Origin of the sequence: Larkinella bovis, from assembly GCF_042655385.1 — a bacterium.
Lineage (GTDB): Bacteria > Bacteroidota > Bacteroidia > Cytophagales > Spirosomataceae > Larkinella > Larkinella bovis.
In genome coordinates this window covers 1-57,671 of the sequence record NZ_JBHSMA010000009.1, presented here as the reverse complement: position 1 = coordinate 57,671, position 57,671 = coordinate 1, and the positions used below count along the sequence as shown (strand labels likewise).

At 55.5% G+C, this 57,671-nt stretch carries 35 protein-coding genes (1 of these 35 running past the window's edge); 24 read left to right on the top strand and 11 right to left on the bottom strand.

The genetic code is table 11. The features are described 5' to 3' along the window. The 5 genes in view from ACFPMF_RS21625 to ACFPMF_RS21605 are tightly spaced (at most 54 nt apart) and all read right to left on the bottom strand, a layout consistent with a single transcriptional unit that may run on beyond the window. A protein-coding gene (locus ACFPMF_RS21625) for an alpha-L-fucosidase (protein WP_379848959.1) crosses the window boundary here: on the bottom strand, positions 1–420 show its beginning. Its footprint begins 1,353 nt before the window's first position; 420 of the gene's 1,773 nt are visible here — the first part of the coding sequence; it begins with the start codon at positions 418–420; the stop codon falls past the left edge of the window. A 10-nt stretch (positions 421–430) separates the two neighbouring features. Further along, entirely contained in the window at positions 431–1,696 is a 1,266-nt protein-coding gene (gene fucP / locus ACFPMF_RS21620) for an L-fucose:H+ symporter permease (RefSeq protein ID WP_379848957.1), read from the bottom strand. 3 nt (positions 1,697–1,699) lie between these two features. Continuing rightward, positions 1,700–2,038: an L-rhamnose mutarotase gene (locus tag ACFPMF_RS21615; RefSeq protein WP_379848955.1), complete on the bottom strand. Its 339-nt coding sequence runs from the start codon at positions 2,036–2,038 to the stop codon at positions 1,700–1,702. Between the two features lie 54 nt (positions 2,039–2,092). Continuing rightward, complete coding sequence (locus tag ACFPMF_RS21610; protein ID WP_379848953.1) at positions 2,093–2,857, bottom strand: SDR family NAD(P)-dependent oxidoreductase; 765 nt, start codon at positions 2,855–2,857, stop codon at positions 2,093–2,095. A 12-nt stretch (positions 2,858–2,869) separates the two neighbouring features. Beyond that, the gene (locus tag ACFPMF_RS21605; RefSeq protein WP_379848951.1) at positions 2,870–4,096 is read right to left on the bottom strand and encodes an enolase C-terminal domain-like protein; all 1,227 of its coding nucleotides are present in this window, start codon (positions 4,094–4,096) and stop codon (positions 2,870–2,872) included. Between the two features lie 186 nt (positions 4,097–4,282). On the opposite strand from ACFPMF_RS21605, the gene ACFPMF_RS21600 reads away from it, so the two are divergent. Next, the gene (locus ACFPMF_RS21600) at positions 4,283–5,149 is read left to right on the top strand and encodes a helix-turn-helix domain-containing protein (RefSeq protein WP_379848949.1); all 867 of its coding nucleotides are present in this window, start codon (positions 4,283–4,285) and stop codon (positions 5,147–5,149) included. Positions 5,150–5,915: 766 nt separating this feature from the next. Here ACFPMF_RS21600 and ACFPMF_RS21595 read toward each other — a convergent pair. Further along, entirely contained in the window at positions 5,916–6,878 is a 963-nt protein-coding gene (locus tag ACFPMF_RS21595; protein WP_379848947.1) for an amidohydrolase family protein, read from the bottom strand. Positions 6,879–7,222: 344 nt separating this feature from the next. On the opposite strand from ACFPMF_RS21595, the gene ACFPMF_RS21590 reads away from it, so the two are divergent. Together ACFPMF_RS21590 and ACFPMF_RS21585 are read left to right on the top strand one after the other, a co-directional pair. Then, positions 7,223–11,170, top strand: a complete 3,948-nt coding sequence (locus ACFPMF_RS21590; protein ID WP_379848945.1) for a hybrid sensor histidine kinase/response regulator transcription factor — start codon at positions 7,223–7,225, stop codon at positions 11,168–11,170. A gap of 191 nt (positions 11,171–11,361) precedes the next feature. Next, positions 11,362–14,535 (top strand): putative Ig domain-containing protein, encoded by a 3,174-nt coding sequence (locus tag ACFPMF_RS21585; protein ID WP_379848943.1) that lies wholly within the window; start codon positions 11,362–11,364, stop codon positions 14,533–14,535. A gap of 820 nt (positions 14,536–15,355) precedes the next feature. Here ACFPMF_RS21585 and ACFPMF_RS21580 read toward each other — a convergent pair. The 4 genes from ACFPMF_RS21580 to ACFPMF_RS21565 are packed head-to-tail and all read right to left on the bottom strand — an operon-like array spanning position 15,356 to position 22,977. After that, entirely contained in the window at positions 15,356–16,801 is a 1,446-nt protein-coding gene (locus tag ACFPMF_RS21580; protein WP_379848941.1) for an arylsulfatase, read from the bottom strand. A gap of 16 nt (positions 16,802–16,817) precedes the next feature. Further along, positions 16,818–18,314, bottom strand: coding sequence for a sulfatase (locus ACFPMF_RS21575; protein WP_379848939.1), 1,497 nt, complete (start codon positions 18,312–18,314; stop codon positions 16,818–16,820). Between the two features lie 35 nt (positions 18,315–18,349). Next, positions 18,350–19,984 (bottom strand): RagB/SusD family nutrient uptake outer membrane protein, encoded by a 1,635-nt coding sequence (locus ACFPMF_RS21570; protein WP_379848937.1) that lies wholly within the window; start codon positions 19,982–19,984, stop codon positions 18,350–18,352. Between the two features lie 14 nt (positions 19,985–19,998). Continuing rightward, positions 19,999–22,977 carry a SusC/RagA family TonB-linked outer membrane protein gene (locus tag ACFPMF_RS21565; protein ID WP_379848935.1) on the bottom strand — a complete coding sequence of 993 codons (2,979 nt, stop codon included), beginning with the start codon at positions 22,975–22,977 and terminating at the stop codon, positions 19,999–20,001. Positions 22,978–23,757: 780 nt separating this feature from the next. Between ACFPMF_RS21565 and ACFPMF_RS21560 the strand changes: the two genes are divergently transcribed. The 8 genes from ACFPMF_RS21560 (at position 23,758) to ACFPMF_RS21525 (ending at position 37,323) form a co-directional block, all read left to right on the top strand. Beyond that, positions 23,758–24,795, top strand: a complete 1,038-nt coding sequence (locus tag ACFPMF_RS21560; protein WP_379848933.1) for a FecR domain-containing protein — start codon at positions 23,758–23,760, stop codon at positions 24,793–24,795. 157 nt (positions 24,796–24,952) lie between these two features. Continuing rightward, entirely contained in the window at positions 24,953–28,387 is a 3,435-nt protein-coding gene (locus ACFPMF_RS21555) for a SusC/RagA family TonB-linked outer membrane protein (RefSeq protein WP_379848931.1), read from the top strand. A 24-nt stretch (positions 28,388–28,411) separates the two neighbouring features. Continuing rightward, complete coding sequence (locus ACFPMF_RS21550; protein ID WP_379848929.1) at positions 28,412–29,857, top strand: RagB/SusD family nutrient uptake outer membrane protein; 1,446 nt, start codon at positions 28,412–28,414, stop codon at positions 29,855–29,857. A gap of 152 nt (positions 29,858–30,009) precedes the next feature. Further along, on the top strand, positions 30,010–31,305 hold the full coding sequence (locus ACFPMF_RS21545; protein ID WP_379848927.1) for a mandelate racemase/muconate lactonizing enzyme family protein: 1,296 nt from the start codon (positions 30,010–30,012) through the stop codon (positions 31,303–31,305). A 15-nt stretch (positions 31,306–31,320) separates the two neighbouring features. Then, positions 31,321–32,643, top strand: a complete 1,323-nt coding sequence (locus ACFPMF_RS21540) for a mandelate racemase/muconate lactonizing enzyme family protein (protein ID WP_379848925.1) — start codon at positions 31,321–31,323, stop codon at positions 32,641–32,643. A gap of 185 nt (positions 32,644–32,828) precedes the next feature. After that, a complete protein-coding gene (locus ACFPMF_RS21535) occupies positions 32,829–33,236 on the top strand; it encodes a Dabb family protein (protein WP_379848923.1) in 408 nt (135 codons plus the stop codon). Between the two features lie 102 nt (positions 33,237–33,338). Continuing rightward, positions 33,339–36,044 (top strand): pyruvate dehydrogenase (acetyl-transferring), homodimeric type, encoded by a 2,706-nt coding sequence (gene aceE, locus ACFPMF_RS21530; protein ID WP_379848921.1) that lies wholly within the window; start codon positions 33,339–33,341, stop codon positions 36,042–36,044. Positions 36,045–36,048: 4 nt separating this feature from the next. Beyond that, positions 36,049–37,323: a dihydrolipoamide acetyltransferase family protein gene (locus ACFPMF_RS21525; RefSeq protein WP_379848919.1), complete on the top strand. Its 1,275-nt coding sequence runs from the start codon at positions 36,049–36,051 to the stop codon at positions 37,321–37,323. Between the two features lie 71 nt (positions 37,324–37,394). On the opposite strand, the gene ACFPMF_RS21520 is transcribed toward ACFPMF_RS21525, so the two are convergent. Further along, positions 37,395–38,012, bottom strand: a complete 618-nt coding sequence (locus ACFPMF_RS21520) for an RNA polymerase sigma factor (protein WP_379848917.1) — start codon at positions 38,010–38,012, stop codon at positions 37,395–37,397. Positions 38,013–38,333: 321 nt separating this feature from the next. Here ACFPMF_RS21520 and ACFPMF_RS21515 point away from each other — a divergent pair, with 321 nt between their 5' ends. The 13 genes from ACFPMF_RS21515 to ACFPMF_RS21455 form a co-directional block, all read left to right on the top strand. Then, positions 38,334–39,014, top strand: coding sequence for an RNA polymerase sigma-70 factor (locus tag ACFPMF_RS21515; protein WP_379848915.1), 681 nt, complete (start codon positions 38,334–38,336; stop codon positions 39,012–39,014). Positions 39,015–39,084: 70 nt separating this feature from the next. Then, positions 39,085–40,098 carry a FecR family protein gene (locus ACFPMF_RS21510; protein WP_379848913.1) on the top strand — a complete coding sequence of 338 codons (1,014 nt, stop codon included), beginning with the start codon at positions 39,085–39,087 and terminating at the stop codon, positions 40,096–40,098. A 44-nt stretch (positions 40,099–40,142) separates the two neighbouring features. Continuing rightward, positions 40,143–43,670 carry a SusC/RagA family TonB-linked outer membrane protein gene (locus ACFPMF_RS21505; RefSeq protein WP_379848911.1) on the top strand — a complete coding sequence of 1,176 codons (3,528 nt, stop codon included), beginning with the start codon at positions 40,143–40,145 and terminating at the stop codon, positions 43,668–43,670. Positions 43,671–43,683: 13 nt separating this feature from the next. Continuing rightward, positions 43,684–45,126: a RagB/SusD family nutrient uptake outer membrane protein gene (locus ACFPMF_RS21500; RefSeq protein WP_379848909.1), complete on the top strand. Its 1,443-nt coding sequence runs from the start codon at positions 43,684–43,686 to the stop codon at positions 45,124–45,126. 74 nt (positions 45,127–45,200) lie between these two features. Next, complete coding sequence (locus ACFPMF_RS21495) at positions 45,201–46,364, top strand: beta-propeller fold lactonase family protein (protein WP_379848907.1); 1,164 nt, start codon at positions 45,201–45,203, stop codon at positions 46,362–46,364. 75 nt (positions 46,365–46,439) lie between these two features. Then, the gene (locus tag ACFPMF_RS21490) at positions 46,440–47,048 is read left to right on the top strand and encodes a NanQ anomerase/TabA/YiaL family protein (RefSeq protein ID WP_379848905.1); all 609 of its coding nucleotides are present in this window, start codon (positions 46,440–46,442) and stop codon (positions 47,046–47,048) included. A gap of 45 nt (positions 47,049–47,093) precedes the next feature. Beyond that, on the top strand, positions 47,094–48,068 hold the full coding sequence (locus ACFPMF_RS21485; RefSeq protein WP_379848903.1) for a D-2-hydroxyacid dehydrogenase: 975 nt from the start codon (positions 47,094–47,096) through the stop codon (positions 48,066–48,068). 13 nt (positions 48,069–48,081) lie between these two features. Next, complete coding sequence (locus ACFPMF_RS21480; protein ID WP_379848901.1) at positions 48,082–49,209, top strand: zinc-dependent alcohol dehydrogenase family protein; 1,128 nt, start codon at positions 48,082–48,084, stop codon at positions 49,207–49,209. Positions 49,210–49,211: 2 nt separating this feature from the next. Further along, the gene (locus tag ACFPMF_RS21475) at positions 49,212–50,687 is read left to right on the top strand and encodes an NAD-dependent succinate-semialdehyde dehydrogenase (RefSeq protein WP_379848899.1); all 1,476 of its coding nucleotides are present in this window, start codon (positions 49,212–49,214) and stop codon (positions 50,685–50,687) included. 27 nt (positions 50,688–50,714) lie between these two features. Beyond that, the gene (locus ACFPMF_RS21470; RefSeq protein WP_379848897.1) at positions 50,715–51,980 is read left to right on the top strand and encodes an MFS transporter; all 1,266 of its coding nucleotides are present in this window, start codon (positions 50,715–50,717) and stop codon (positions 51,978–51,980) included. 121 nt (positions 51,981–52,101) lie between these two features. Continuing rightward, positions 52,102–54,546, top strand: a complete 2,445-nt coding sequence (locus tag ACFPMF_RS21465) for a TonB-dependent receptor domain-containing protein (protein ID WP_379848895.1) — start codon at positions 52,102–52,104, stop codon at positions 54,544–54,546. A 35-nt stretch (positions 54,547–54,581) separates the two neighbouring features. Continuing rightward, entirely contained in the window at positions 54,582–56,357 is a 1,776-nt protein-coding gene (locus tag ACFPMF_RS21460) for an L-lactate permease (RefSeq protein ID WP_379848893.1), read from the top strand. A gap of 41 nt (positions 56,358–56,398) precedes the next feature. After that, positions 56,399–57,671: malate synthase (locus ACFPMF_RS21455; protein WP_379848891.1), on the top strand; the 1,273-nt coding region annotated here is incomplete at its 3' end.

The following is a 57,671-nucleotide window of genomic DNA, read 5'->3' as shown; positions in this document are numbered from 1 at the left end:
GAGGCCTGCTTCATGAACGGCATCCGCCAGTTCCTTGCAAACGTCGCGGCCAAACGGCGACGACATGATGTTGTAGCTCGTGGTTTGGGTGTTCCACAAACAGAACCCGTCGTGGTGCTTGGCCGTCAGCACCACGTATTTCAGGCCGCCCGCTTTGGCCTGCCGTACCCATTCTTTGGGATTGAATTGGGTCGGATTAAACCGCAGGTGCAGCGAATCGTAGCGGCTTTTGCCGTATTCCTCCCGCGACCAGCTAATTTCCTGGCCCGTCAGTGTGGCCGGTCCCCAGTGAATAAACATCCCGAAGCGGTCGTGTTGCCACCAGTGGAGTCGCTGGGACTGAGGCAGTGCTTTCTGGGCTCTTGCCGAAATGACAAGCAGCAGGAAAAACAGGGCGAGAAGGAGCGGTTTTGCGTTCATTGGTAAGGGGTTAGGCTTGAGCAACTGTCAACTTCGGATGGCTGATATAACCTTTACGGGCGTAGAACAGCACGTAAGCGTAACAGGCAATCGGTACGATAAAGGCCAATTTGATGCTAAAATGGTCGGAAATCCAGCCCATCAGCGGGGGAATGATGGCCCCGCCCACAATACTCATGATGATCAGCGACGACCCGGTTTTGGTATAGGCTCCCAGATCTTTGGTACTCAGGGTAAACAGAATCGGGTACATGACCGAGGTACACAAACCGACGATGGACAGCGTATAGATCGATGCGTATCCCGAGGTCATGATCGACGTCAAGACCAGCAAAAAGGCACCGATGGCACCTATCGTCAGCACCAGCGACGGATGAATACGCCGAAGAAAATAAGCCCCCGCCAGCCGTCCGGCCAGCACCAACGCCATGTACAGGGTAATGAACAAAGCCGCTTTCTGTTCGCTCAAATCCGGCAAGTGCAGCGATTGGGCGTACCGAATCAGAAAACTAACAATGCCGACTTCGGCCCCGAGGTAACAAAACACACCCAGGGCACCCAGAACCGTATGGCGAAACCGGAAAATAGACCAGAGCCGGAGCGAGCGTTCCCCTTCGTCCGCGATGGTCGGCAGCCTGATGAAAAACAGCAGCCCCCCCAACACCGCAAATGCCAGGGCCAGACTGAGGTACGGTAGTTTCACCAGGTGCGCTTCGGAATCCAGGTACGTTGTCAATTCGGCCGGACTAAACTGCTGGACCACTGACGCGGGAACATCCGTTGCCTGAAGCAGAAACTGCGCGCCGATAAATGGCCCCAGTGTCGCTCCGATGGAACCCACGGCAGCCGCCAGGCTCAACCGGCTCGAGGCCCCCGCCGGATCGCCGAGTTTCGTGATGTAGGGGGTTGCGGTCACTTCCAGAAACGTAAAACCGGCCGCCATAATGAACAAGGCCGTCAGAAACAGGGGATAAAACCGGGTTTCGGCGGCCGGAAAAAACAGCATCGCGCCGGTGGCCGCCGTCAGCAAGCCCGTCATCATGCCCGCCCGGTACCCATACCGCCGGATGAACTGCCCGACGGGGAGGGCCAGCAGAAAATACCCTCCGAAAAAGGCCGATTGTACCAGCGACGACTGGAAGTCGGTGAGTTGACAGGCCCGTTTGAGGTGCGGAATCAACACATCGTTGATGTTACGGCTTAGATTCCAGCAAAACATCAGACTCATTACCACCAGTAAAGGGACGACAACGTGTTTGGGCGATGGCGTTTTCATACGTTAGGTCGTTAAGCTAAAAACCGGTTTCATTTTCGCCCAGTGTTCGCCCGGCTGTGCTTCGGCCAGTCGCTGCTGAAAACCGTCCATCAAAGCCGCCCATTCCGCTTGCCGGGGAAGTTTACTGATTTCATTAAACGCATCGTTTAGATCAACCCCTTCGGCGGTTTCGACAATCATAAATAACCGGGTACCGATGCGGTAAATCTGCATATCTGTAATGCCCCCCGCCCGGATTCCCGCCGGAATTTCCGGCCAGATATGTTCCGGCTGGTGGAAGAATTCGTAGCGGGCAATGCCTTCCGGATTGTCTTTCAGGTCGAGGGCCAGGCAGGTACGCATTTTTGATGGAGTGAATTTGTGATGGAGCGATTTCGTAAAGTTCGGTGGTTTCTTTTAGCGTCGGTAACCGAGTTCGGCTCCTCCACCGACGGGTAGGAGACAGCCGGTGATGAAGCGGGCGGCATCGGATACCAGAAAAACGGCGGCATCGGCAATGACGTCGCCTTCGGGACAATAGCCGAGGGCGTGAATGTGGTTCAGGTACGTTTCAATGGATGCCGGATCGGGTTGTTGCGTGGCCCAGACCCGCAACATGGGCGTCCAGACGCCCGCGGGGCAAATAGCGTTAACACGAATACCAAACGGGGCATAATCCAGGGCCATTGCCTTCGTCAGGGCGTTCATCCCGCCTTTGGTCGCCACGTAAGCCGCGTGGTTTTCCTGGCCGATCTCGCCCACCATACTGCTGGTATTCAGGATGCAGCCCCGCGTGGCTTTCAGGGCGTCGAGCCCAAACCGGGTGGTCAGATAGACGCTTTTTAAATTAACCGAAAAGAGCGCATCCCATTCCTCTTCCGTCGTTTGGTCGAGCGGTTTCGACGGACTGGCGATCCCCGCGTTGTTGTGAATCACGTCCAGTCGGCCAAAGCGTTGTAACGCGTGGTCAATGGCGCGCTGTACGTCGGTAGCCCGCTGTACATCGCCGGCGAATCCGTCGTGGTCGTTACCGAGCCGGTTGAGCAGGGTTTGAAGGGCGGTTTCGTTCCGATCCATGACGAACAACTTCGCTCCGGCCCGAACATAGGCGTCGGCGCAGGCTTCCCCAATACCGGAAGCACCACCGGTCAGAAAAATGATTTTGTCGGTCAGGGATGTCATGCCGGTTTTAGGTTAGGGTTTCAGGTCGCTGCTGCTACCGGCTTCGGTCGGCACCTGGTAGTAGCCGTCCCGGATTTGAACCGGATTCACAAAATACGCCTGTAAATGCGGAATATGTTCCAGAAACAGGTTTTCGTGTCCCATTGCAATATGGTTATAAAGAACTAAATGCTGGTGAATCTGTCCCATGTCACCCACGTGCGGCACTACCGGAATATCGTATTTTTTCGCCAGCAGGCTGATGGTCAGGAACTCAGAAATGCCGCCTACCCGCACCGCATCGACCTGGCAAAAGGCCATGGCCCCGGCCTGAAAGAAATTCTTGAAGATGACTTTATTGGGAATGTGTTCGCCGGTTGCCACCTTGAATGGCGCGATGGCCTCGGCAATGGCCCGGTGTCCCAGCACATCGTCGGGATGCGTGGGTTCCTCGATCCAGTAGGGGCGAATGCTGCCCAGTTTCCGGCAAATATCCAGGGCTTCCGGAACGTTCCAGCGCTGATTGGCGTCGAGCATAAGGGTGGCCGCATCGCCGGCGGTTTCCCGGATCAGGGACGCCCGGCGGAGATCGCGTTCTGGATCGTCGGAGCCTACTTTGAGCTTCAGCGCCGTAAAACCCGCATCGACGGCTTTGCGGGTGTTGGCCACGATGCGCTCGTCCGAAAAATTGAACCAGCCTACGGAGGTATCGTAGCCTTTGTAACCGGTTTTGAGAATATTGGCCCGTTTCGGGCTATTCATTTTTTCTGTTGCCAGCAAATCAAGCGCCTGCTGGCGGGTGAGTTCTTCTTCGAGATAACTCAGATCCAGGGTGTTCACCACTGCTTCGGGCGTCAGGTCGAGTAAAAGCTTCCAGAGTGGTACGTGCCGGGACTTGGCCCAGAGATCGTAACAGGCGTTGGTAATAGCCGCCAGTGCCAGATGCACAACGCCTTTGTGGGGCCCTAGCCAGCGAAACGATGGCGAATCGACGATGGAGCGATATGTCCGGCCAAAGCCGGCCATCAACGCTTCAATTTCCTGGCCCATCAGCGGTTCTGAAAGGTATTGGATGGCCTGGCAGACCAGATCGGTGCCGGCCCCCAGGGTGAAAGCCAGACCGGTTCCTTCCACGTTGGTATCGGTTTTGAGGATACAAACCGCATAGGCATACTGGGGCATTGTGTGCGTGGCATCCGAACCGGCGCCTTCGGCAAGGTCGAATCGACGGTCCTGAATCTGGATGGAGCGAATGTGCATTGAAGCAGAAAAGATAATTGCTAATATTGTACAGATCAATTGGAGCCTCTAAAGGTCATGATCCATTGAATCGTTTCAATTGAAAATTGAATAGTGCAAAAATAGGGGAGATAAGGGGGCTTGAACCAGTTATTGGTTGATAATTTTCAGTACTATATTTGCATTTCACGAACCCGGTTTGCCGCCATGAAGCCGATTTATGCCCTACTTCCTGATTTCGCCACTACGCAAAAACCCTTTGTGTTTCGGGAAATTGTGCGATCCCGGTTCTCAACGGATTTTCACTTTCACCCGGAATGCCAGTTGGTTTACGTGGTGTCGGGTTCGGGCACCCGAATTATTGGGGGTTCCATCGAGCAGTTTGACGCAGGTGATCTGACCTTCATCGGCCCGAACGTTCCGCACGTCTGGTATAGTCACGCGGTTCAGCCGGAAACGGCCACAGAAGCCCGGTCGCTGGCGTTATACATCAATCCGGAAGTGGTCCTGAACCACCTCCGACCGTTTACGGATACGCAGTCACTGGCTGATTTTTTCCGGCAGTCGGCCCGGGGGCTTTGCCTGACCGGGTCAACCCGGGAGCAGTTGGTGCAGTTGCTGATGGCGATGCCCGGCCAGTCGGATTTGCCCCTGATGAGTTCTTTTCTGGAGGTGCTGGAGGTGCTGAAAACCAGTTCGGAAGTTCGGTGGCTCAACCCCGAATCGTTGCTGATTTCCTATATTGGCACTTCCCAAAGCCGGGTATCGCGGCTGATGCACTTTCTTCAGGACCATTTCCGGCAACCGATCACGCTCGAAGAAGCTGCGGCTGTTGCCGGTTTGCAGCTTCACTCGTTTTGCCGGTTTTTCAAAGCCCTGACCCAGCGAACATTTTCCGAATTCCTGAATGAAATTCGGGTCGGATTTGCCTGTCAGTTGTTGCAACAATCCGATTTGTCCGTTACCCAGGTTGCCTATGAAAGTGGCTATGGCAATGTTTCTTATTTTAACCGTTCGTTTAAAAAAATGCAGGGAACGACGCCTAACGCGTACCGTCGATCGTTTCGAACCTAACAGCGTCGATGGGCAACCGGAGCGAAGGGCCGTTTTTGGGAGCCCTGATCCGGTTTTCGGCGACCTATTTTTTGATGATTTCATTGTGGCTCGGCCGGTAACGCGGAGTTGGGACGACACCCAAAGCCGCCATCAAGTCGGCGAAGTGGCCAAACGACAGGGTATTTGGAGGGTGGCCGATGCGATTGACCGGTGTAGGGATTAAAATTTTAGCCAGAAGCCACGAAATATAAAGCGCGGAAACTAACTTGTGCTACCACCCTGCCTTACCAAAGGCGTTCGCGGGTGGGAATTTATTCCGATGCTGGCGAAAAAGATCTTCAAGTTGCTGATTTTAAGGTATCTATGTTTTCGGAAAAAGGGGTTGATTATGGATAAAAACCGTTATTTAACGTATTGTGAAACCCAAAAAGAGCGAAGGGGTATAGCGGCTAAAGTCTTCTTTACGAAAGCCTTAACAAGCCTGACGGCTTACCGAGCATTATCCAGTTGAAGAAGGATTGAAACATGGTCAGCATTAGCACATCATAATCCGGACTAATTCTTACCGAGCATTATCCAGTTGAAGAAGGATTGAAACGTTATTTTCCCGAACGACGTCCGTTACGACAACGATCCTTACCGAGCATTATCCAGTTGAAGAAGGATTGAAACATGAATGGGTCGTTCATTGAGCCTTATAGCAGTCCGCTTACCGAGCATTATTCAGTTGAAGAAGGATTGGTTACGGCTAGCTTGATTGAAAGGCAGATCGCAGGCATTGGCGCTATCCCGGTTGGGAAGAGTCACGCTTTTGCCAGTGGTACGCAGCTACCGAGTTTTTCCAGAAATACTTTTCGGCCACGGTTGGTCCTTTTGTGGTGAAGTAATCCCGTACCAGCCTTAAACCGGCGTCAAACGGCAGCCAGCGATCGCTGTTGGGCCAATCGCTGCCGTACAGCAAGCGGTTTTCCCCGAACCGGTCCACAAGTTCGTCCAGCCCTGCCCGGTAAAAACTCAGTTCCCGGGGAATGCGGCCATCCTCCCGGCGCAGAACTTCGGAAATCTTCACGTACACCTGGGGGCGCTGCCCGAGCTCCTGCAGGTCGGCTTCGTACACTTTCCGGGCGGTGGCATCCCGGGCCAGGGTCAGTTGGGGCAGGTGGTCGATGACCACCCGCAGGGTCGGGACCCGATCCGTGAGCCGCACCACCGCAGCCAGCAGCGCCGGGTTAGGGTTCGCCGTATCCAGGACCAGCCCGGCCTGGGCCAGCAAGCCAAGGTCCGCAACGAAGCGGGGGGTCGTTAGTTGTTGGATTAGGTCGCGGTTCCAGAGGTTCCCGTACCGAATGCCACGAAACAGCGGATTGCGCGTGAAGCGTTCGAGCTGTTGCGAAAATTCCGGCTTACCCGGTTCCAGATTACCGATGACACCGACAATGATCGGGTCCTTCGTGGCCACATCAAGCACCCACTGGTTGTCTTCGAGCCAGGGGCTGGCTTCCACGACCACGGCGCCCACCACGCCCAGCGGCCCGGCAATCGCGCGGTACCGGTCGGGCAGGGCGGGCTGGTACAGAAGCCCATCGGTTTTGGCCGGCCACGGAACCCCCTCGGGGCGCGTCGGGTCAAACAGGTGGATGTGGGTGTCGATAATCGGGATTGGGGCCTCCTTCGTCTGGGCCAGGGCGGGTCGGCTGGCCAGCGCGGAAGCTCCGGCGGCCAGGGCCAGAAAATGTCTGCGGTTCATGGGTTATCAAGTAGGGAATCTCACCAACAACGGAAAAAGCCGGTTAACCGGGGCGGGTTACTCGCTGCGGAGGCAATCCAAGGAACTTTTTACTATCTTAACGTGAACGATGCGATGAAGGGGGCGGTGTTTGGTAATTAATTGTCAGACAGTTTGCCTCTCCGACGGTGAGAAAGGGCGGACGTCAATTTGACCTGGAAAAAATGGCATTTTATTCATTCTTTTGTTTGTGTATTCACCGAACTAGATCATATTTTGCATTTTTGAATGTGCAGTAATGTAATTGATACTCAATGCGACTTCTGCCCGGGCGACATTTCTTTTGCTTTGTTTTTGTTCTTATCATGCACGGAGTCGTGTCCGAATTGGCCGCTCAGTCGATTGCCCTTCCGGCTGCGGAAGAATTGACGGAACGGCAGGGCTTACCCCAGTCGTTTGTCTCTTCCATTGTTCAGGACCGGCAGGGGTTTATCTGGATGGCGACCCGCGACGGGTTGTGCCGGTACGATGGGCAGCGTTTTCGGGTTTTTCAGGTAGCTTCCTCCGCCCAAACCGCCCTTTCCTTTCCCGATGTCTATAACCTGACCCTCGACCGGCAGGGCCAGCTCTGGATCAAGAGTGAGCAGAACAAAATGGACGTGCTGGAACCGGTTAGTGAAACGTTCCGGAATATTACCCTCGAACCGTTCTATCGGCGTCATTTCGGACGCGACACCCTCTGGGACATTTGCCCCGATCGCCGGGGGCGCGTCTGGCTGCTGATGCGAAACAACGGGCTGGTGTGCTGGGACCTCCGCACGAATCAGTACCGCCGGTTTCAACACACCGACCATCCGAATTCACTCCGCAACAACACGGTCCGGGATGTCAAGGAAGACTTTCAGGGCAATATCTGGGTGGCGACCGACCAGGGACTCGATCGGTTTGATGAGCGTCGCGGGGAATTTATTCACTATCCGGTAGCATCCGGCAACATGCTCCCGGACCCGGTTCTGGGCCGTCTGCTAGTGCGTAAAAATGGGGATCTGCTGATCCATTCCCGCCGTCATTTGACGCTCCTGCATACCAAAACAGGGCACGTTCGTGTGTATCCGCTTCCCGTCCTGAATGATAAGGTTTGGTGGGAGGCCCGGTTTACATCCGATAGCCGGGGCAACGATTATCTGCTGTGGCTGAACCGGATTTTTCGCTTTAACGAACAATCCGGTTTGCAGCACCTGCCCGAGTTGACGCAGGGCATTACCGCCAAGAGCCTTTTTGTCGACCGCTCGGATGTGTTGTGGATCGGCACCAACGGAGCGGGGGTCCGCAAATACGATCTGTCGGTGAGCGGTTTTGAACGGTATCCCTACCAGCAGGATTTCTGTACCGACGTGCTGGTGCGCCAGTTGGGTATTCCGGCGGCCCTGGTTCCGCGGTTTCCGGCGAGCACGGATGCGTATCATTTTCGGTACGCCCTCGATGGAAAAGGGTTGCTTTGGTTCAATCGCGGGCAACCGTTTTACCGCCTGAACCTGCATACGAAAGAACTACAAACGATCCGCCCGCCCGCCGAACCCGAAGAAAGTACGTATGTGCCGCTGGCGGCCGATCCGAACGGACGTATCTGGACGGTTTATAAAACCCGGGCGGCCTGGTTCGACGAAGCGCAGCAGCGCTGGCAGGCGTTTCCGTTCCGGTTTTCGGTCGGTTCCGATATTCAGCAATTGGTGGTTGACCAGCAGGCGTTGTGGCTGGCCACGGAGTCGCACGGTCTGTACAGAGTTGATCGGGTGACGGGCCAGGTCCGGCGGTTTGGGCACCAGCCCGGCAATCCGGCCTCCCTCAACAGCGATGCGATGTTCTGCCTGTTTGCCGATCCTCTTGAGCCGAATTGGTTATGGTTCGGTACCTTCGGGGGCGGGCTGGGCCGGTTTGACAAACGAACGGGCCAGGTCCGGCCGTTTACGGTGGCAGATGGCTTGCCCAACAACGTGGTGTATTCCGCCATTCCGGATCGGACGGGCAGCATCTGGATCGGTACCAACAAAGGAATCGGCCGGCTGGATCGGCGCACGTTCACGTTCCGGAATTACGGCACCCAGGACGGCGTTTTGGCCGAAGAATTTAACCGGTTTCATTTTTTACAATTGCCCAACGACCGCATCATCATGGGCGGGCTTGAAGGGGTCACGGCTTTTCACCCGCACCGGATCACGGACGATACCTACCAGCCCGCGGTCGAACTGACGGGACTTCAGATCAATAACCAGACCGTTCGACCCGGTCCCGGCTCTCCGCTGGGCGAATTGCCGGAGCAGACACTTACCCGCCTGCGCCTGCACCATGACCAGAACTTTTTGAATCTGGAATTTGCGGCATTGCAATTTAATAAATCCACTAAAAACCGGTATCGCTACCGACTGGAAGGGCTGGATCAGGACTGGGTTATTTCCGAGCGACCGGTGGCGGTTTATACGGGCCTGCGACCGGGACAATACCGGTTTCTGGTCAATGCGTCCAATACGTCCGGAATCTGGAGCCGGGAGGTTCGCCGGCTTTCGATTACGATTCTGCCGCCGTGGTGGGCCACCTGGTGGGCGTATGTGATTTACGGTTTGCTGCTGATCGGGTTGGTGTACGTTTTTCTGCGCATTTACCGCAACCGGCTGCAACTTCGGCAATCCGTTGAAATCAAACAGCGGGAAGTCGAAATTCGGCGTAAGGAAGCGGAACAACTCAAGGTAGTGGACGAAATGAAAACCCGGTTTTTTACTAACATTACCCACGAATTCCGGACTCCGCTGACCCTGATTCTGTCGCCGATGGAAAGCTTGATCCGCGAACTGGACGGCACAAAATACGTTCACCGGCTGGCTTCCGTTCACCGCAATGCCCGGCAGTTGCTGCAGTTGATCAATCAGTTGATGGATTTGTCGAAACTGGACGCCCAGGCCATGAACGTCGAGGAACGCGTAGGCAGTCCGGGGGAGGTCGTCGGGCAACTGGTCAGGACGTTTCGGGATTTTGCGGAACGCAAATCCATTCGGCTTGTTTTCCGGGACTCGACGTCCGGTGCGTTTGTGTTCGATCCCGCCTTACTGGAACGGATTGTGTACAATCTGGTTTCGAATGCCTTGAAATTTACGCCGGAGGGGGGCGAGATTGAAGTGCATCTGAGTGAAACCGATGCGGATCAAATTTCCTCTGCGTTTGTGCTTCGGGTGTCGGACACGGGTATTGGTATTCCGAAAGAACAGCAATCGGCCATTTTTGACCGGTTTTACCAGGTCGATCCCACTTCAACCCGAGGGTATGAAGGGTCCGGAATCGGACTGGCGTTGGTGAAAGAACTGGTCCATCTGCAACAGGGCCGGATTTTGATAACGAGTGAACCGGGTACGGGAACAAGCATTACGGTTTTTCTGCCTTATCGCCGGGCAAAATCCGACGAAGAAAACAAAGCCTGGACCGAATCGATTTCGGTGAGTTTTGGCCCGTTGAAGACTGAGAACGATACTTCCCGGTCCCCGGTGTTGTTCAGCGATGATCAGCCGCAGCTGTTGGTGGTGGAAGACAATGACGAACTGGCCGATTTTATTACGGAAAGTCTGACGCCCCTCTACCAGGTTCACCGGGCTTCAAACGGAGCTGAGGGCTTGAAAATCGCGCTGGAACGAATGCCCGAACTGATCATTTCCGATGTGCTGATGCCGGTGATGGATGGGTTTGAGCTTTGCCAAAAAATTAAGGAGTCCGACACCACCAGCCATATTCCCGTGATTCTGCTCACCGCCAAATCGACGACGGAAAACCGCCTGGAAGGGCTTTCGCTGGGAGCCGATGATTACCTGACCAAACCGTTTTTGGTCTCCGAATTGCAATTGCGGGTGCGGAATCAGCTCGAACTGCGTCGGCTACTCCGGGAAAAATTGCGGGCTTCGCTGATCAGTCCGGCGACACTCATCACGCTACCCGTTGCCGAACGGATCGATCCATTTTTAAATAAGCTCTATCAACTGTTGGAAACGGCCCTGGATGATTCATTGTTTGGAGTTGATCAATTGGCCGAACTGTCCGGTTTGAGCCGCACCAATCTATACCGTAAAGTGAAAGTATTGACGGATTTGCCCGCCAATCAGTTCATTCGGAATTACCGGCTGAAGCGGGCGACGCAGTTGCTTCGGCAGGGATACACGGTTTCGGAAACGGCCACGATGGTCGGCTTCGAAAGCCATTCTTACTTTACGCGCTGCTTCCGGGAACTCTACCGAATGACACCCTCCGAATTTGTCGAGAACCAGGTATCATAAGACCTGGCCATTGTCGTATGAATCGGAGCCGCTTTTCCTGACGACTGGCTTTTTTCGAAAAAAGCCCCAAAAACACGTAAAAAACCGGAAGCTGGCACAGGATTAACAGCTTTTGGTACAGGATTAACAATCGGTCTGCAAACCGCTGCGGAACTTTGGGGCAGGTTTTATCCTCTAAACACCCCGGTTCTATGTTCCACAATTTACGTATCCTCAGCCTATTCCTACTGGCAGCGCTGCTGCTGAGTTTTCCGGCCTGGAGCCAGAAAGTATTTTACGTCACCCCCACCGGTTCGGGGGCCAACGACGGCAGCAGCTGGGCGGCTGCCTATCCGGGCACCCAGTTGCAAACCGCCATCGAAACCGCCAGCACCTACTGGCAAGATCACCAGGACCAAACGGTGCAGGTCTGGGTGGCCGCCGGAGTCTATAAACCCACCACCGGCACCGACCGCACCATCAGCTTTACCATGCGCGACCACGTGGGCATCTACGGCGGTTTTTTGGGTACTGAAACCGCCCTCAGCCAGCGCCCCTCCATCACCCACAGCCAGCCCTCCTCCACCACCCTCAGTGGCGACATTGGGGAGCCGGGCAACCGGGATGACAATACGTACCATGTGATAATTAATTATAACATCACCCTGGGCGAATCGGCCATCCTGGATGGGTTTGTGGTGAGCGGAGGGAATGCGGATTATTCTGCAGGGGGAGGGATCAGTAATCGAGGGCGCTCCTGCCGGCCGGTGATCCGCAACTGCTCGTTTCGGGGCAACAAAGCTGGCAGTGGGGGGGGGATGTCTAATTCTGATGCCTCCCCCCAGGTATCCAACTGTAGTTTTATCGACAATCTCGCGTATGTCGCTGAGAATACGGGATCCCGGGGAGGAGCCGTTTATACCTCTTTAGCATACGGCCTTCCGATCTTCCCCTTCGTCAATTGCCTGTTTCAGGGTAATTCAACCATTGGAGAAGGCGGCGCCATCGGACTGAGCTTAAACCACCCGGTTCCAAGTACCTTTCTCATCAGCACTAACTGTACGTTTGTGGATAATTCCGCTTATGCAGGAGGAGCTGTCCGGATCATTGGTTCTAGTCTGGCGATATTACAAGCCATCAACAGCCTGTTCTGGGGGAATGGCGGGGCAAACACCTTCGGCGGATTTTCTCTCACTGCCACGAACTGTTTGTTTGAAGAAACGGTAACGCGCTACTCCGGCGATGGCAACCTGACGGCCACTACCCGGCCCTTTGCCAGTGAAACCAATCTCCAACTGACACCCTGTTCACCCGCCGTCAATGCGGGTGATCCCAACAGCACCACCGCCACCAGCGGCACCACCGACTTGGACGGCAACCCGCGCTTTTACGGCGGACGCATCGACATCGGCGCCCTCGAACTTCAAGTTCAGCAATTTTCAGGCCAGGATCTGGCCATCACCCAGCCCCCGGGGGCGGCATCCACCGTCTGCGCTGGGAGCACCATCACCGTGCCCGTGGCTGCCACCGCCACCACCACCATCACCTACCAGTGGTTCAAGGACAATAGCCCCCTGACGCCCGCCCAGACCACCGCCACCCTCAGCCTCACCGGGGTGCAGACCCACGATGCGGGCAGTTATGTACTGGTGCTCACTACCGCCTGTGAGTCGCTGACCACCACCGCCTTTAATCTCACGGTTAACCCTGTGCCGGTGGTCACCATCAACCCGGGTAGTCGGACCCTCTGCGCGGGGGAAACCACCACCCTGACGGCTGCGGGCGCCACTACCTACCGCTGGAGCGACCAATCCACCGCAGCCTCCCTGACGGTAGCCACCAGCGGCCCGGTTTCGGTCACCGGCACCACCCTGGGCTGCTGGGCCACGGCCACGGCCACCGTGACGGTCAAACAAGCCCTGGCCGCTCCCATCCTTTCCAGCAGCCCCACCGCCACCAGTGCCACCAGTCTGACCATCCTCCAGAATACCCCCTTCGTCAGCCTGACAGCCGAAGGCTGTGCGGGCACCCTGGTCTGGAGTGGAGCCTACACCGGAAGTCAACCCACCGTTTCGGTGCCAACGAGCGCAACGGGCACCTTCTCCTACAGTGTATTGTGCCAGTTCGAAGGCTGTTCGAGTCCCCCAAGCCCGTTTGAGGTGACGGTGATTCCCGCACCGGTCAGCGGCAACTTCGACGGCTTTATTTACGGGGCCGACTGCGGCACCTTCCGGGGCTGGACCTGGGATCGGGGCAAGCCCAATACCGTCCAGAGTGTCGATATTCTCGATGGACCCACCTGGCTGGCTACCATCCCCGCCAACGAGTTCCGCCAGGATCTGAAAGATGCCGGCAAGGGCAACGGCATCCACGCCTTCCGCTGGAACATTCCCGAATCGCTCAAGGATGGGCAGGTGCACTATTTGTCGGCGCGGGTGGCGGGCAGCAGTTTCTTTCTGAAAGATTCGCCCAAAGCTTTAATCTGTGCCGGAGGAACGACCTCGCCCCCCAACAAACAGCCCGTGGCCCCGACGGTGTCGGCCCTGACGGCCCAGCAGGGGGTGGCTTTCAGCACGGTGTTGCCGGTGTTCACCGATCCGGAAGGCAGTACGCTCAGTTACGGACTCATCACCTTGCCGACCGGTTTAAGCTTCACCAGCGCCACGCGGCAACTCAGCGGTACGCCCACCCAGAGCGGGGTGTTTGTGCTGAGTTATTCGGCGACCGATGAGCCGGGAGCGACCAACTCGGTAAGCTTCAATTTGACGGTGCATCCGGCGGCCAGCACGCCGGTGACGGGCAGCTTTGAAGGGTATCTGGACAAGGTGGAGTGCGGCACGATCCGGGGGTGGGTGTGGGACCGGAACAAACCCAACACGCCGGTGTCGGTGGAGTTTTACACCGGCAGCACGGTTTGGGGCAGCACAGTGGCGAATATCTACCGGGTGGATCTCTTGAATGCGGGGAAAGGCAACGGGGCACATGCCTACAGTTTTGAGGTTCCGGTGGCATTGAAGGATGGAGTGACGCGCTCGATCCGGGCGCGGGTGCTGGGATCGAGCTACGATTTGAAGGATTCGGGCAAACCGCTGACGTGTAATAGCCCGGCCCGCTTGTCGGCAGAAGCGGGTTCGGAGCTGCAGGTGAGGGTGTTGGGTAATCCGGTTACGGATCAGGTCGAGGTGGAGATCCGGGGGGCGGAAGGCCAGTCGCTGCGGTTGCAGCTAGAGGATGGGAGTGGTCGGCTGGTGAGCCAGCGGCAGCTTGAAGTGGCCAAACCCGTGGAGCGGCAGACGTTTTCGGTGCAGGACAAACCGGGAGGCTTGTATCTGCTGCGGGTGAGCAGCGGACAGAAAACCATGACGGTGAAAGTGGTAAAGCCGTAAATTGGCGTAGATCATCCGAAGAAAGAGAAAAGAAACATGGTTAATGAGTTAGGTATCACCTCTTTTCTCTTTCTTCTTTCCGTTGAGTAAGTGATACCTGAAAAGGAGAAATGGCGCAGGTGGAAACCTGCGCTTTTATGGTTTCGGGCGGTAGACTTACCTCGTTGCTGGCAATTGGTGAAGCTGTTCACGCAAGCCCCGCCTTGTTGTGAGGGTTTGAGGAAATCAATTCTTTTTGTGCCAGTAAAAATGGTAGAAATATTCGTACTATGTATACCATTCATTTTCAGGAGAAACCGGATCGCCCCGTATTGAGCGATAGAAGCTGAACAAAATCATACCGAATTAACCCCTGTAACGGTAGAAATATTCACTCGAAAGATCAACGGCAAAATCAGGCGGATAGACATCGATCTGACGGCGTCTATGCGTTGGCCCTGCGGGACCATCCCGATTCAGGCGGCCCCAACTACGGCTGCGGAATCGCCCAGTGCGGAGCCTGTACGATTCATGAGGTTGGCAATGCGGTTGGTTCCTGTCGTATGGGCTTAGCACTACCATCGAAGGACTATCGGCCAACGGAGATCATTCGTGCAAAAGGCCTGACTGGAACACGATGTTGCGCAGGATGGATATTGCCAGGCGAGGCAAATCATGAGTGCGGCTGGGCTGCAGAAGAAGAACCCTACCCCAGCGGTGCTGAGATCGATGGAGGGCATGGTTCGAACCGTGCCCTCCTCAACTGGCTGGAAGCCGGAAACCGCAGCTTGTTCGGCTCGGGAGCTACCAGGACAGGAAAGCGCGTAGAAGGCCAGGCTGCTTACCGCCCCTCCGAACCGAACGGGAACAGGGCCGAAGCCACGTGGGACTGGTTCATCAGCCGCCCCAGTTCAGCCGCTTTGGCCGGTTGCTGGGCGGCCAGATTCGTCTTTTCGGCCGGATCTTTCGACAAATCGTACAGTTCGACCGGCCCGTTGGGCTGGGTGGCCGCGTTCAGCCGGACGGCTTTCCAGTTGCCCTGTCGAACGGCCTGCTTACCGCCCTGCTCGTGGAATTCCCAGTAGAGGTACTGGTGCTTTTTCTGGGTGCCTTTACCCGTCAGCGCAGGGGCAAACGAAATCCCGTCGATACTGGCGGGGGGGGTGGCTCCGGCCAGCTCGGCAAAGGTGGGCAGCAGATCCCAGAAGGCGCCGACGTGATCATTTTTCGTGCCCGGTTTGATGGTCCCCGGCCAGCGGGCAATCATGGGTTCCCGAATACCGCCTTCGTAGAGGTCGCGTTTGAAACCCCGAAAACCGCCCCCGCTGTTGAAGAAAGTCGGATCGGCCCCGCCTTCGTGGTGGGGACCGTTATCGCTGGAAAAAATTACCAGCGTGTTCTGATCCAGTCCTTTTTCTTTCAGCGTTGCCAGAATCTGCCCGACGTACAGATCGAGCCGGGTTACCATGGCGGCAAAGGCCGCGTGCGGATATGCCTGCGATGCGTAACCACCCTCCCGGGCACCCGGGCCATAATCTTCCCCCTTGTGTGGTTTTTCGGCAAACTTGCCTTTGTAATACTCAAAAATACTGTCGTTAGGGACCAGCAGTTCGGCGTGGGGCAGGATAGAGGGCACAAACAGGAAAAACGGTTTGTTCGAGTCACTGCCTTTGATGAAATCCAGCGTCTGTTGCTGGATCAGATCCGGGGCGTATTGTTTCGTTTGCGTCAGGTTCTCATTTTCTTTCAGAACAATCTTTTCACTGTTGTTCCAGAGGTGGTTGGGGTAATAGCGGTGGGCCAGGCTCTGGCAGTTATAGCCGTAAAACCGGTCGAAGCCCTGCTTGTTGGGGTCGCCCTCGGAGCCCACCGGCCCCAGCCCCCACTTGCCGAAGGCCGCCGTGGTGTAGCCCGCTTTCTGGAGGATTTCTGCTACCGTAACCACCGAGTCCGCAATCGGTTGCTGGCCTTCGGGTTTGACCCCCTTGTTGCCCCGGATGTAGGTGTGGCCGGTATGCTGTCCAGTCATGAGCGACGAGCGGGAGGGCGCACAGACCGACGTTCCGGCGTAAAACTGCGTAAAGCGCATGCCTTCGGCCGCCAGACGGTCGATGTTCGGTGTTTTAATCAGTTTCTGCCCGTTGAAACCCACGTCGCCGTAGCCCAGGTCGTCGGCCAGAATGAAGATGATATTGGGGCGCTGGGCCGACGGTTTTGGACGGTTTTGCGCCTTTGCGATCCCGTGAAGGCCGGTTATCAGGAGTAGATAGATCAGAATTCTGGGCATGATTCGTTTTTTATGATTACTTGAATACGTGGGTGTTGCCTTGATCCCAGCGTGGCATTAACTGTTTCACCACGTCCGGGTAGGCATCGGCAATGTTCTGGTTTTCGTGCGGATCGGTCTGATGATCATAGAGCTCCACCGTGGGTTGCTGGTCCCGGAAGTAGCGCGTCAGGCGGTAGCGGTCGGTCCGGATCGTGATGCCGCGCCGGTAATACCCATACGCCACGTTATCCCACGGTTTTTTGCCCTTGTCGAGCAAACTGGCGAAACTCTTGCCGTCGGTTTGGGCCGGGCTTTTCACCCCGCATAATTCCATCAGCGTGGGGTAAATGTCAATCGAGCTCACGATCTCGTCCCGAACCGCGCCGGTTTGACTACCCGGTTTTTTTACCATCAACACACTCCGCAGTGATTGTTCAAAAATCGTGTGTTTACCCCACACCCGGTAGTCGCCCAGGTGCCAGCCGTGATCACTCCAGACCACCACAATGGTGTTTTTGTCGAGTCCCTGGCGTTTCAGTTCGTCCAGCACTTTGCCAATCTGCGCGTCGGTATAGCTGACGGCTGCGTAATAGGCGTGGCGCAGTTTGCGGGCGTAGGCGTCCGAAACCGGTTTGTCGAGCGAAGCCTGTTCGTCACCCAGCGCGTATTGGTTAAACTCGTTGCTGGGGTGTAAGCTGGCCGGATTGACGTTCTTCGGAACCGTGGGCGAGGGCGTCAGCGGGATGTTGGTTTCGTCGTACAGGTCCCAGTATTTCTTCGGCGCATTGAAGGGCAGGTGCGGTTTGAAAAAACCGACGCCCAGAAAGAACGGCTGCTTTTTTGTCGCCAGTTCTTTCAGTTTGGAAACGGCCAGTTTTGCCGTCAGACCGTCGGGGTAACCTTCGTCATCGACCTCACTTCCTTCGTACGGTTTGACCTGTGCATTCCGGCTCTGGCGGTTGGAGCCGTCGCTGTACGCAAAAAACGCGTTCCAGCCCGTGCCCCATTGGCCGGCGTCAAACAGCATTTCATCCCAACTGTGCGGCAACTCCAGCTGATTGCTTTTGGCCTCCCGGTAGCCGTAGACGTAGCCGTCGGGCGAGTGACTGATTTTGCCCATACCCACCGTGTAGTAGCCATTCCGGCGCAGGTTATCGATGAACGTTTCGGGAACCTCGGTGCGCGGCTTTCCGGCAATCTGCTTTTCAATGGCCTCGTTCTTGATATCCACGGGGTTGCGGGGAAGCCGCCCGGTGAGCAGACTATACCGCGAAGCACCGCAGGTCGGCTGGGTGACATACTGGCGCGTGAACAGGGTCGACTGTTTGGCGAGTTGATCCAGGTTCGGGGAATGAATGACCGGATTGCCGTAGCAGCGCAAATCCGGCCGCAGGTCATCCACGCAGATAAAAAGCACGTTCGGACGTTCCGGCGCGGGCGGCTCCTGGAGGGCGCTGGTCAGGCCCATCGACAGAGCCGTTAACCCGGCTACGGCTAATACGATAATAAGTTGAATTTTTAGTCGGCTCATGGTACGGGAAAGAATAATTCCGTCCGGTTTTTACTTTAGTAACCCGGATTTTGTAAAAAGTCGCCCGGATTCGTCACGCGGTCAATCTGGGTTTGCGGGATGGGCCGAACCAGGTGCATTTCCTTGATGTTGACAGCCGCATCCAGGTTGTATTTTTTCACCCGTTCGAGCAACTGACCCGTACGTTTCAGGTCGTACCAACGATCCATTTCACCCACGAGTTCGCGCCCACGCTCATCCAGAATAAAATCCAGGTTCACATCGGAGGCCGTGATTTCCATCTGTTTTTCTTTCCCGGCCATCGCGGCCCGGCTCCGGATGACGTTCAGATAAGCGGCCGCGTCGGCGGGTTTGTTCTGACGCCAGGCGGCTTCCCCGGCAATCAAATACAGCTCGGCCAATCGGATGACGAAAAAGTCCCGGCGACCGTCGGTGGCATTGACACTGGTGCGCAGCGGGTCCAGGTATTTTTTCAGAACGGGAAAATACCGCCGGGACATCCCGCCAATTTCCGTATTGTTGATGTTGCCCACCCAGCGATCTTTAAAATCGATGAGCCAGTAGGGCGCGGCATTTTTGACGGCATCCGCTACTGGATAGGTCACAATTTTGATGGAGGTATCGCCCACAGCTACGTTCTTGCCGTTGATGACCCCGGTCCGGTTGGCTTTCCAGACGGTTTTAAATGAACCGTCCCAGCGGGCGTCTTTGCTCGGGTCGAACAGTTTGATGAGGTAGTTGGTCGGCATAAACCGCTGGTACGGACGCCCATTCTCAATGTCCCGCACCATCGTCGGGTTGAAGGTATAATCCCAGATAAAAAACAGGTGACTTTCGTTCCCGGCTCCGTTCAGCAGCGGATCGGGCGTAAACTGCACAGACCAGATTACTTCCGAGTTGACGTCGTTATCAATATCCCACAACCGGGCGTACGGTTTGACCAGTTGAAAACCGTAGCTTTTGATCACCTGGTTCGCCAGCCGCTCGGCTTCAGCCCAGTTGCCCCGCGTGAGTTGAACCCGCGCCAGCAGGGCTTCGGAGGCCGGTTTGGTTACGCGTCCGTACTGGGTGGCTTTGGCGGGCAGGTGTTCGATGGCGTATTGCAGATCGGGAATGATGCCCTGTTCGTAGATGGTCGAAACCGGGGTGCGTTTGGCGGTCGTCTGCACGCCGATGGTTTCTTCCAGCGAAAAATGGACATCGCCGAACTGCTGCACCAGGTGGAAATAATACAAGGCACGCAGGAAGCGGGCTTCGCCGATAATCCGGTTTTTCTCGGCATCGCTCAGTCCGGCCACGTTCGGCGCGCGACCGATGACGGCGTTGGCCTGGTTAATGCCGGTGTAAAAGTTATTCCAGATCGTGGTGACGAAAGCGTTCGTGCCCAGAAAGTTGGGAGAGTAGTCGTTGATGTCCGGGAAGTTGGTGACGCCCCCGAAACCGTTGGTAAACAGATCCGTGCCGTTGATGGTCAGGAAGAAGGCTTCCTGTTGACCGTAGAACGTCCGCAGGGTGGTGTAGGTGGCTTTCAGGCCGTCTTCAATGCCTTTCGGCGTGGAATAATAACTTTCCGCCGTGGCCAGGCCAACCGGATGTTCTTCCAGCATATCGTGGCAGGATGATAGCGCCAGCAAAACCGTGGAGAGCAGAATATAGTGTAGTTTTTTCATGACGGGAGGCTGCATTAAAACTTGAGATTAAGACCAAACACGTACGTGGCGGATGACATCGGAACCGTGGCCCCAACGATACCCGACGCCGATTCGGGATCGACCAGTTTGTAGGGCGAGAAAATAAAGGCGTTATCCGCCGTCGCGTAGACGCGCAGACTCGAAACGCCCGCTTTGGACAGCAGGCTGCCCGGCAGGGTATACCCCAGCGTGATGTTCCGGATTTTTACGAACGAACCGTCGAAATACCGGACGGCATCAGCGTACAGGGGGGCCGATGCTGCGTAGGGCAGCGGCATTTTGTTGGTCGGATTGTTGGGCGTCCAGTAGTCGAAATTCAGGCTGTTGTAGCGTCCCTGCCACTGGTTGCCACCCAGGTTGTGAAAGTCGCTCCGGAGCATCTGACCTTGCCGGGCGTAGACCAGAAACGAAAAGTCAAAACCCTTGTAGTTGAATCGATTGGTAAGTCCGCCACTCCAGCTGGGAACCGTACTTCCCAAGACGGTACGGTCGTCGGCGTTAATTTTTCCGTCGGGCGACTTGGTCAGATTACCCTCGGCATCGCGTCCGTTGACATCGGCAATTTTAATGTCGCCGGGGCGCTGACCGGTCGCCTTGGCCTGATCGGCTTCGTTGGTTTGCCAGATGCCTGCCTGCTGGAAGCTGTAGAATACATTGATCGGCTGACCGATAAACCACGAGTTCCCTACGTCGTCATCCCGCCCGTTGAACAGCTCGACGATCTCTTCCTTGTTGGAGAATACGTTCAGATTGGCACTCCAGCGGAAACCGGAGGGACGGTTCAGGATCGTACCGTTCAGGGAGAGTTCGACCCCCCGGTTGCGGGTGGCGCCGATGTTTTGCAGGATGGATCCGTAACCAGACGTAATCGGAATCAGTCGGCTCAACAGCAGGTCGCTGGTTTTGGTGTCGTAGAGTTCGAGCGAACCGGAAATCCGGTCGTTCAGGAATCCGAAATCGACGCCGACGTTCAGCGTCCGGGAGATTTCCCACGTCAGATCCGGGTTCGGAATGATGCTCAGGCCGTAGCCAAAACCGGGTTCGGTGCCAAAGGCGTAGGTCGAGCGCGACAAACCGCCCAGCGTCTGGTAGGGCGAAATGGAGGTGTTGCCGACTTCGCCGTAACCCACCCGCAGTTTGAGGAAGGAAACCGTTTTGCCGCCCTTGAAAAAAGCTTCATCGGAGATCACCCACCCGGCCGAAATGGAGGGGAAGAATGCCCATTTGTTACCGTCCGATAGCCGGGATGAACCGTCGGCCCGGCCCGTCAGCGTCAGCAGATACCGGTCTTTGTAGCCGTAATTGATCCGGCCCATGTACGAGAGCAGTCCCCACTGCGTCAGGGAACTGGCTTTGCTGGTGACTTCGACGGCACTGCCCAGGTCGTAAAACAGCGAGCTTTCGACCGGAATGTCGCGGACGTTGATCGCCGAAGATTCGAAGCGGTTTTTCTGGGTACTGAACAGCCCGACGGCGTTGAGCGAATGGACGCCGAACTTGCGGTCAAAATTCAGGATATTTTCGAGGGTATAGGCAAAATTTTGCTGATTGTTTACACTGGCGGTGTTGATGCTGCCCGCCAGCGTTCCGTTGTAAGTGCCTTGCCGCGAGGTGCTGAAATCCAGGCCGTAATTCAGGCGGTAGGTCAAGCCTTCGGCCAGTTTATATTCTCCGAAAAGATTCGCAAAAACCCGGTATTTTTTGGTTTCGTCCGCGTATTGGCCGGGTTGCAGTTCGAGGAGCGGGTTGGTGGAGTTGCCTTCCCGGGGGTTAGGGTACGCCACAAACTGGCCGTTCTCATCGTACGGCTGAACCAGGGGCGAGAACGAAAGGGCATTGTTATAGGGCGCATTGGCCATGGCGTTGGTCAGGTCGTTCGAAACGGTGGCGCTGATGCCAATGCGGAGCCGTTCGCTCAACCGGGTTTCGATGTTGGCGCGGACGGAGTAGCGGGTATAATCACTTTTGAGCAAAACACCTTTTTCGTTGAAGTACGAGCCGGACAGGTAGTAGGTGGTGTTTTTCGAGCCGCCACTGGCCGAAATCTGGTGGCTTTGCTGGGCGCCGTCGCGAAGAATCAGATCGAGCCAGTTATTCGAAATGCCTTTTTTCAGGTTATCGACTTCAACAGTGCTTAGAAAGGTCGCATCCTTGCTGGCATCGTCCGGCGACAATCCCCGTGAAATCCGGGCGTAGCGGGCAAACTGGTCACCGTCCATCAGATTGAGGTCGGTTTTGGCCTGTTTGACGCCGTAGTAGCCATCATAACTGATGACCGCTTTCCCTTCCTTGCCTTTTTTGGTCGTGATCAGAATCACGCCGTTGGCTCCACGTGACCCGTAAATGGCGACCGAACTGGCATCTTTCAGCACTTCCATCGACTCGATGTCGTTCGGATTGAAATCGTTGATGTTAACTTCGGTTGGGATACCGTCGATGACGTAGAGCGGGTTGTTGCTGGCATTGATGGAGCGGTTCCCACGGATACGAATCGTCAGCGCCGAGCCGGGTGCTCCGCTCGACCGGGCGATATCTACCCCCGCCAGCCGTCCCTGGGCGTTGGCCAGGAAATTGGCCGCCGGGGTTTCGGCGATATCCTTGCTGGTGATGGACGAAATGGCACCCGTCAGATCCCGCTTTTTCTGGGTTCCGTAGCCCACCACCACCACTTCGTTCAGTGTGGTGTTTTTCAGTTCGATCGCCAGCGGGAGAGGGGTGGCAGAGGTAACGGTTTGTTCCTGCGATTGATAGCCAACAAAACTGATCTGAAGCAGCGCGGGCAAGGACGGAACCGTCAGACTGAAGGCGCCATCGGCGTCCGTGATGGTATGATTCGAGGTGCTTTTCTGGACAATGGTAACGCCGGGGAGGGCTTGTCCCGATTCATCGTTCACGATTCCTTTCAGAATCTGCTGGGCGTAACTTCCGCTGGTCAGCAGAAGGAGTAAGCTCAGGAAGGTAAATTTTTGCATGCGGATAAAAGGATAAAATTAATTGTAATTTACTCGATGGATAAACAGGATTAATGGGTTGAGCCAATACCTGACACTATTGAACAGGTCAGGCAGCCAAGGGTGAAAACCGTACTGCCGAAAAGGCTGATGAGCAAGGAGTATGTACTAAACAGGCTGATTCTAACCTGGCATAAACTCTAATAGTTAGGGTCTATGGTTTTAGTAGATTTTTTAACTCTTAACTCCCGAGATGGTGTAAACAAAGGAAAACGATGTTCGGGCGAATATCAAATGAAATAACAGGATTGGAGTGATAATCATAAAATTTGTTTTAAAAGTACAAATGAGTTGGGGTGTCCAGGAAAAATTTATACAGTTGTAATGGGTTTTCTGAGCAGGACTATACCGGTTGGAAAGCCTCACAAACGTCCCTAAACCACCAACCGTAACCAGGTATCGCCGGGGAGCGAAAACATCATCACGGCACAGGTTAGAATTCCTAAAATGGGTACAACCGGAGGGATTGCCCGGTCGTGGTTGCCTACAGGCAGAAAATTGATCCTACAACAAACATACGATCGGCCTCCCTGCCGAAATCGCTAGCCGGCCGTTCAGAATACCTGACCTAAACGGATTTTGGCCTTATGGATAAAGCGTTATTAGGCAACGCAAACGGGGTTGTCATAACCTATAGTTTGTTTTTGATCTGAATTGCACAATTTTTATTAAAAATATTCTTATTGGGGTGGTGCTGGAGCGGGTTGGGTTGTAATGGGTATATAAGAGCGCGAAAACTGGATGGATGGTCAATTATTGAAGAAGTATTTCAGTGGCGCGTGCACGCCCGCTGAAGAACTGGAGGTCCTGACGTGGTTTAAAAACAAAAACCTCGACCCCGAGCAGGAACAGGATCTTTACCGAATGTGGCAGGAAACCGGCGAAGACCCACTCAACGTCGATCCGGGCCGAAATCGGGTGGAGATTTTCGACCGCATCATCCACGCCATCGAATCGCAGGAGGCCGAACCTGTCGAGCCGGTTTCGGAACCGGAAATGCCGTTACCGGGCGTTGAACGCCGGCGGTGGCTCTGGTGGCTGGGTGCTGCGGCCGCGATGGTCGTCGTTATCACGAAGTTCCTGGTTCCGAATCCGTTCCAGAAAGCCGAGCCGATCCGGATTTTACAGGCGGTTGCACCATACGGTCAGCGAAAGGTCGTTCAACTGGACGATGGTTCGGTTATTCACCTGCATTCGGGAAGCCGCCTTACCTACCCGGCGCATTTTCAGGCGGATAAGCGCGAGGTTGGGTTGATCGGAGAAGCCTTTTTCGACGTGAAACGGGATACGCTGCGCCCGTTTACGGTCCGGTCGGGGCACTTGCTGACGCAGGTTTTGGGGACGACTTTTAACATCAAATACCGACTCAACGCGGAAACTATGGCGGTTTCGCTGGCCACGGGTTCGGTGCAGGTCCGGCAGATTGGAGGCAAACGCATCGGGCAAACCGCCCGGCTGGTACCCGGCGAGCAATTGGTCTATGCCGAAAAGAACGTGAATTTTGAGGTTCGTCCGTTTGACCGGGATGAAGTATTGGGCTGGCAGAAAGGGCTGTTGAACTTCCGCAAATCCTCGTTATCGGAAGTGGTTGAAAAGCTGGAGAACTGGTACGGCGTACGGGTTGAGTTGCGGGGGAAAGTTCCGCGGAATCCGAATGATTGGAAATACTCCGGAAGTTACGATAACCAGTCGCTGGAGAATGTATTGACGGGCATAGCCTTTGTCAAAAATTTTGCCTACGAAACCCGGGGCAATGTCGTGATCATGAACTTTAACTAAACCGGCCGCCACCCAGATGACGTAGAAAACCCTCAAAAAAAGTCAGGCTTCGGGAGAGAAGCCTGACTGATCAAGCCAATTAAAAGGCAGTGTTGGCGCATAGGCTTTTAATTCGGCTTTGACTCTGTTTCTTTTAAAACACTAACTGCCCAAAGTTATGAAGGAATATCTATATTATCCAGCAAACTGGATGGTAAGGGCTGCTATTGTGATGATTTTATGCATCGCCAGTAGTTTCAGGGCAACCGCATCGGACGACCATGACTATTCTCTGTCCCTTGACACACAAATTACCCTAACCCTTAAAAATGCTTCGCTCAAGGAGTTCATCCAGGCGATTGAATCCAAAACCAATTACCGGTTTACGTTTGACGAACGGGATATGTCGTACGACGGCAGAATCACGATTTCAGCGACGAACGAACCGCTGGCCAGGTTGCTCGACCGCGTAGCGGGAACCACCCCGCTGGAATTCAAACTGGTCAAGAACAACATCCACATCCGCATCCGGGAAACCCGGCCGACGGCACCCGCAGGCCCTGTTTCCGCTCCACCGGCCCCGGCTGCCCCCAAAACCAAAATCACCGGGACCGTAAACGACGACAAAGGCCAGGGATTACCGGGTGTCACTGTCCTCGAAAAAGGCACTACCAACGGGACCACCACCGATGCTGCGGGCGAATTTGCCCTGAACATCCAGGACCCCCAGGCGGTTTTGGTCATTTCGTACATCGGTTACCTGACGCAGGAAGTCCCCGTTGGCACCCGGACGACTTTCAACGTTACGCTCGTAGCGGATATGAAAGTTCTCGAGGAAGTGGTGGTGGTGGGGTATGGCGTACAAAAGCGAAAAGATCTGACCGGCTCGGTTGGGTCGGTGGACAACAAGGCCATCAAAGACCTCGGCGTTACGCGCATCGACCAGGCGCTGGCGGGGCGAGTGGCTGGGGTCCAGGTCAAAACTACCACGGGCGAACCGGGTGCCGCTCCGCAGATTCGGGTGCGGGGCATTGGCAGTATTTCCGCCGGAAGTGGCCCGCTGTACGTGGTCGACGGTTTTCCGACCGACAACATCCAGTCGCTGAATCCCAACGACATTGCCAGCATGGATATTCTGAAAGATGCTTCAGCCACTGCGATTTACGGTTCGCGCGGAGCCAATGGCGTCATCATTATCAACACCAAACGGGGCAAAGTCGGGAAGCCGGTTTTTACGTTCGACACCTTCTTTGGGTACCAGAAGGCTCTGCGCGTACCGGAATACATGAATGCCCGCGATCAGGCGCAGTATTATTTTGACGGGATCAAAAACCGGAATATGGACGAAGGAAGCCCCGTTACCGGCGATCCGGCCAAATGGAAAGTGCCGGTTCCGGTTGATGTCCTGGATGTGCTCAGCGGCAAAAACACCACCGATCACGTGCCGCTGAACGGTGTCTTGCGCACGGCGGCTCAGCAGCAATATCAGTTGGGAGCCACGGGCGGCACGGAAAATGTCCGGTATGCGATCAGCGCGGAATACCTCAAACAGGACGGGATTATCATCAATACCGGTTTTCGGCGGTATTCGCTGCGGGCCAACATCGATGCGCAGTTGTCCAAAAAATTGCTGCTCAAGCTGAATCTGAACCCGTCTTTTACGGATGCGGATGTGGTGACCGCGACGGGGGCTTCGGGGGGAGCAAACGAAGGCGTCATTGCCCAGGCCACCAACGTGCAGCCGTTTTATCCCTATTTCAACCCGGATGGCTCGTACTTCATTTTTTCGCCCGGGATGTCGGCGGGGCCCACGGCTTACAATCCGGTGGCGCTGGCGCGGGAAGTGATGAACAAACAGAAGAAAATGGGTTTGCTGGGCAACCTCGGCGCGGAGTATTCAATTACGAAGGATCTGAAATTCAACGTCATGCTGGGCGCTTCGTTTCTGAACCTGCACGGGTTGAAGTTCATGCCGAAGCTTCCGGTTTTTCTGGATGTTCCGGCGGTCGGTACCGACAACACCGCCATGACCTACAACTGGCTGACGGAGTATACGCTGAACTACCTCAAAAGCTTCGGGAAACACAACATTACCGGACTGGCCGGGTATACGGTGCAGAAAGAACGTTCGGAAACCAACATGCTAACCAGCAACAGTTACCCCAACAATCTGGTCCCGACGCTGAGTGCTACCAGCGGTATTATTACCAATGGAACCTCTGACGTATATGAGTGGTCGTTAGTGTCGTATCTGGCCCGGGTCAATTATAATTACGACGGTAAATACTACCTGACGGCTTCGATCCGGACCGATGGTTCCTCCCGTTTCGGGACCGAAAACAAGTACGGGGTGTTTCCGTCGGCGGCCGTAGCGTGGCGGATTTCGGACGAGGCATTCCTGAAAAACGCCCGGTTTTTAAGCGAAATGAAGCTGCGGGCGAGTTACGGTGAAACCGGAAACAACAACATCGGAAATTATGAGCATTTCGCCACCATTACCTACCTGAAATACGCGCTGGGCGGAACGGCGGTTTCCGGTTTTGCTCCCGGCAAGCTGGCAAATCCGAACCTGACCTGGGAAAAACAGCAATCGCTGAACGTTGGGCTTGATGCGGCTTTCTTCGGAAACCGGCTGACGCTGAACATCGATCACTTCCGGTCGCGGAATACCGATTTGCTGTTGAACGTCAACATTCCGGGCATTACCGGTTTCAGCAATTCGCTCCAGAACATTGGCGAAATCAGCAACACGGGCTGGGAGTTCGTGGCCAGTACGGTCAACGTGAACAAAACCGTTCGCTGGTCGACCGACTTCAACATTTCGACGTACCGAAACCGGGTCGAGAAACTGGGGCCAAACGGCGATCCAATTTATGTTGGGGCCAGTGTCACCCGGATTGGACAACCGATCGGGATGTTCTACGGCTGGCTCACCGACGGGATTTTTCTAAACCAGGCGGAAGTGGACAAAGGGCCGGTTTTCGCACCGGGGACTCCCACCCGTTCGCGCCCAGGCGACACCCGGTTTGTGGACGTCAGCGGTCCCGACGGTCGGCCCGACGGGATTATTGACAACTACGACCGCACGATCATGGGCAATCCGTATCCCGATTTTTATTACGGTATGACCAACAACGTTTCCTACAAAAACCTGACACTGAGCATTTCCATTCAGGGGTCGCAGGGAAACGACGTGGTGAACATGGCCCGCAACGGAGCCCTATCGACGCGGGGCCGCATTCCGGCTCTGGCGTATCTGGGCAATTACTGGAAATCGGAAACCGACATTGGCGATGGAAAAACCGTCCGGCCCAACGACCAGCCGACCGGCAATGTCCGGGGGCAGTTCAGCCAGCGACACCTCGACAACGGTTCGTACCTGCGGGTGAACAACATCACGCTGGGCTACACGCTGCCCGACCCGGTTTTTCGACGGCTCGGTCTGACGGCGGCCCGGGTATACCTGAATGCCACGAATCCGCTGATTTTCACGAAGTATACGAACTTTAATCCGGATGTCAGTACGAGCGAAAATCCGTTGACGCCCGGGACCGACAACAACGATTATCCGTTGCCCAAGAGCCTGATTCTCGGATTGAATATCGCTTTTTGAACCGGTGCAAAATTCAAGACAGCTATGAAAAAACTCATTAGTCTGCTGACCGTCCTGGTCGTTACCATGTCGTGCAGCAAGGATTTTATCGAGAGAAACCCGATTTCGACGGTCAGCACGGAGGTTTTGTACAAAACCGACAAGGATTTTCAGGACGCGGTGATCGGGATTTACCAGCCGTTTCAAACCCAGTACCTGACCTTCTGGCAACTGAGTGATTTGCCCGGCGATGATACGGAGCAGCAGCACTCGGCCGCGTTTGATCTGGTGAATATGAACAATTTCATCATCAATAGCAGCCTGAACGTACTCAGTACCAGTTGGCTGAATTATTACCAGATCATTTTTCGGGCCAATACGGTTTTGAGCAACATCGAGAAAGCCGATCCGGCCCTGGTGACCCGCAAAGACCGGCATATTGGGGAGGCCCGGTTTCTGCGCGCGATGGCCTATTTTGATCTGGTGCGGATTTTTGGTGACGTTCCGATGCTGCTGGCCCCAATCGTCGCGACCGAGGCCGCCCAGAAAGGCCGGGATAAGGTCGATACGATTTACGACGAGGTGATTATCAAAGACTTGCTGGATGCCGAAACAAAGCTGCCGGAGAAGTACACCGGGACCGATGTGGGCCGGGCGACCAAAGGCGCGGCCCGGGCCCTGCTGGGGAAAGTGTATCTGACCCGGAAGGATTTCGCCAGGGCCGAAGCCAAGCTGAAGGAAGTAACCACGATGGGCTACTCCCTGCTGCCCAACTTCAATGACCTCTGGGATTATTCGAAAGACGAACACCACGCCGAATACATCTACGACATCGAATACGTGGACGGTGGTCTGGGACTTGGGAGCACGTTTTCGAATATTTTCGCGCCGAACCTGTCGCAGATCATCAATTTTTTCGGACTGAAAGGCGCTGGTGGTCAGAACGGTTCGCCCACGGAAGGGTTGTTCTCGCTGTATGGGCCGACCGACAAGCGGAAAGCCATTTCGGTGGCCCACGTGATCGACGGACTGGTCGATCGGAACGGTACCTTTATTCCGATGACGCCGATCGACGCGACGTCGTACACCAAAAAGTACATGTCGACGCTGGTGAACCCGAACGACAGCAAGGCCAACTGGAAAGTGATTCGCTACGCCGATGTGCTGCTGATGTACGCCGAAGCGCTGAACGAAAACGGCAAAACCGCCGAGGCCCTGACGGTGTTGAATCAGGTTCGGGCGCGGGCTGGCGTTCCGGCCTATACCGGACTTGGGCAGGCTGAAACCCGGGATCGGATATACACTGAACGGCGGCTGGAACTGTATCTGGAAGGCCAACGCTGGTTTGATCTGGTCCGGACGGGCCGGGCGCTGCCGGTTCTGGAAAAGCAGGGCATGAAACCGTACATGACGGTTTTTCCGATTCCGCTGAACCAGATTCAGGTGATCAACAACCCGACGATTTTTCCCCAGAATCCGGGATACGATTAAGCGGAAAGTCCCCGCCAACCCCTTGGCGGGGACTTTCCCTCCGATAAAATGAAGACACCCGGGCTCGTTCGCTTCGGTGTTCGGAATTCCTATTGCCTGAAAAAGAGACCAATCGATTCTCAGCCGGCCAGTGGCCGGATCAATTATGACTTATGAAAACAAATCGACGGACATTCATTAGTTCCGCAGTCGCGGGGGGGCTGGGGGCGGTTTCGCTGCCCGCTTGGGGGGCGACCCGGCAATTGTCCGGTTCCATGCCCGCCAGTCTCGAAAGCCGGTATGATAAGCTGGATGAAGTCCTTAAAAAACCGGTCTTCCGCAAGGAGTTATTCGCGTCGCCGGTCATGCTGGAATCCATCGAACTGCTCCGCGACCGGAATAATTTTCTGGTTCGGGTCCGGTCAAAGGAGGGGGCAGAGGGCCTTGCTGCCGGACACGGCACTCAGAACAGCAAAAGCTGGCCGGCTTTCGAAGGGATCAGGAACCGGTTTATGGGGAAAGATCTGCGAAATCTGGACGCCTTGATTCCCGGTGATAGCGGCAAGAGCGGTGGGATTCCGTTCAATGCGCAGGTGGCCGTGCTGGAATTTGCCATGCTGGATATGATGGGCAACCTGATCAAAAAACCGGTTGGTGAACTGATTGGGAAAATCGTAAATCCCATGATTTCGGTGTATCAGGGGTCGCGCGTGGTGGAACTGCGCCAACTGCCGCCGGAAGAATCCCTCGAAATTGTGAAAAAGGATCTGCTGGAAAGTAAGGCCAAAGCCGTCAAAATGAGGGCCGGTGGGGGCGGTATTCTGGATGGGGATAATGCGCCCGGGCGAACCGAAAAACTGCTCAAAATGGCCCGCGAAACCTTCGGCGACAATATGGTGCTGGGCTGCGACGGCAACGGCAATTATACCCGCAAGGGCGGTATTCGAATTGGGAAGGTCCTGGAAGAATACAACTACCAGTGGTGGGAAGAAATGGTGCCCTTTGGGCAGTATGACGATCTCAAACACGTCAAGGACAACCTGAAAATCCCGATTTCGACCGGTGAGTCGGAAAGCCACATCAGCACGTTCCGCTGGCTGATTGCCAACGATGCCTGCGATATTGTGCAGCCCGATCAGTTGTATTTCGGGGGCATGATCCGTTCGATGAAAGTGGCCCGGATGGCCGAAGCGTTCGGGAAAACCATCGTGCCGCACATCACGCAGTATGGGCTGGGCTACCTCTACATGCTGCACTTTATTTCGGCCTGCCCCAACGCCGGGAAATACCAGGAATTTGACCTGTTTTCAACCCGCGACGCCAATGGCAACCAGATTCCGATCGTCTACAAGTCCGGGGATCCGATCACCAGCTACGACGGGGTGTTGAAAGTACCGACCGGCTCCGGGCTGGGCATCGTCATCGACCCGGATTATATCAAAAAACACAAGGTCGTTAACGACTGGTAATTCAAAACTAGCTTCATGAAAACAAATCGACGCAACTTTATCAACACGGCTGTTGCCGGTGGGCTGGGTGCAGCCGCTGCCCCTTTTTCCTCGTTCGGGGCCCATGCGAAAACCGGGGAGGCCAGGCCGATGGACCTTCGAACCCGCTACGCCTACCTGGACGATGCCCTGAAAAAGCCGGTTTTCAGGAAAGAACTCTTCTCGGCACCGGTGGTGCTGGAAACCATCGAGCTGCTCCGCGACCGGGAGAATTTCATGGTTCGGGTGCGCTCCAAAGACGGCGCGGAAGGGCTGGCCGTGGGGCATACGGGCCTGAATCCGAAAGGGGGAGGAGGGCAAAGTGTCCGGAACTGGCCGGTTTCGAAGTTTCTCTTTGATCAGTTTCAGGGAAAAGATATGCGCGACCTCGACGCCCTGATTCCCGGCGACAGCGGCAAAGGCGGTGGAGTGCCGTATAACATTGCGTTGGCGACCCTCGAATTTGCCATTCTGGACATGCTGGGGAATACCATCAAAAAACCGGTCGGGGCCTTGATTGGGAATATTGTCAATCCGATGGTGACGGTGTATCAGGGGAGCCGGATGCCCGAACTGCTCTCGCTGCCGCCCGAACAGTCGCTGGAAATTGTCAAAAAAGATTTGCAGGAAACCAAGGCCAAAGCGATCAAAATGCGGGTCGGTCTGGCCGGGCAACTGGATAAAGACAGCAAAGCCGGGAATGAAAAGCTGATTAAAATGGCCCGCGAAACCTTTGGCGACCAGATGGTTTTGGGTTGCGATGGGAACAACAAGTTTACCGTGGAAGGGGGGATCCGGATGGGTAAGATCCTGGAACATTACAATTACCAGTGGTGGGAAGAAATGGTGCCCTTCGGGTGGTACGACGAACTGAAAATGGTCAAGGAGGGCTTGCGGATTCCCATTTTTACGGGTGAGTCGGAAGCGCACATCAGCACGTTCCGCTGGCTGATTGCCAATGATGCCTGCGATGTGCTGCAACCCGATCAGTTGTATTTCGGGGGCATGATCCGCTCGATGAAAGTGGCCCGAATGGCGGAGGTTTTCGGCAAAACGATGGTGCCGCACATCACGCAGTACGGTTTGGGCTACATCTACATGCTGCATTTTATTTCGGCCTGTCCCAATGCCGGGAAATACCAGGAGTTTGATACGTTCTCGACCCGCGACGCCAACGGTAACCAGATTCCAATCGTCTACAAGTCCGGTGATCCGATTGTCAGCTACGACGGCGTACTGAAGGTGCCCACCGGCCCGGGCCTGGGTATTACCATCGATCCCGATTACGTCAAAAAACACAAGGTTATCAAGGACTGGTAATTCAGGGTTACGGTATTCGGTTTTCAGTATAAAGTTTTCGGTTTACAGGTAAGGTGTTTTTAATGATTACAGTGTAAGGTCGCCAGCGAATACTTAATACTGAAAACCGTAAACCGACCACCGTAAACTGAATACCGAAAACCGTCCTCCCATTTTCCCATGCGCCTTCAATTTTTGAAACGATTATGAAACTACACAACCGAAGAAAATTTATGACCCGGGCCATGCTGGCCAGCGGGGGATTGGCCATGACCCGGGCCGCTATTGCCGGACCGGCGAAAAAAGGACAGGTAATTCACCACGTTTTTTTCTGGCTGAAAAACCCCGATTCAAAGGAAGATCTGCAAAAACTGCTGGACGGTTTGAAATCACTCGAAAAAATCGAATCCGTCAAACAGTATCACATTGGCGTTCCGGCACCGACCGATCCGCGCCCGGTGATCGATAGTTCCTATGCGGTTTCGGCCCTTTCTTTTTTTGATGATTTAGCCGGACAAAATGCCTACCAGGTCCATCCGCTGCACAAGAAGTTCGTGGAAACCTGCTCTCCGCTCTGGAAAAAAATCCAGGTCTACGATTCGGCCGATCTGTAGGCCAAAGCGGCCCGATAGAGGGGCAGTGGGAGCGTACCGGCGAACGTCCGGGATGGTTGGATCAGGTCTGCTTGTTACACTTTTTAGCTAAAACATCGAATCATGGTAAGTACCATCGAAGCCATTACCGAAGACTGGCAACTTGAAAAACAGGAGTGGATTGAATCCATCGATGCCGTACTCGATGCGTACGGGGAAGAAAAAACCAAAGAGCTACTCAAGGCCATCACCCACTACGTAATCCGCCGGGGCGTAGCGTTTCAGGGGGAAAACATCAATACCCCGTACATCAATACCATCAACGTCAAAGACGAACCAACCTACCCCGGCAACATTGAACTCGAGCAGAAAATCGAGAACATCAACCGCTGGAACGCCATGTGTATGGTGTTGCAGGGTTACGACAACGGCTCTGGCGTGGGCGGACACATTGCTACGTATGCGTCGGCGGCTACCATGTACGAAGTCGGTTTTAACCATTTTTTCCGGCCGCGTACCGCTGAATACGGCGGTGATCTGGTGTCGTTTCAGCCCCATGCCGCCCCGGGGATTTATGCCCGGGCTTTTCTGGAAGGACGGCTTTCGGAAGATAACCTGAAAAATTTCCGCCGGGAGCTGAAACCGGAAGGCGGTTTGCCGTCGTATCCGCACCCCCGCCGGATGCCCTGGTTCTGGGAGATTCCCTGCGCTTCGATGGGCCTCATGCCGGTCAGCGCCATTTACCAGGCCCGGTTCAATAAGTACCTGATCAACCGGGGACTCAAACCGGACAATGGCGGCAAAGTCTGGGCGTTTATTGGCGACGGCGAAATGGACGAGCCGGAGATTGTCGGCACCATCAACATTGCCGCCCGCGAACGGCTGGACAACCTCATTTTTGTGGTCAACTGCAATCTCCAGCGGCTTGACGGGCCGGTGCGGGGCAACGGCAAAATCATTCAGGAACTGGAACGGCTGTTTCTGGGTGCGGGCTGGAATGTGATCAAGGTGATCTGGGGGGGTGAGTGGGATGCCCTACTGGCCCGGGACCATAAAGGCTACCTCGTCAAACGCATGGAAGAAGTGCTGGATGGGGATTACCAGCGGTATTCGGTGCTGGAAGGCGATAAGGTCCGTAGCCATTGGGTGGGGGAGAACCAGGAACTGGCCGACCTGATGCGGTCGCTGACCGACGAAGAAATCCGGTCGATTAAACGCGGGGGGCACGATTACAAAAAGGTGTATGCGGCTTTTCACAAAGCGGTGAACGGTTCGAATGGTAAACCGACCATTGTTTTTGTCAAGACGATCAAAGGCTACGGCATGGGCAGCACGGGCGAGGGCCGGAATACGACGCACCAGAAAAAAAGCATGCTGGCCGAAGAACGGCAGGAAGCCGCCAACCGGTTTGGAATTCCGTTGCCGAAAACCGCCATCGAATCTGCAAAATTTTACAAACCCGACGCCAACGGTCCCGAAATCAGCTACCTGCAGGCGCAGCGCGCGGCTTTGGGGGGCGACCTGCCCGCCCGGGTCGAAACGTGCCCGGCGATTCCGACGCCTGATCGCACCTTTTTTGACGAGTTTGCCGAAGGAACCGGCGACCGGGCGGTTTCAACGACGATGGTGCTGGTACGCCTGATTACGAAGCTGCTGAAGGAACCACAAATCGGGAAATACATCGTGCCGATCATTCCCGACGAAGCCCGGACGTTCGGCATGGATGCGTTGTTCCGGCATGCCGGGATTTACCATCCCGAAGGACAACGCTACATTTCCGTCGATGCCGGAAGTCTTTCTTATTACCGCGAAGCGCAGGATGGACAGATTTTGCAGGAAGGCATTTGCGAAGCCGGGGCACTCGCCAGCTTTATGGCTGCAGGGTCGGCCTATGCCCGGCACAGCCTGCCGATGATACCGTTCTACATCTTCTACTCGATGTTCGGATTTCAGCGGGTGGGTGACATGATCTGGGCCTGTGGCGACATGATGTGCAAAGGCTTTCTGTTCGGCGGAACCGCCGGCCGGACCACGCTGAACGGCGAGGGGGTGCAGCACCAGGACGGCCATTCGCACCTGCTGGCGAACACGGTTCCGAATCTGAAAACCTACGATCCGGCGTTTGCCTACGAACTGAGCGTGATCATCCGGGACGGGATTGACCGGATGTTTGAAAAACAGGAGAAAATCTTCTACTACATCACGGTTTACAACGAAAATTACGCGCAGCCGGCCCTGCCCGAAGGCGTAGAGGAAGGTATCATCCGGGGGATGTACAAGGCGGTTGTGTCCGAACTGAAACCCCGCCGGGAGAACGAAGAAACCGCTCCCGAAAACCGGAAAGTGCACCTGATGGGCAGCGGTTCGATCATCACGCAGGTGCTGGAAGCCCGTATCCTGCTGGAAGAAATGGGCATTCCGACCGACATCTGGAGCGTGACCAGCTACAATGAACTGGCCCGCGATGGGTTCGAAACCGAACGCTGGAACCGTCTGCATCCCGATCAGGAAGCCCGTAGGCCGTACGTGCAGTCGCTGACGCGGGATGAACAGGGCATTTTCATTTCGGTATCGGACTACCAGAAAAGCCTGGGCGGGAGCATCAGCGCCTGGATGCCGAAGCCGTATGCGGTGTTGGGAACCGATGGTTACGGCCTGAGTGAAGCCCGGCCCGAGTTGCGCGACTACTTCGAAACTTCCCCCCGCTTTATTGTGCAGACCGCTTTGTACGAACTGGAGAAAACCGGGGCTATTCCGAGGCCGCAGGTTCTGGATTTCATGAAAAATGAAGGCATCAACGGCGAAAAAGTAAACCCGGCAACGGCTTGACGGTATGAGAGACATTATCATGCCCTCGATGGGCGAAAATGTAAAGGAAGGACTCGTGGTGGCCATTGCCGTTAAACCGGGCGAAACCGTGAAGGATGGCCAGACGCTAATCGAAGTCGAAACCGATAAGGTGACGTTCGAAATACCGGCGGAAGGTTCGGGTGAGATTGCGGAAATTCTGGTCACAAAAGGCGGGACAGTAGCACCCGGCGACGTGCTGGCCCGCTTAACGGCTATAGTGAATAAAGACGGAGAAGTTCAGGACGTGAAAACCGGATCGGAACCTGAATCCCCGGTTACGGCATCGGTACCCAAAACGGTCGAAAAACCGGAAATCGTTCCTGCTGCCAGGCAGGAGGTGGGGACGCAGCGGAACGGGAATAAGGTGGTTTCGACGCCCCTGGCCCGGAAGCTGGCCCGGGAACTGGCGATTGAATTATCCGAGCTTCAGCAATCGGTCAATGGGCGGATTTCGTTCGCGGACGTAAAAAACTACGCCAGAAACCGGATTCGTCAGCGTGGACAGCAAGGCCACGCACCCGTCGGCGTGTATGCCCCTCCGTTACCGGATTTTGAACGGTTTGGCCCCGTGCGATACACGGAAATGACGCCGACGATGCTGGCTACCAGCCGGACCATGACCGTGGCCGTCAGCCAGATTCCCCACGCCTGGATTCAGGAGAAAATCGATATTACCGACCTGGAGAACAACCGGAAAAAGCACAAGAAACAGGTGGAGGCTGCGGGCGGTAGTCTGACGATCACGGCGTTGCTGGTCAAGGCCGTCGTCCAGGCTCTGCGGGCGTTTCCGTTGCTGAATGCCAGTGTGGATCCGGAAAAGAAGCAGATCATCAGCAAGGAATATTACCATATCGGGGTGGCGGTGGATACCGACAAAGGCTTGCTGGTGCCCGTGATCCGGAATGCCGACCAGCGTACGGTGACGGACATTGCCCGCGAACTAACGCGGATTTCGGCGGACGCCCGCGACCGGAAAACCAAACCGGAGGACCTGGAAGGCGGCACGTTCACCCTTTCCAACCTGGGGGGTATCGGCACGACAGGCATCAACCCGATTGTCAACTGGCCGCAGGTGGGGATTCTGGGCGTTTCGGCGGGGCAGCTGGAGCCGGTCTGGCAGGACGATCAGTTTGTGCCCCGGCTGCGGATGCCGGTCACGCTTGGTTTCGATCACCGGGTTATTAACGGGGCTGATGCGGCCCGGTTTTTACAATACCTGAAAAAAATAACCGAGGACCCGTTTCTGCTCCTGCTCTGAAGCGCCCCGGTTTTTCTCAATGGAATAAATGCGGTGAAAGACAGGGGAAATGACGTTCGACTGGCCAGCAGCTAGTTGCCCAGCAAGGTTGAGATGAGTTTGATCAGCAGGACGACCGGAACCTGAATGAAGTAAATGATCCGGTATTTGTTGAATTTCTGGCGGATCGTTTTCAGCGCTTTGTAGATGTGATTTTCGACGTTGCTGGTACTGGTTTGCAGGATTTCGGCGATCTCGGTATTGCTCAGGCCCTCGATCCGGCTCATGACGAAAACCTGTTTGCGGACGGGCGGCAGATCGTTGAAGATTTCCTCCAGCACCTGCTGAAGTTCTTCGAAGTTCATCCGGTCTTCAGTGACATTTCCCGACTGGTTGGAGGGGTTGTCGAGGTATTTGAAGTAGGCCAGTTCGTGGACCCGGTGCCGGGCGTGGTTGTAAACGATGTTGCGCGTGATGCGGAAAAGATACCCGTCGAAGTTGAGGGAAGGATCGATAAACTGCCGGGTTTCCCATAACCGCACAAAAACCTCCTGCACGACTTCCTCGGCTTCATCACGGTTTCCGGTGAGCTTCAGGGCGAATTGAAACAGCCTGGCATCAAAGTGATAGTAGATCCGTTCAAAGGCCGTTCGATCCCCTGATCGCAAATCTTCTATCCATTTGCTCAACGTTTCATCACGGTTGTTCATTGATTTATTAAATAAAAACAAAGATATTTAATATTCTGACAATAAAAATAGGGGGTAAAGAATGGAAATGTAAAAGATACAGGAAGCATTGCTCCCCGCCGTTTCTACTGCCCGTCTCCTGATGAAAGTGCCCGAACAGGCCTGACTGGCTACCCTGAAGTCGATCCGCAGGCCCAACCGATGGACGAAAAAACCGGATTTCCGATCGTAGACGCATGAGCCGAAAAAAAACGTCCGATCGACTACGTACGAACCTCGGGTTTTTTGTCATACAAGTATAAGGTGAATTTTTTTAAGAAAATCTTGTTCGATTACTAGCCCATGCAAATGGCCTTCGCCCCCTACGTGACCGTTCCGGGAACTCGAATCATGACTCCGCCGGAGGAACGAAACACCCCGACACCTGACACCACAACCACACTGGTGGATAGCGAACTGTTTATTCGAAAAACGTTTGAGGTGAATGCTCAGAAAGGTTGCGAATTGCTGTTCCGGTTATATTACCCCGCCCTGTGTTCGCACGTTGCCCGGATTGTTTATTCCCGGGAAATTGCCGAGGATCTGGTTGCGGATGTATTTTTCACCTTCTGGAACACACGGGCTTTTCAGGTCATCACCCAGTCGTACCGCTCATACCTGTTCCGCTCGGCCCGTAACCGGGCCTACAATTACCTGGCGAATGAATTGAAGAAAACCGACTCCCTCGAAACCGCTCTGCAAAGCGAAGCCGCGTCTTCCGACAGTCCGGAGCTGATGATGTCCTATGAACAATTGTACCATAAGGTGAACGAACTGGTGGCGGCTTTGCCTCCGCAGTGCCGGAAAGTCTTCATTATGAACCGGTTTGAAGGCCGGAGGCCGAAAGATATTGCCGAATCGCTGCAACTGTCGGTTCGAACGGTGGAGGTCCATATTGGGAAAGCCCTGAGTACCTTACGGACTGGACTAAAAGAACAATGGCTGTTTCTGCTGCTCATCGGGGTGCTGGTCGGCCTGAGCTGAGCGGATTTTTGCGGTCAGACTACGTATCCTATTGAAAAAAATTGTCTTTAAGGTAGAGACTACCCTCACGATGAACACAACCATAAACAAGCAGCTTCTTTTTGACCATTTTGCCAATCAGACGAGTCCGTTGCAAAAGAGGCAAATTGAAGAATGGTTAGAGGATGAGCACCATCAGGAGCTGTTTTATCAGTGGCTGGTCGAGTGGGAACACCAGGCCGCCTTATACCAGCCCGAAGTGGAAGGCCCGCTGCAGCGCTTTGTCGAGCATATGGCAACCAACACCGTCCCGGTTTCGGAGCCAGTCGTCGGCGATCCGTCGGTTTTGGGTCTGGTACGATCATGGTTTTCCGTTCGCTGGGTAGTGGCGGCCTCCGTTCTGTTCCTGCTCACATTTTCGGCCTGGCTGGGTCGCGATTGGCTGCTCTGCCAAACCTATCGCACCGGTTTCGGGGAAACCCGTACGCTCCAGTTGACGGACGGCAGCCGGGTAGTCCTGAATGCCAATTCGGAGCTGGACGTGCCCCGCTTCGGTTTCGGGCAGGACACGCGGGAAGTCTGGTTGCGGGGCGAGGCTTTTTTTGCGGTATCTCATAAGGTTGATAACCAGAAGTTTGTAGTCAATGCTGACAAGAAATTCAGGGTAACGGTTCACGGCACGGAGTTCACCGTCTACGCCCGGCCCCAGGGGGCTAAGGTTGCGCTGGAAGAAGGCAAAGTGGCGGTAAATTACACAGTTGGCAAAGAGACGAAGGAGGTGACGCTAAAACCGGGCGACCTGGTCACGCTGGATCCGCAGAACCGCACCAAACTGAAGCGAAAGGTGGAAACCCGCAAATACTCGGCCTGGAAAGAACACCGGTTTGTTTTCGACGACATGACCCTGCGTGAGTTTGGCGATATGCTGGCCGAAACCTACGGGCTGACGGTTGAAATTCCCAGCGACGAGCTGGCCCGGCGAACGCTCGTTGGCTCCTGCCACGCCACGTCCGTCGACGATTTGTTGGAGACCATTGGTGACCTGTTTCACCTGACCATAGAGCGCCAGCAAAACCGGATCATTCTATACCGTAATTTCAATTGATTCCCCGATATATCCTTAACTAAACCCTATAACTGCTTTTTATTATGGTCAACACCTTCCGCATGCTGAGGGTAGGGGTACTTTTGCTCTGCCTTCTCTGTCTGGAGCGATTGAGCATCGCCCAAACGCTGGCTTCGGCCCAGCGACCAGCAACGACCACCACCCCGGCGGCTCCCGAAACGCGCAAGTTGCGAACGGTGCTTCAGGATCTGAAAAACCATTATCAGGTCGATATTCTGTTTGAAGGTGGTTTGATCGACCGCATCCTGATTCCGTCGGATGTGGTCAATTATGCCGATAATTTCGAGCGCAACCTGAACAAAGTGCTGCAGATCGCCAACCTTCGCTACAAAAAAATTAAGGGTGGTGGTTATGTCATTCTGGGGAAAGAAGCGCCCGGAAAATGGGGCGCCACCAGTTCCCGGACTCCCGGCCTAACCCCGATCGGTTTGCAGAAAGCCATCCAGGAAGCGGTCGCACCCCCAGCCATCCTGACCGAACCGGCTACTGGGGCGGCTGAAAAAGCACCGGCGGCCGACATTTCTGTGCAGGGGACGGTTTCGGACGAAAAAGGCGAAGGGTTGCCCGGCGTCAGCATTGTGCTGAAAGGCACGCAGAAAGGAACAACCACCGACGTCAACGGCCGTTATAAACTCGATGTGCCCGGTGCGGCTGCCACGCTGATCTACAGTTTTGTCGGCTATGCTTCGCAGGAAATCGTCGTCGGTAACCGCACCACGATCAACCTCACGCTCCTGGTCGACAACAAGACGCTGAGCGAGATCGTCGTCATTGGGTACGGAACCGTCGAAAAGAAAGACCTGACGGGTTCGGTGGCGTCGATCGGTAGCAAATCCATTCAGGAACTGGCCGTTCCCCGTGTTGATCAGGCCCTGATGGGCAAGATTGCGGGGGTTCAGGTTAAACCCGTTTCGGGCGAACCGGGCTCGGCTCCCCAGATCCGGATTCGGGGCATTGGCAGCATTTCGGCCGGCGGAAGTCCGCTGTATGTGGTGGACGGGTTTCCGGTTTCGAGCATTCAGAGCCTGAATCCGAACGATGTCGAAACGATCGACGTGCTGAAAGATGCGTCGGCCACGGCCATTTACGGCTCACGGGGTTCCAACGGGGTGGTGATCATCAATACCAAACGCGGAAAAACCGGGAAAGCCAGCCTGAATTTCAATTACCAGTTCGGTTTCCAGAAAATTGCCAAAACCCCGAAACTGCAATCGGGACTGGAAGAAGCCCAGCACTATTTCGACGGGGTTCGGAACCGCAACCTCGACGAGGGCAACGACGTGTCGGGCAACCCGCTGAACTGGAAAGCGCCTGTTCCGCAAACGATTCTGGATGTGTTGTCCGGAAAAATTACGACCAACGAAGAACCACTGGATGCTATTCTGCGCACGGCCCCGCAGCAGCAATACCAGTTGAGTGCCTCGGGTGGGAGCGAAAACATGCGGTACGCGGTCAGTGGCGAATACCTGGATCAGGACGGGATTATCCTCAATACCAACTTCAAGCGGTATTCGGCGCGGGCCAACATCGACGCCAAGCTGTCGCCCCGGCTGTCGCTGAAAATTAACTTCAATCCCTCCTATACCGACAAAACCAACGTGGGCGGTGCGGGTGCCGAAGACGTCGCGACGTATTCCGACATTACGAACAATCCGCTTTACAACGCGCTGGTGATTCCAACCTACCAGTCGCTCTACAATCCCGACGGGAGCTATTACCCGTTTGGCAACGGCCTGGATGCGGTGGTGACCAGCAAAAATCCGGTGGCCCTGGCCCGCGAAGTGCGGGGAAAACAGCGGGGCATTGGGTTTCTGGGCAATACCATTCTGGATTATACCCTGCTGGACGGTCTGAAGCTCAACGTGATGCTGGGCATCAACCTGATGAGTATCAAGGGCAGCTACTTCAAACCGCAGATGGCGGCTTTTCTCAACGAACTGGCGTCGGGAACCGATAATGCCTCACAACGGCTGAACTGGATTACAGAAACGACCCTGAACTACACCAAAAGCGTCGGAAAGCATAACTTCACCGGCTTGCTGGGCTACACCACCCAGCGCGACCGGTTTGAGTCCAACACGCTGACCAGCAACCGGTATCCGAATAACCTCGTTCCGACGCTGAGTGCGGTGAGCGGGATTTTAACGGGCGGGTCCTCCAACGTCGCCGAATGGTCGTTATTGTCGTACTTAGGCCGGGTCAATTACAATTTCAACAGCAAATATTACGTCACGGCCTCGGTCCGTACCGATGGTTCGTCGCGGTTCGGCTCCGAGAACAAATACGGGGTGTTTCCGTCGTTCGCCCTGGCCTGGCGGGTGTCGGACGAAAATTTCATGAAGGACTTCCGGTTTGTGAGCGAACTGAAACTGCGGGCCAGTTACGGAAAAACCGGGAACAACAACATCGGGAATTACGACCACCTGGCCACCATCAACTACGAAAAATATATTCTGGGCGGTACCGGTCTGGGCGGCTACTCGCCGGGTCGGCTGGCCAATCCGAACCTGACCTGGGAAACCCAGCAGCAGGTTAATTTTGGTCTGGATTTCAGTATGTTGAATAACCGGGTGTCAATGTCACTCGATCACTTCCGGTCGCGGAATACGGATCTGCTGCTGAACGTCAACATTCCGGACATTACCGGTTTCAACACGGCCTTGCAGAACATCGGCGAGGTGCAGAATACCGGCTGGGAAGTGTCCATGAATACCATTAACACCCAGGGGGCTTTGAAATGGCAAACTTCCCTGAACTTCTCGGCGTATAAAAACGAAGTGCTGCGACTGGGGCCGTCGGGCGACCCAATTATTTCGGGTGGGAATATCACCATGATCGGACAACCGGTCGGGATGTTTTTCGGCTGGCTCACCGACGGCATCTTCAAGACGCAGGCTGAACTCGACAAAGGGCCGCTCTGGAACCCCGGTGGCCGGGATCAGTCGCGGGTGGGTGATGTGCGGTTTGTGGATGTCAGCGGCCCCGACGGGACGCCCGATGGTGTGATCAACAGCTTCGATAAAACCGTCATGGGTTCGCCCTACCCGGATTTTTATTACGGAATGACCAATAATTTGTCGTATAAAAGCCTTAGTCTGAGCGTCAGTCTCCAGGGCGTGTACGGCAACAGTGTGCTGGCCCTGTCGCGCGAGCAGCTGGCCAACAACCGGGCGCGTTTCCGCCAGTATGCCTTCATGAACGACTACTGGAAATCCGAGCAGGAACCGGGCAACGGCTATTCCGTCCGGCCCAACGACGTGCCGACGGGGAACTTCCGGGGAACTTACAGCCAGCGCTGGCTCGATACCGGCTCGTACCTGCGGATCAACAACATCGTGCTGGGATATGCTCTTCCCGATTATATCGCTAAAAAATTGACCCTCAGTTCGGTGCGGTTTTCAGTGACCGCCAACAACCCTTTCCTCTTTACGAAGTTCATTGGTTTCAATCCGGATGTCAGCCGGACCGACAGCCCGCTGACGCCGGGCAACGAGCGGTATGACTACCCGACGGCGAAGTCGCTTCTGTTTGGTATTAACATTGGTTTTTAACCTTCCTACTCCGATGAAAAAGATCGCTTCCATTCTCACCTGTGTACTGCTCCTGATGAGCGCCTGTCGGGAGGATTTTATTGAAATACTGCCCGAAGATACCGTGACCGTCGACCTGCTATATAAAACCGACAAAGACTTTCAGGATGCCGTGGTCGGTATTTACGGGATTTTTCAGGATCAGTACCAGAACATGTATTACTTCGGCGACATCCGGGGCGACGATTCCTGGGATGAACTGGTGAAAGGTACACCCGGGGCCGTCGATAATTTCACGCTGTCGAACGACGACGGGTTGCTGATCAGCACCTGGCGGAATTATTACAAGGCCATCACCCGGGCCAATACGCTGCTCGAAAAAATCGCCAGTGCTGACCCGGCCTTGGTGACCAACAAAGACCGTCACATTGGGCAGGCCGAGTTCCTGCGGGCGCTGGCGTACTTCGATCTGGTCCGGATTTTTGGCGATGTGCCGCTGGTGACGAAGTCGTTGAGCATTGAGGAGTCGTACAAGACACCCCGCGAAAAAGTGGACAGAATTTACGACGAGGTGATCATCAAGGACCTGCTCGACGCGGAAGCTAAACTGCCCACCAGCTATTCGGGGGCCGAGGTGGGCCGGGCTACGAAGGGTGCGGCCCGGGCCCTGCTGGGGAAAGTCTACCTGACCCGGAAAGATTTTGCCAAGGCCGAAGCGAAGCTCCAGGAAGTGACTACGATGGGCTATGCGCTGCTGCCCAACTTCGCCGACCTGTGGGATTACGGCAAAAATGAACACCATAGCGAATATATTTTCGACATCGAATACGAACAGGGGCTGGGTGGGGAAGGCAGCGTATATACGAACCGGTTTACGCCCAAGTTTACCAACATGATTGCGTTTTACGGCATTGCCGGTTCGGTCGATGACCAGAATACACCCCACCAGGTGCTGTTCGATCTGTTCGAGACGAAGGACAAGCGCCGGGAAATCACCGCGACGCGGGGCTATTACGACGCTTCGGGCAAGTTCGTGCCGATTCTGATTTCCTCCAACAACATGTCGGCTTATACGCGGAAATACATCATGCGAATTGCGACGGCCAACGACAGCCCGGCCAACTGGAAGGTGATTCGCTACGCCGATGTGCTGCTGATGTACGCCGAAGCCCTGAATGAGAACGGTAAAACGGCGGCTGCTCTGCCTTATCTGAATCAGATCCGGACGCGGGCCGGGGTGGATCCGTATCCCACGCTGACGCAAACGCAGACGCGCGAAAATATTGCGCTGGAACGTCGTCGGGAACTGGCCTTCGAAGGCCACCGCTGGTTTGATCTGGTCCGCACCGGGCAGGCGTTTGCCGTCATGCAGAAGTACGGCATGAAGCAACACATGGCGGTTTTTCCGGTGCCGCTGGCGCAGGTTCAACTGATCAATGACCGCAGTATCTTCCCGCAGAATCCGGGCTATGATTGAGCAGTTTTGGGGTATAAACCCCGGTTCATTAAGTCGTTATGCGTACCTTTCTTTCCCTTAACCAGTTTGTATTTATGAAGACTCCAAAAAACGTTATCCTGCTGCTGTTAGGCAGCTTATTCTTCCTGTCGACCACCGCCTGGATCGCTTCATCGGAGGTGTTGCCGGGCCGTAACGCGCCCAAGCCCGCGCCCAAAGCGCAACGCCTGTTGTATGTGGTGACGCCGGGCGTCCGGAATTATTTAGGCTACGGCGGACACGGCATTCAGGTGTTCGATATCAACAACAACCACCGGTTTGTTAAATTCATCAAAACCGGCGGAATCAACAAAAAAGGAAAACCGTCGAACGTGAAAGGCGTCGATGTGAGCCTGGCCACCAACTGCATTTACATCAGTACGCTGGAAGCCATCCAGTGCATCGACCTGGTGACCGAAAAACTGCTGTGGGAGAAAGAATACGAAGGGGGCGTCGACCGTATTTCCATTTCTCCGGATGGTAAAATCATTTACGCGCCCTCGCTCGAAAAAGAATTCTGGACGGTGGTCGATGCCAAAACCGGGAATGTGATTACCAAAATCGTGACCAACTCCGGATCGCACAACACCATTTATGGCCCCGATGGCAAAGCCGTGTACATGGCCGGGTTGAAATCGACGATGCTCAATGTCGCCGATACCAAAACGCATACGGTCACGAAACAGGTGGGACCGTTCAGCGCCGACATCCGTCCGCTGACGATCAACGGTTCGCAGACGCTGGTGTACGTGAACGTCAACGGTCTGCTCGGTTTTGAAATCGGCGACCTCGTCACCGGCAAATTCCTGCACCGCGTGGTGGTCGAAGGCTTCAATATAGGCGAGGTGAAACGGCATGGCTGCCCGAGCCACGGCATCGGCATGACGCCCGACGAAAAGGAAATCTGGCTGTGCGACGGCGCCAACAACCGGATTCACGTGTTTGACAATACGGTGATGCCGCCCGTGCAGAAAACCTCGATTCTGCTGCGCGACATGCCGGGCTGGATTACCTTCAGTCTGGACGGTAAATATGCCTATCCTTCATCGGGCGATATCATCGACGTGAAAACCCGCAAGATCGTCACGACGCTGGAAGATGGGCAGAATAACTGGGTGCAAAGCGAGAAAATGGTGGAAATCCATTTTGCGGACGGCAAACCCGTGGCCGCCGGCGACCAGTTTGGCATCGGGCAGTTGAAACAGGTTGCCCGGAATTAACCCATCCTTCAGTCTCTTCATAAACACCCTCGGCACCCGGTTTTCGGCTGCGGTGCCGAGGGAACTGGAAAAGGTATGAGAAAGCGATTCATGATAGCACCCATCCTGCTGGTGGGGGCACTGCTGGCCGGTTTTCCGCTCTTCGCGCAGGACAACGCCCAAACCAATCAATGGTATGCCAAAAAAGAATGGCTGAACGGGCTTCCGGCCAAACCGGCCGAGGTGGTTAACAAAGCCGAGTTTGCCCGGCAATACCAGCGCAATAAAGCCGCCTGGGACAAAGCGTTTGCCTTCCTGAAAAACACAGATTTTACCCGGCTTCGCCCCGGTAAATACCCCATCGACGACGAAAATGTGTATGCCACGATTTCGGAAGGACCGGCGCGGGAGATTTCCAATTCCAAATGGGAAGCCCACCTGAATTACAACGACATCCATTTTGTCGTGAAGGGAAAGGAAAAAATCGGGATCATCCCCGTCGGGCAGGTGAAAAACAGCGTGGCCCAGGCGTACAGCGCCGACAAGGATATTGCCTTTTACACCACCGACAAAGGGACTTTTTACGAAGCCGAGCCCGGTCTTTTTTACATCATCACGACCCAGGAGGCTCATAATCCCGGCAACAAAGTGGCGGGGTATGAAGGCGTGAAAAAAGTGGTGGTCAAAGTCCGTAATGTTCCTTAATCCATTCCAATGCCGTATTTTCGTTCAGATCGTTACTTGTCCGTTATGATGCAAATCGTGTTCTTAGACACAAAAACCGTGGGCGATGTGCCGAACCTGCGCTTGTTGGAAAAGTTTGGCCCGGTTGCCTATTACGAAACCACCCGGCCGGAGCAGGTCGTGGAGCGAATCCGGGATGCCGACATGGTGATCACGAATAAAGTAGTGCTCGACCGGGCGACGATCGAGCAGGCTTCCCATCTCAAACTCATCTGCATTGCCGCCACCGGGACCAATAACGTCGATAAGGCAGCCGCCGAAAACCGGGGGATTCCGGTCAAAAATGTGATGGACTATTCGACCCAGAGTGTGGCGCAGGGCACGTTTGCGATTCTGTTTCAATTGCTGGTAGACATTCCGTATTTCGACCGGTACGTGAAAGGCGGAAGTTACTCCCGAAACGATATTTTTACCCATTTCGGACGCGGTTTTCGGGAGATAGCCGACAAGCGGTTCGGGATCATGGGCCTGGGAACGATCGGTCGACAGGTGGCGAAAATTGCCGAGGCATTTGGTGCGGAGGTAGTCTACTATTCCACGTCCGGCCAGAACACCCAGCAACCCTATCCGCGGCTGGAACTGGACGAGTTTTTACGCACCTGCGACATTGTGTCGATCCACGCACCTTTGAACGAGAAAACCGCCAACCTGATCAATTACGAACGGCTGTCGCTGATGAAGCCGTCGGCACTGCTGATCAATGTAGGCCGGGGCGGCATTGTCAACGAAGCCGATTTGACGCAGGCGCTGGACGAACAGTTGATTGCCGGAGCCGGGATTGATGTCTTTGAAAAAGAACCGATTTCTGCGCAAAACCCCTTGTTGCAGGTAAAAAATCCGGATCGGTTGGTATTGACTCCGCACGTCACCTGGGCCAGTGTGGAAACCCGAACCCGGTTGATGGAAAAGATTGCGCAGCATATTGAAGAATTTTTGAATGTATGGACCGAAGGAACGACCTCCTTAAACGCCGAGCGATAACAACGATAACCACATGAAAATCAGGGCAGCAGTCTTACACGAAATGGGCAAGGAACGCCCGTACACCACCAGTAAACCACTCACCATTGAAGACATTGAACTGGCGCCACCCCGCGCCGGGGAGGTGCTGGTTCGCATCCGGGCCGCCGGTCTTTGCCATTCCGATTTGTCGGTGATCGACGGAAACCGCCCGCGCCAGATGCCGATGGTGCTCGGCCACGAAGCCGCGGGCGAGGTGGTCGAACTGGGGCCGGATGTGCACGATCTGGCCGTTGGCGATCATATCGTGTTTTCGTTTCTGCCGATTTGCGGTCACTGTATGCCCTGCATGACCGGACGCCCGGCGTTGTGTGAGAATGGCCTGGCCGCCAACAACAAGGGCGAGTTGATGGGGGGCGGTTCCCGGCTTCAGAACCAGCAGCACGAACTCGTTCACCACCACATGGGCGTGTCCGGTTTTGCTGAATACAGCGTCGTTTCCCGCCAATCGATCGTCCGGATCGACCCGACGCTGCCTTTCGACATTGCGGCTCTGTTTGGGTGCGCCATCATGACCGGCGTGGGGGCCGTGATCAATACCGCCAAACTAACGCTCGGACAAACCGTACTGATCACCGGTATGGGCGGCATCGGTTTCGCGGCTCTGTTGGGTGCGCTGGCCGGTGGAGCGAGTAAAATCATTGTGGCCGATGTCAACAAAGACAAGTTGGCGAAAGCCCTGGAACTGGGGGCCCACGCCGTCGTTGATTCATCAGAGGCCACAGCCGTCGAGCAGGTGAAAGACCTGACCCGGGGAGGGGTCGATATCGGTTTTGAGTTCGCAGGCGTGGTGCAGGCGCTGGAGTTTACCTACAACGCCACCGGGCGGGGCGGAAAAACCGTCACGGCGGGTTTGCCGCACCCGAGCAAGCTCTTTCAGCTTTCCCCCACGAAGCTGGTGGCGGATGAACGCACGCTGCAAGGTTCGTACATCGGGAGTTGCGTTCCGGCGCGGGATATTCCGGCTTACATCGCTCTTTACCAGGCTGGCCGATTGCCGGTCGATAAACTGATGACCCACAAGATCGGTCTGGACGATATTAACGAGGGTTTTGAACGACTGGCCAAAGGCGAAGCGATCCGTCAGATAATCACTTTTTAATGATGAATACAATCCCTATTTCGCAGGAACCGAAAACTGCCCATACGCTCATCCGAACGCAGTCATACATCAACGGGGAATGGGTCAATGCCGCCAGTGGGGCGGTTTTCGAGGTGACCAATCCGGCGACCGGCGAGGTCGTGGCCACGGTGACCGATCTGGACCGGGACGATGTGCGTCGGGCCATCGATGCCGCCTACGACGCCTGGCCCGCTTTTCGCGACCGCACCGCCAAGGAGCGGGCGGTTTTGCTCCGGAAGTGGTTCAACCTGATCCTGGAACACAAGGAAGAACTGGCCCGGCTGATGACGATGGAATGCGGCAAGGTGCTGACCGAAAGCCGGGGCGAAGTCGAGTACGGGGCGTCGTTCATTGAATGGTTTGCCGAAGAAGCCCGTCGTACCTACGGCGATGTCATTCCGGCCAACACCCGCGACAAGCGGATTGTGGTGACCAGACAGTCGATTGGCGTGGTGGCTACGATTACGCCCTGGAATTTTCCGTTGGCCATGATCACGCGCAAAGTCGGCCCCGCGCTGGCGGCTGGCTGCCCGGTGATTGTCAAACCGCCGACCGAAACACCCCTGACGGCGCTGGCACTGGCAGTACTGGCCGAAAAAGCCGGTTTTCCGCCGGGCGTTTTCAATGTCGTCACCACCGCCCATAACGTTGAAGCCGGCCTGGAACTGTGCGAAAACAGCAAGGTCCGGAAGCTGTCATTTACGGGTTCCACGGCTACCGGAAAACTGCTGATGAAGCAGTGTGCGTCGAACCTGAAAAAGATTTCACTCGAACTCGGCGGCAATGCGCCCTTCATTGTCTTCGACGACGCCGATGTGGATGCGGCCGTGAAAGGCGCGATGGCGTCGAAATTCCGCAACAGCGGCCAGACCTGCGTGTGTGTCAACCGCCTGTATGTACACGAGCGCGTCTACGATGAATTCGTGGAAAAACTCACGAAGGCGGTCACGACCCTGCGCGTTGGCAACGGGCTGGACGGTGATGCGCAGATTGGTCCGCTGATCAACGAAAAAGGTGTGGACAAAGTGAAGCGCCACCTGGCCGATGCGCTGGAAAAAGGGGCGAGGGTCGCCGTGGGCGGGCACGAACTGGGCGGTTTGTTTTTCCAGCCTACCATCCTGACCGACGCAACCGCCGAGATGATCATTGCCCAGGATGAGGTCTTCGGCCCTGTAGCCCCGGTTTTCCGGTTTTCGGATGAACAGGAAGTCATCGAACTCGCCAACGCCACACCCTACGGGCTGGCGTCTTATTTCTACAGCAAAGATATTAACCGTTGCTGGCGCGTCGCCGAAGCGCTGGATTACGGCATGGTGGGCATCAACGACGGCATGATTTCCACCGAAGTGGCCCCGTTTGGCGGCATCAAAGAGTCCGGCATTGGTCGGGAAGGCTCCAAATACGGCATGGATTACTTCACGGAAATCAAGTATATGTGCTTCGGCGGCATCAACTAACCCAACATTCCAACCCGGAAACCCGTCATGACCGAACCCCTTCCTAAACATAAATCCCAAAACCGGATGCCAACCGCATCGCTGATCCGGCAACTGCTGCAAATCCCGGTTATCGTAGCCGCCCTCGGTTATTTTGTTGATATCTATGACCTGCTGTTGTTCAGCATTGTGCGGGTCCAAAGCCTGAAGGACCTGGGCGTGAGCGAGGCCGATATGCTGCCGACCGGAATTTACCTGATCAACACCCAGATGGCCGGTTTGCTGATCGGCGGTATCATCTGGGGTATTCTGGGTGACAAACGGGGGCGGTTGTCGGTGCTCTTCGGGTCCATCCTGATTTATTCGCTGGCCAATATCGCCAACGGTTTTGTGACTTCGGTCGATCAGTATGCGGTGTTGCGGCTGATTGCCGGGATCGGTCTGGCGGGTGAACTGGGGGCCGGCATTACGCTGGTGGCCGAAGTGTTGCCGAAAGAAATTCGCGGCTACGGCACCTCGCTGGTGGCGTCGGTCGGGTTGCTGGGGGCGGTTTTGGCCTACTTCATTGCCGATGCGTTCGACTGGCGGAATGCTTATTTCATCGGCGGGGGCCTGGGGCTGCTGTTGCTGATCATGCGGGTGAGCGTGTTCGAGTCGGGTATTTTTACGAACATCAAGGAAAAGGCGGTTTCGCGGGGCAATTTTCTCCAGTTGTTCACCTCCCGATCCCAGTTCATGAAATACCTGCGCTGCATTCTCATTGGGCTGCCGGTGTGGTTCGTGGCCGGTATTCTGATGACGTTTTCGCCGGAGTTCGGACAGGCGCTGAACCTGGATGAACCGGTGGTCGCCGGGAAAGCCGTCATGTGGGAATACATTGGTCTGGCGATCGGCGATTTGTCCAGCGGGATTTTCAGCCAATACCTGAACAGCCGGAAAAAAGTGCTGGGCCTGTTCCTGCTGCTGACCGCTGCGCTGGTGGTGGTCTACCTGTATGTGCCCCTGCATTCTACGACGGTTTTTTACGCGTTGTGCGTTGGTCTAGGATTTGGGGTTGGCTACTGGGCCTTATTCGTGACCATTGCCGCCGAGCAGTTTGGTACCAACCTCCGGGCCACCGTCGCGACCACCGTTCCCAACTTTGTTCGGGGGAGTATCAATCTGATGACGCCCCTGTTTCTGCTTTTCAAAGGACATCTTGGCATTCTCAATGGCGCAGGTTTGTTGGGGCTGCTCACCATCGCAATCGCTTTTCTCGGCCTTTGGAAAATGGAAGAAACCTTTGGCAAGGACCTGAATTTTCTGGAAGAATAAGCGATCTTTCCTCAAACTGGACTAAACCAGTTTTTGCAGCAGACCGGGCTGCGCTTTGGATGATAAATCAAGGGAGTGTTTGATGACTAAATTTGTTATGAGGTGTTTATGGTATATTCGATTGGTCTGTTTTTTAATCCCAAACCGGACGTTCTGCGGTTGTCTGGTGCTGTCGTGCTGGCTGATGGGCCACGCATCAGCCCAGACCACGCTGACTGGCACAGTGACCAATGAGCAGGGAGTGGGGCTGGCAGGGGTGACGGTCAAACTCAGCGATACCAGCCAGGGGAGTGTGACGGACAAAACCGGTTTTTTTACGCTGGAGGCCGTTACGCCCGGAACCTACTACTTGCTTATTTCGAACGTGGGGTACGTTGGCCAGCGGGTGAAAGTAACCGTGCCGAACGGCCCGGTTTTACCGTTGTCGATTACGCTGCGGGAAGGCATTTATACCCTCGATGAGGTCACGATTGAAGACCGAAAAAACAGTATTCAGGTCGAGCGGCTGCCCGATGTGCATCATATTTACCTGATGGCGGGGAAAAAGAACGAAGTCGTTCAACTCGGGGCCGTAAACGGCAACATTGCCGAAAAAAACGGGCGGCAGGTTTTTGCCAAAATTCCCGGCGTGTTTGTCTACGACATGGACGGCAGCGGCAACCAGATCAATATTTCGACGCGTAGTCTCGATCCGCACCGGTCGTGGGAGTACAACATCCGGCAGAACGGCGTGATGACCAATTCCGATATGTACGGTTATCCGGCCAGCCACTACAGTCCGGCGATGGAATCCATCGAGCGGATTGAGCTGGTGCGCGGTTCGGCCTCGCTGCAATACGGGGCGCAGTTTGGCGGTATGATCAATTACGTGACCAAATCGCCGGATACCAGCCGGCGGTTCGGTTTTGAGACGATCAATTCGGTGGGCTCGTACGGGTTATTCAGTTCCTACAACGCCGTTGGCGGGAAAATCGGGAAGCTGACCTACTCGGCATATTACCAGAAACGACACTCGGATGGTTACCGGAAAAACGCCCGTTCCGACGCCGAATCCCAGTTTGTGAGTCTGACGTATGCGTTTAGTCCGTCGTTGCGGGTGAAAGCCGAACTCGGTCGGTCGTCCTACGTGTACCAGCTTCCCGGTCCGCTGACCGATGCCATGTTTGCCGAAAATCCGCGTCAGTCAACCCGGTCGCGCAATTACTTCAACCCCGATATCTACGTTCCCTCGGTGGTGGTGGACTGGCAAGTAAGCCCGAAAACCCGGCTTCGCTGGACGAATTCCGGTGTGTACGGGGCCCGGAACAGCGTCATGATCGACGCCTTTGCCAATGTTCCCGATACGATCAATCCGGCTACAAACCAGTACCGGGCGCGGCAGGTCGATATCGACAACTTCCGGAGCTTTACTTCCGAATTGCGCCTGATGCATCAGTATCGGATAGGCGGTTTGACGAGCGTGGTGGCGGCCGGGGTGCAGTACATGCACAACAACCTCCGGCGTCGGCAACTCGGCAAAGGCACCACCGGCAGCGACTTCGATCTGACCGTTACGGACCCGGTTTTCGGGCGGGATCTGTCCATGAAGACAAGGAATATCGCGGTTTTTGTGGAGAATCTGCTGTACATCACGCCCCGGCTGACACTCTCACCCGGTTTTCGGATCGAGTCAGGCGTGACGGACATGACCGGTACGATTTCGTATTACCAACCCACCGATCTGCCGAACGCGATCCGGCACCGGTTTCCGCTTTTCGGGATCAATGCCCAATACCGCCCCACGGCGGAGACGAAGCTGTACGCGGGCCTTTCGCAGGCCTATCGTCCGGTGGTGTTCAAGGACATCATTCCCGGTTCGGTGCTGGAACAGGTCGATAAAAACCTGAAAGACGCCTTCGGTTACAACCTCGAAGCGGGGATTTCGGGGAGTGTCGGTTCGTTACTGGCCTACGATCTGAGCTTGTTTCAACTGCGCTACAAAAACCGCATGGGCATGCTTTCGATGCAGAACAACACCAGCCAGGCTTACCTGCTGCGCACGAACGTGGGCCATACGATAACCCGGGGTGTTGAACTTTATGCCGAGTACAAACCCGTTCACATCGACCGCAAAGGGGGAACGCCAACGGAATTGTCGGTCTTTACATCAACTTCCTTCTTTGAGGCAAAATACCGGAAAGGCAGCGTCATCAACGGCAGTGAAAATGTCAGCATTGCTGGCAATAAACTCGAGGGTGTTCCCACCTGGATCACCCGCAACGGGCTGCAACTCCAGCACCGGAAACTGTTTGCCACGCTGCAATACAGCTACGTGGGGCAGAGTTTTGCCGACCCGCTGAACACGGTTTTGCCCTCGGCCAACGCGGCCCGGGGCCTCGTTCCGGCCTACGGCCTGTGGGACCTGAACGGCACCCTGCGGCTGAGCCGGTCGTATACGCTAAGACTGGGTATCAACAACCTGACCAACAGACAGTACTTCACGAAACGGCCTGCGATGTATCCCGGCGCCGGGATCTGGAGTTCCGACGGACGCAGCCTCGTGCTGTCGTTCGGCATCAAACTGTAAGAAACCACTCGACTAATCCTAAACCCTTTGTGAGCATGAACTGGACGCAACCAATTGATCCGCTGGGAAACCGGGCCTTATCGGCCCTGGCGGCTTTCGTGCCGATTGCCTTTATTTTCTGGGCGCTGATTATTCGAAGAATGAAGGGCTATCAGGCCAGCCTGCTGACAATTGCGCTGGCGATCGGGCTGGCGATACTGGTATACGGCATGCCGGTGTCCATTGCGCTGTCGTCGGCCCTGCACGGCGCGCTGTACGGTCTGTTTCCGATTTGCTGGATCATCATTGGGGCGGTTTTTCTGTACAATATCACCGTCGCCAGCGGGCAGTTCGAAATCATCAAACACTTCATGGCGTCGATCACGCCCGACCGGCGGTTGCAGGCCATCATCATCGCGTTCTCGTTCGGGGCCTTTCTCGAAGGCTCGGCGGGCATGGGTGCGCCGGTCGCCATCACCTCGGCCATGCTGGTCGGTTTGGGGTTCAATCCGCTGTATGCGGCAGCCGTCTGCCTGATTGCCAACACCGCCCCGGTGGCCTTTGGCTCGGTCGGGATTCCGATCATCATTGCGTCGCACGTGTCGGATATTCCCGAAATGGCGATTTCGCAGATGATTGGCCGGACGCTGCCACTGCTGTCGGTCGTCGTGCCGTTTTACCTGGTGGCTATTATGGCGGGCGTCAAAAAATCCGTAGAGGTGATACCGGCTATTCTGGTGGCCGGTATTTCGTTCGCTTTTTTTCAATGGCTGACGGCCAATTACCTGGGACCGATGCTGCCGGACGTGATTGCCGGTTTGGCGTCTTTGGCCAGCCTGATGCTGTTGCTGCGCTACTGGAAACCGAAAACCGTCTGGACGTTTCGGGAAGAACCGCCCCAAACGCTGGCGCTTGATGTCACTTATACCGCCGGACAGATTTTCCGGGCGTGGTCGCCGTTTCTGATCATGACGCTGATGATTGTAGCCTGGGGGCTGCAACCCGTGAAAGACGCCCTGAACTCGATCGGGACCGCCAAATTTATGATGCCGGGTCTGGAAAACCGCATCCTGAAAACCGACGGGACTCCTTTATTGATCAAACCGTTTGAGTTCAACTACCTGTCTAACTCCGGCCTGGCGGTGATGCTGGCGGCCCTGCTGGCGATGCCGTTGATCGGGATGAGTTACCGCGAGGGGGCAAAGACCTTTGTTGCCACGCTGCGGCAGTTGCGCTTTCCCATCCTGACTATTGCTTCGGTTGTGGGATTTGCCTTTGTGGTGAATAATTCGGGCATGTCGGTGACAATGGCCATGACACTGGCCAGCACCGGTGTTCTGTTTCCGTTTTTTTCGCCGGTTTTGGGCTGGCTGGGGGTCTTCCTGACCGGTTCGGATGCTTCGGCCAACGCCTTGTTCGGGAAACTACAGGCCACTTCGGCCACGGCTATCGGGATTGATCCGCTGATTACGGTCAGTGCCAACGCGTCGGGTGGCGTCACTGGCAAAATGATTTCCCCACAGTCGATTGCCATCGGAACGGCCGCCGTCGGGCTGACCGGCCGGGAGTCGGCGCTGTTCCGGTTGACGGTGAAACACAGTTTCATCATGCTGGCCATTATCTGCGTGATCACCACGCTCCAGGCTTACGTCCTGACCTGGCTGATTCCGGACTACACAATGCTGGAAACAACAGCTTCGGCTGCCGCCACCGAAACCGCCAGCGGGTTTACGTATCTGTTGATTCTGGCAGGGGCGCTGCTGCTGATAGTAGCCGCGGTTTTGCGGCTGAACCGATCCAGCCTATCGGCCACCCGGACCGTGAACCCATAATTGCCTGTTTTGACCCGTTTTCAACCTTAATTACGACGAAAATGACCATTCGCGACAACCTACAGGAAATTTATTCGGATGTGTATACGCCCCAAGCCCTGGCCGCTTTAACCGCCCTGGCCCCCTTGAACCAACGCATCAAAACCCTCATGCAGGACCGCCTGAAACGACGCGCCCACCGCGGGCAAACCCACACCCGCATCCAGTTCCTCGATCCCCAGTCAACCATCCCCGGCTCCTCCATCCGCGTCCAGGACGCCCGCGAGGGCAACTTCGACGGATCGCCCATCCCCGCCGATCTGCAACGCCAGTGGATTCAGGGCACCGGACCGGCCGCCAAACCCAACGCCCCCCTCCAGTCCAGCCTTCGCAACGTGGCCTACGCCCTGCTCTCGGGCGCCGATGGCTGGATGTTCGACGGTGAAGACGCCCTAGGCCAGATCACCACCATGTCGCTCGACAACCAGCGAAACCTCAAACTCGCCATCCATAAAGACCCGGTTTTTCTCAACACCGCCCGGCAGGTGGCGCAGGAAATGAACCGCTGGGCCGATGGTTTTCTGGGCCGGTCGATCATCACCGACTGGGAGCAACAGCTGGCTTTTACCACCAAAATCTTCCGCGCCCGGGGGCTGCACCTGGATGACCGCCATATCCGCGATGCCGACGGCGTGGCCCTGGCCGCTTCCATCGTCGATGCCACCCTGTACGTGGTCAACAACTACCAGGCCCTGCAACAGGCCGGTTCCTCCATCGTGCTGTATCTGCCCAAAATCCAGACCGCCGAGGAAGCTGGCGTCTGGAATCAGCTGCTGACGGCGCTGGAAACCCACCTCAACTTGCCCATCGGGACGATCAAAGTCTACGTGCTGGTCGAGCAACTGGAAGCCACCCACCAGCTGATGGAAATCCGGGCGGTGCTGGGGCGGCATTTCGTGGGCTACAACACCGGTCGCTGGGACTACATCAACAGCGTCTCGGATGCGATGGCCTGGGACAAAAGTTTCGTCAATCCCAACATCGAAGCCATCACGATGACCTACGGTTACATGCGCCACTACGAAGACCGGGTTCGGCGGGCGGTCAACACGCCGGATCGCAACGGGAATTATGCGTTGTGGCAGGGAGGGATGGAGCCCAACATTCCGGTGGGGTCGGAAGCGGGGGTGGCTGCCAGCATGGCCAAAGCGGTGGCGGGGGCGCAGCGGGAGCAGGCCGCCGGGGCCAGTGGCAAGTGGGTGGCCCACTGGAAGATGGTGCACATCGTGCGGCCGGTGTGGGAGCAGGTGGGTGAGCCCAACCAGTTGGGCCGGG

What these genes read in the sequence shown, in the direction of transcription:
- fucP (WP_379848957.1), bottom strand. Translation starts at nt 1,696, where the DNA reads ATGAAAACGCCATCGCCCAAACACGTTGTCGTCCCTTTACTGGTGGTA.
- ACFPMF_RS21480 (WP_379848901.1), top strand. Translation starts at nt 48,082, where the DNA reads ATGAAAATCAGGGCAGCAGTCTTACACGAAATGGGCAAGGAACGCCCG.
- ACFPMF_RS21520 (WP_379848917.1), bottom strand. Translation starts at nt 38,012, where the DNA reads ATGAACAACCGTGATGAAACGTTGAGCAAATGGATAGAAGATTTGCGA.
- ACFPMF_RS21590 (WP_379848945.1), top strand. Translation starts at nt 7,223, where the DNA reads ATGCACGGAGTCGTGTCCGAATTGGCCGCTCAGTCGATTGCCCTTCCG.
- ACFPMF_RS21600 (WP_379848949.1), top strand. Translation starts at nt 4,283, where the DNA reads ATGAAGCCGATTTATGCCCTACTTCCTGATTTCGCCACTACGCAAAAA.
- ACFPMF_RS21570 (WP_379848937.1), bottom strand. Translation starts at nt 19,984, where the DNA reads ATGAAAAAACTACACTATATTCTGCTCTCCACGGTTTTGCTGGCGCTA.
- ACFPMF_RS21535 (WP_379848923.1), top strand. Translation starts at nt 32,829, where the DNA reads ATGAAACTACACAACCGAAGAAAATTTATGACCCGGGCCATGCTGGCC.
- ACFPMF_RS21585 (WP_379848943.1), top strand. Translation starts at nt 11,362, where the DNA reads ATGTTCCACAATTTACGTATCCTCAGCCTATTCCTACTGGCAGCGCTG.
- ACFPMF_RS21470 (WP_379848897.1), top strand. Translation starts at nt 50,715, where the DNA reads ATGACCGAACCCCTTCCTAAACATAAATCCCAAAACCGGATGCCAACC.
- ACFPMF_RS21490 (WP_379848905.1), top strand. Translation starts at nt 46,440, where the DNA reads ATGAGAAAGCGATTCATGATAGCACCCATCCTGCTGGTGGGGGCACTG.
- ACFPMF_RS21580 (WP_379848941.1), bottom strand. Translation starts at nt 16,801, where the DNA reads ATGCCCAGAATTCTGATCTATCTACTCCTGATAACCGGCCTTCACGGG.
- ACFPMF_RS21575 (WP_379848939.1), bottom strand. Translation starts at nt 18,314, where the DNA reads ATGAGCCGACTAAAAATTCAACTTATTATCGTATTAGCCGTAGCCGGG.
- ACFPMF_RS21500 (WP_379848909.1), top strand. Translation starts at nt 43,684, where the DNA reads ATGAAAAAGATCGCTTCCATTCTCACCTGTGTACTGCTCCTGATGAGC.
- ACFPMF_RS21565 (WP_379848935.1), bottom strand. Translation starts at nt 22,977, where the DNA reads ATGCAAAAATTTACCTTCCTGAGCTTACTCCTTCTGCTGACCAGCGGA.
- ACFPMF_RS21540 (WP_379848925.1), top strand. Translation starts at nt 31,321, where the DNA reads ATGAAAACAAATCGACGCAACTTTATCAACACGGCTGTTGCCGGTGGG.
- ACFPMF_RS21515 (WP_379848915.1), top strand. Translation starts at nt 38,334, where the DNA reads ATGCAAATGGCCTTCGCCCCCTACGTGACCGTTCCGGGAACTCGAATC.
- ACFPMF_RS21510 (WP_379848913.1), top strand. Translation starts at nt 39,085, where the DNA reads ATGAACACAACCATAAACAAGCAGCTTCTTTTTGACCATTTTGCCAAT.
- ACFPMF_RS21545 (WP_379848927.1), top strand. Translation starts at nt 30,010, where the DNA reads ATGAAAACAAATCGACGGACATTCATTAGTTCCGCAGTCGCGGGGGGG.
- ACFPMF_RS21555 (WP_379848931.1), top strand. Translation starts at nt 24,953, where the DNA reads ATGAAGGAATATCTATATTATCCAGCAAACTGGATGGTAAGGGCTGCT.
- ACFPMF_RS21475 (WP_379848899.1), top strand. Translation starts at nt 49,212, where the DNA reads ATGAATACAATCCCTATTTCGCAGGAACCGAAAACTGCCCATACGCTC.
- ACFPMF_RS21610 (WP_379848953.1), bottom strand. Translation starts at nt 2,857, where the DNA reads ATGACATCCCTGACCGACAAAATCATTTTTCTGACCGGTGGTGCTTCC.
- ACFPMF_RS21550 (WP_379848929.1), top strand. Translation starts at nt 28,412, where the DNA reads ATGAAAAAACTCATTAGTCTGCTGACCGTCCTGGTCGTTACCATGTCG.
- ACFPMF_RS21605 (WP_379848951.1), bottom strand. Translation starts at nt 4,096, where the DNA reads ATGCACATTCGCTCCATCCAGATTCAGGACCGTCGATTCGACCTTGCC.
- ACFPMF_RS21525 (WP_379848919.1), top strand. Translation starts at nt 36,049, where the DNA reads ATGAGAGACATTATCATGCCCTCGATGGGCGAAAATGTAAAGGAAGGA.
- ACFPMF_RS21560 (WP_379848933.1), top strand. Translation starts at nt 23,758, where the DNA reads ATGGATGGTCAATTATTGAAGAAGTATTTCAGTGGCGCGTGCACGCCC.
- aceE (WP_379848921.1), top strand. Translation starts at nt 33,339, where the DNA reads ATGGTAAGTACCATCGAAGCCATTACCGAAGACTGGCAACTTGAAAAA.
- ACFPMF_RS21495 (WP_379848907.1), top strand. Translation starts at nt 45,201, where the DNA reads ATGAAGACTCCAAAAAACGTTATCCTGCTGCTGTTAGGCAGCTTATTC.
- ACFPMF_RS21615 (WP_379848955.1), bottom strand. Translation starts at nt 2,038, where the DNA reads ATGCGTACCTGCCTGGCCCTCGACCTGAAAGACAATCCGGAAGGCATT.
- ACFPMF_RS21485 (WP_379848903.1), top strand. Translation starts at nt 47,094, where the DNA reads ATGATGCAAATCGTGTTCTTAGACACAAAAACCGTGGGCGATGTGCCG.
- ACFPMF_RS21595 (WP_379848947.1), bottom strand. Translation starts at nt 6,878, where the DNA reads ATGAACCGCAGACATTTTCTGGCCCTGGCCGCCGGAGCTTCCGCGCTG.
- ACFPMF_RS21460 (WP_379848893.1), top strand. Translation starts at nt 54,582, where the DNA reads ATGAACTGGACGCAACCAATTGATCCGCTGGGAAACCGGGCCTTATCG.
- ACFPMF_RS21505 (WP_379848911.1), top strand. Translation starts at nt 40,143, where the DNA reads ATGGTCAACACCTTCCGCATGCTGAGGGTAGGGGTACTTTTGCTCTGC.